The sequence below is a fragment of the Candidatus Thiodiazotropha endolucinida genome (assembly GCF_001715975.1).
Taxonomy (GTDB): Bacteria; Pseudomonadota; Gammaproteobacteria; order Chromatiales; family Chromatiaceae; genus Thiodiazotropha; species Thiodiazotropha endolucinida.
In genome coordinates this window covers 1-57,671 of sequence record NZ_MARB01000016.1, presented here as the reverse complement: position 1 = coordinate 57,671, position 57,671 = coordinate 1, and the positions used below count along the sequence as shown (strand labels likewise).

At 52.6% G+C, this 57,671-nt stretch carries 52 protein-coding genes and 2 tRNA genes (1 of these 54 running past the window's edge); 31 read left to right on the top strand and 23 right to left on the bottom strand.

Going from position 1 to position 57,671, the window contains the following annotated elements:
• Positions 1-838: the 3' portion of a hypothetical protein gene (locus CODIS_RS13865; protein WP_069126270.1), read on the top strand. It extends 383 nt beyond the left edge of the window; the window shows 838 of its 1,221 coding nt (coding positions 384-1,221); the start codon falls outside the window, past its left edge; the stop codon is at positions 836-838.
• 228 nt (positions 839-1,066) lie between these two features.
• Here the strand turns inward: CODIS_RS13865 and CODIS_RS13860 are convergent, their stop codons facing one another.
• From CODIS_RS13860 to CODIS_RS13845, 4 genes are all read right to left on the bottom strand, one after another.
• The gene (locus CODIS_RS13860; RefSeq protein ID WP_069126267.1) at positions 1,067-1,816 is read right to left on the bottom strand and encodes a DUF2189 domain-containing protein; all 750 of its coding nucleotides are present in this window, start codon (positions 1,814-1,816) and stop codon (positions 1,067-1,069) included.
• Between the two features lie 292 nt (positions 1,817-2,108).
• Positions 2,109-4,184 (bottom strand): putative bifunctional diguanylate cyclase/phosphodiesterase, encoded by a 2,076-nt coding sequence (locus tag CODIS_RS13855; RefSeq protein WP_069126264.1) that lies wholly within the window; start codon positions 4,182-4,184, stop codon positions 2,109-2,111.
• A gap of 7 nt (positions 4,185-4,191) precedes the next feature.
• On the bottom strand, positions 4,192-4,650 hold the full coding sequence (locus CODIS_RS13850; RefSeq protein WP_069126262.1) for a response regulator: 459 nt from the start codon (positions 4,648-4,650) through the stop codon (positions 4,192-4,194).
• A gap of 98 nt (positions 4,651-4,748) precedes the next feature.
• On the bottom strand, positions 4,749-9,512 hold the full coding sequence (locus CODIS_RS13845; RefSeq protein ID WP_069126259.1) for a PAS domain S-box protein: 4,764 nt from the start codon (positions 9,510-9,512) through the stop codon (positions 4,749-4,751).
• Positions 9,513-9,967: 455 nt separating this feature from the next.
• Between CODIS_RS13845 and CODIS_RS20555 the strand changes: the two genes are divergently transcribed.
• From CODIS_RS20555 to CODIS_RS13830, 3 genes are all read left to right on the top strand, one after another.
• Entirely contained in the window at positions 9,968-10,552 is a 585-nt protein-coding gene (locus CODIS_RS20555; protein ID WP_083220771.1) for a response regulator, read from the top strand.
• A gap of 32 nt (positions 10,553-10,584) precedes the next feature.
• Positions 10,585-11,571, top strand: coding sequence for an HD domain-containing phosphohydrolase (locus CODIS_RS13835; protein ID WP_069126252.1), 987 nt, complete (start codon positions 10,585-10,587; stop codon positions 11,569-11,571).
• 131 nt (positions 11,572-11,702) lie between these two features.
• Positions 11,703-12,041: a nitrous oxide-stimulated promoter family protein gene (locus CODIS_RS13830; RefSeq protein ID WP_069126251.1), complete on the top strand. Its 339-nt coding sequence runs from the start codon at positions 11,703-11,705 to the stop codon at positions 12,039-12,041.
• Positions 12,042-12,045: 4 nt separating this feature from the next.
• Here CODIS_RS13830 and CODIS_RS13825 read toward each other — a convergent pair whose 3' ends face one another.
• Positions 12,046-14,595, bottom strand: coding sequence for an EAL domain-containing protein (locus tag CODIS_RS13825; protein ID WP_083220770.1), 2,550 nt, complete (start codon positions 14,593-14,595; stop codon positions 12,046-12,048).
• Positions 14,540-15,418 carry a phosphate/phosphite/phosphonate ABC transporter substrate-binding protein gene (locus tag CODIS_RS13820; protein WP_162420224.1) on the bottom strand — a complete coding sequence of 293 codons (879 nt, stop codon included), beginning with the start codon at positions 15,416-15,418 and terminating at the stop codon, positions 14,540-14,542. The genes CODIS_RS13825 and CODIS_RS13820 overlap by 56 nt, the downstream gene beginning before the upstream one ends.
• Before the next feature lie 245 nt (positions 15,419-15,663).
• Between CODIS_RS13820 and CODIS_RS13815 the strand changes: the two genes are divergently transcribed.
• From CODIS_RS13815 to CODIS_RS13805, 3 genes are read left to right on the top strand one after another with little or no spacing between them, the layout of a single operon-like run.
• Positions 15,664-16,479 (top strand): SDR family oxidoreductase, encoded by an 816-nt coding sequence (locus tag CODIS_RS13815; RefSeq protein ID WP_069126245.1) that lies wholly within the window; start codon positions 15,664-15,666, stop codon positions 16,477-16,479.
• A 7-nt stretch (positions 16,480-16,486) separates the two neighbouring features.
• Positions 16,487-18,469 carry an amylo-alpha-1,6-glucosidase gene (locus tag CODIS_RS13810; RefSeq protein ID WP_069126241.1) on the top strand — a complete coding sequence of 661 codons (1,983 nt, stop codon included), beginning with the start codon at positions 16,487-16,489 and terminating at the stop codon, positions 18,467-18,469.
• Between the two features lie 10 nt (positions 18,470-18,479).
• On the top strand, positions 18,480-21,188 hold the full coding sequence (locus tag CODIS_RS13805; protein ID WP_069126238.1) for an MGH1-like glycoside hydrolase domain-containing protein: 2,709 nt from the start codon (positions 18,480-18,482) through the stop codon (positions 21,186-21,188).
• A 9-nt stretch (positions 21,189-21,197) separates the two neighbouring features.
• On the opposite strand, the gene CODIS_RS20550 is transcribed toward CODIS_RS13805, so the two are convergent.
• On the bottom strand, positions 21,198-22,502 hold the full coding sequence (locus CODIS_RS20550; RefSeq protein ID WP_083220768.1) for a gluconokinase, GntK/IdnK-type: 1,305 nt from the start codon (positions 22,500-22,502) through the stop codon (positions 21,198-21,200).
• A gap of 24 nt (positions 22,503-22,526) precedes the next feature.
• On the opposite strand from CODIS_RS20550, the gene CODIS_RS13795 reads away from it, so the two are divergent.
• Complete coding sequence (locus tag CODIS_RS13795; RefSeq protein WP_069126235.1) at positions 22,527-23,693, top strand: hypothetical protein; 1,167 nt, start codon at positions 22,527-22,529, stop codon at positions 23,691-23,693.
• Here CODIS_RS13795 and znuB read toward each other — a convergent pair.
• From znuB to CODIS_RS13775, 4 genes are read right to left on the bottom strand one after another with little or no spacing between them, the layout of a single operon-like run.
• Positions 23,690-24,475 (bottom strand): zinc ABC transporter permease subunit ZnuB, encoded by a 786-nt coding sequence (gene znuB / locus CODIS_RS13790; RefSeq protein ID WP_069126232.1) that lies wholly within the window; start codon positions 24,473-24,475, stop codon positions 23,690-23,692. The two genes, CODIS_RS13795 and znuB, sit on opposite strands and share 4 nt — an antisense overlap.
• Entirely contained in the window at positions 24,468-25,238 is a 771-nt protein-coding gene (gene znuC / locus CODIS_RS13785) for a zinc ABC transporter ATP-binding protein ZnuC (protein WP_069126230.1), read from the bottom strand. The genes znuB and znuC overlap by 8 nt, the downstream gene beginning before the upstream one ends.
• Positions 25,231-25,734, bottom strand: coding sequence for a Fur family transcriptional regulator (locus CODIS_RS13780; RefSeq protein ID WP_069126228.1), 504 nt, complete (start codon positions 25,732-25,734; stop codon positions 25,231-25,233). The genes znuC and CODIS_RS13780 overlap by 8 nt, the downstream gene beginning before the upstream one ends.
• Positions 25,731-26,651, bottom strand: coding sequence for a zinc ABC transporter substrate-binding protein (locus CODIS_RS13775; RefSeq protein WP_162420222.1), 921 nt, complete (start codon positions 26,649-26,651; stop codon positions 25,731-25,733). The genes CODIS_RS13780 and CODIS_RS13775 overlap by 4 nt, the downstream gene beginning before the upstream one ends.
• 177 nt (positions 26,652-26,828) lie before the next feature.
• Between CODIS_RS13775 and CODIS_RS13770 the strand changes: the two genes are divergently transcribed.
• The 6 genes from CODIS_RS13770 to CODIS_RS13750 all read left to right on the top strand — a co-directional run bounded on the left by CODIS_RS13770 (position 26,829) and on the right by CODIS_RS13750 (position 30,702).
• Entirely contained in the window at positions 26,829-27,110 is a 282-nt protein-coding gene (locus CODIS_RS13770) for a hypothetical protein (protein ID WP_069126226.1), read from the top strand.
• Between the two features lie 78 nt (positions 27,111-27,188).
• On the top strand, positions 27,189-28,391 hold the full coding sequence (locus tag CODIS_RS13765) for a porin family protein (RefSeq protein ID WP_069126223.1): 1,203 nt from the start codon (positions 27,189-27,191) through the stop codon (positions 28,389-28,391).
• A gap of 10 nt (positions 28,392-28,401) precedes the next feature.
• Positions 28,402-29,310 (top strand): metal ABC transporter solute-binding protein, Zn/Mn family, encoded by a 909-nt coding sequence (locus tag CODIS_RS13760; RefSeq protein WP_069126221.1) that lies wholly within the window; start codon positions 28,402-28,404, stop codon positions 29,308-29,310.
• On the top strand, positions 29,307-30,089 hold the full coding sequence (locus CODIS_RS13755; protein WP_069126218.1) for a metal ABC transporter permease: 783 nt from the start codon (positions 29,307-29,309) through the stop codon (positions 30,087-30,089). The genes CODIS_RS13760 and CODIS_RS13755 overlap by 4 nt, the downstream gene beginning before the upstream one ends.
• Positions 30,090-30,243: 154 nt before the next feature.
• Positions 30,244-30,414: a type II toxin-antitoxin system RelE/ParE family toxin gene (locus tag CODIS_RS20545; RefSeq protein WP_305782116.1), complete on the top strand. Its 171-nt coding sequence runs from the start codon at positions 30,244-30,246 to the stop codon at positions 30,412-30,414.
• A gap of 18 nt (positions 30,415-30,432) precedes the next feature.
• Entirely contained in the window at positions 30,433-30,702 is a 270-nt protein-coding gene (locus tag CODIS_RS13750) for a helix-turn-helix domain-containing protein (RefSeq protein ID WP_069126215.1), read from the top strand.
• A gap of 293 nt (positions 30,703-30,995) precedes the next feature.
• On the opposite strand, the gene CODIS_RS13745 is transcribed toward CODIS_RS13750, so the two are convergent.
• The 3 genes from CODIS_RS13745 to CODIS_RS13735 all read right to left on the bottom strand — a co-directional run bounded on the left by CODIS_RS13745 (position 30,996) and on the right by CODIS_RS13735 (position 33,563).
• Positions 30,996-31,925, bottom strand: coding sequence for a hypothetical protein (locus CODIS_RS13745; RefSeq protein WP_069126213.1), 930 nt, complete (start codon positions 31,923-31,925; stop codon positions 30,996-30,998).
• A 155-nt stretch (positions 31,926-32,080) separates the two neighbouring features.
• Complete coding sequence (locus tag CODIS_RS13740; RefSeq protein WP_069126211.1) at positions 32,081-32,938, bottom strand: SDR family oxidoreductase; 858 nt, start codon at positions 32,936-32,938, stop codon at positions 32,081-32,083.
• A gap of 1 nt (position 32,939) precedes the next feature.
• Positions 32,940-33,563, bottom strand: coding sequence for a class I SAM-dependent methyltransferase (locus CODIS_RS13735; protein ID WP_069126207.1), 624 nt, complete (start codon positions 33,561-33,563; stop codon positions 32,940-32,942).
• An 848-nt stretch (positions 33,564-34,411) separates the two neighbouring features.
• Here CODIS_RS13735 and thrS point away from each other — a divergent pair.
• The 9 genes from thrS to CODIS_RS13690 all read left to right on the top strand — a co-directional run bounded on the left by thrS (position 34,412) and on the right by CODIS_RS13690 (position 41,996).
• Entirely contained in the window at positions 34,412-36,328 is a 1,917-nt protein-coding gene (thrS, locus tag CODIS_RS13730) for a threonine--tRNA ligase (RefSeq protein WP_069126204.1), read from the top strand.
• 22 nt (positions 36,329-36,350) lie between these two features.
• Complete coding sequence (gene infC / locus CODIS_RS13725; protein ID WP_470260667.1) at positions 36,351-36,914, top strand: translation initiation factor IF-3; 564 nt, start codon at positions 36,351-36,353, stop codon at positions 36,912-36,914.
• 45 nt (positions 36,915-36,959) lie between these two features.
• Complete coding sequence (gene rpmI / locus CODIS_RS13720; protein WP_069126201.1) at positions 36,960-37,157, top strand: 50S ribosomal protein L35; 198 nt, start codon at positions 36,960-36,962, stop codon at positions 37,155-37,157.
• A 22-nt stretch (positions 37,158-37,179) separates the two neighbouring features.
• Positions 37,180-37,539, top strand: coding sequence for a 50S ribosomal protein L20 (gene rplT / locus CODIS_RS13715; RefSeq protein WP_069126198.1), 360 nt, complete (start codon positions 37,180-37,182; stop codon positions 37,537-37,539).
• A 253-nt stretch (positions 37,540-37,792) separates the two neighbouring features.
• Entirely contained in the window at positions 37,793-38,821 is a 1,029-nt protein-coding gene (gene pheS, locus CODIS_RS13710) for a phenylalanine--tRNA ligase subunit alpha (protein ID WP_069126196.1), read from the top strand.
• A gap of 15 nt (positions 38,822-38,836) precedes the next feature.
• On the top strand, positions 38,837-41,215 hold the full coding sequence (gene pheT / locus CODIS_RS13705; protein ID WP_069126194.1) for a phenylalanine--tRNA ligase subunit beta: 2,379 nt from the start codon (positions 38,837-38,839) through the stop codon (positions 41,213-41,215).
• 11 nt (positions 41,216-41,226) lie between these two features.
• Positions 41,227-41,529 carry an integration host factor subunit alpha gene (gene ihfA, locus CODIS_RS13700; RefSeq protein ID WP_069126189.1) on the top strand — a complete coding sequence of 101 codons (303 nt, stop codon included), beginning with the start codon at positions 41,227-41,229 and terminating at the stop codon, positions 41,527-41,529.
• Positions 41,507-41,866: a MerR family transcriptional regulator gene (locus CODIS_RS13695; RefSeq protein ID WP_069126187.1), complete on the top strand. Its 360-nt coding sequence runs from the start codon at positions 41,507-41,509 to the stop codon at positions 41,864-41,866. Before ihfA ends, CODIS_RS13695 begins: the two co-directional genes overlap by 23 nt.
• A gap of 53 nt (positions 41,867-41,919) precedes the next feature.
• A tRNA-Pro gene (locus CODIS_RS13690) sits at positions 41,920-41,996 on the top strand.
• Positions 41,997-42,296: 300 nt separating this feature from the next.
• On the opposite strand, the gene CODIS_RS13685 is transcribed toward CODIS_RS13690, so the two are convergent.
• The 4 genes from CODIS_RS13685 to soxX all read right to left on the bottom strand — a co-directional run bounded on the left by CODIS_RS13685 (position 42,297) and on the right by soxX (position 44,654).
• The gene (locus CODIS_RS13685) at positions 42,297-42,968 is read right to left on the bottom strand and encodes a rhodanese-like domain-containing protein (RefSeq protein WP_069126185.1); all 672 of its coding nucleotides are present in this window, start codon (positions 42,966-42,968) and stop codon (positions 42,297-42,299) included.
• Between the two features lie 25 nt (positions 42,969-42,993).
• Positions 42,994-43,326 carry a SoxXA-binding protein gene (locus CODIS_RS13680; RefSeq protein ID WP_069126184.1) on the bottom strand — a complete coding sequence of 111 codons (333 nt, stop codon included), beginning with the start codon at positions 43,324-43,326 and terminating at the stop codon, positions 42,994-42,996.
• A 63-nt stretch (positions 43,327-43,389) separates the two neighbouring features.
• Positions 43,390-44,229 carry a sulfur oxidation c-type cytochrome SoxA gene (gene soxA, locus CODIS_RS13675; protein WP_069126178.1) on the bottom strand — a complete coding sequence of 280 codons (840 nt, stop codon included), beginning with the start codon at positions 44,227-44,229 and terminating at the stop codon, positions 43,390-43,392.
• A 53-nt stretch (positions 44,230-44,282) separates the two neighbouring features.
• A complete protein-coding gene (soxX, locus tag CODIS_RS13670) occupies positions 44,283-44,654 on the bottom strand; it encodes a sulfur oxidation c-type cytochrome SoxX (protein WP_069126175.1) in 372 nt (123 codons plus the stop codon).
• A gap of 280 nt (positions 44,655-44,934) precedes the next feature.
• On the opposite strand from soxX, the gene CODIS_RS21760 reads away from it, so the two are divergent.
• Positions 44,935-45,255: a GIY-YIG nuclease family protein gene (locus CODIS_RS21760; protein WP_083220766.1), complete on the top strand. Its 321-nt coding sequence runs from the start codon at positions 44,935-44,937 to the stop codon at positions 45,253-45,255.
• Between the two features lie 7 nt (positions 45,256-45,262).
• On the opposite strand, the gene CODIS_RS13660 is transcribed toward CODIS_RS21760, so the two are convergent.
• The 5 genes from CODIS_RS13660 to CODIS_RS13640 all read right to left on the bottom strand — a co-directional run bounded on the left by CODIS_RS13660 (position 45,263) and on the right by CODIS_RS13640 (position 49,657).
• On the bottom strand, positions 45,263-45,772 hold the full coding sequence (locus CODIS_RS13660) for a SprT family zinc-dependent metalloprotease (protein WP_069126168.1): 510 nt from the start codon (positions 45,770-45,772) through the stop codon (positions 45,263-45,265).
• 533 nt (positions 45,773-46,305) lie between these two features.
• Positions 46,306-47,211 carry an ATP adenylyltransferase family protein gene (locus CODIS_RS13655; protein ID WP_069126165.1) on the bottom strand — a complete coding sequence of 302 codons (906 nt, stop codon included), beginning with the start codon at positions 47,209-47,211 and terminating at the stop codon, positions 46,306-46,308.
• A 23-nt stretch (positions 47,212-47,234) separates the two neighbouring features.
• Positions 47,235-47,549 (bottom strand): cupin domain-containing protein, encoded by a 315-nt coding sequence (locus CODIS_RS13650; protein WP_069126158.1) that lies wholly within the window; start codon positions 47,547-47,549, stop codon positions 47,235-47,237.
• A 361-nt stretch (positions 47,550-47,910) separates the two neighbouring features.
• Positions 47,911-48,543, bottom strand: coding sequence for a riboflavin synthase (locus tag CODIS_RS13645; RefSeq protein WP_069126151.1), 633 nt, complete (start codon positions 48,541-48,543; stop codon positions 47,911-47,913).
• Between the two features lie 211 nt (positions 48,544-48,754).
• A complete protein-coding gene (locus CODIS_RS13640; protein WP_069126147.1) occupies positions 48,755-49,657 on the bottom strand; it encodes a LysR family transcriptional regulator in 903 nt (300 codons plus the stop codon).
• Between the two features lie 98 nt (positions 49,658-49,755).
• Here CODIS_RS13640 and CODIS_RS13635 point away from each other — a divergent pair, with 98 nt between their 5' ends.
• The 7 genes from CODIS_RS13635 to CODIS_RS13605 all read left to right on the top strand — a co-directional run bounded on the left by CODIS_RS13635 (position 49,756) and on the right by CODIS_RS13605 (position 57,574).
• Positions 49,756-50,973 (top strand): MFS transporter, encoded by a 1,218-nt coding sequence (locus CODIS_RS13635; protein ID WP_069126143.1) that lies wholly within the window; start codon positions 49,756-49,758, stop codon positions 50,971-50,973.
• 244 nt (positions 50,974-51,217) lie between these two features.
• Positions 51,218-52,246, top strand: coding sequence for a recombinase RecA (recA, locus tag CODIS_RS13630; RefSeq protein WP_069126139.1), 1,029 nt, complete (start codon positions 51,218-51,220; stop codon positions 52,244-52,246).
• 41 nt (positions 52,247-52,287) lie between these two features.
• On the top strand, positions 52,288-52,689 hold the full coding sequence (locus tag CODIS_RS13625; protein ID WP_235615225.1) for a regulatory protein RecX: 402 nt from the start codon (positions 52,288-52,290) through the stop codon (positions 52,687-52,689).
• Between the two features lie 218 nt (positions 52,690-52,907).
• Positions 52,908-55,541 (top strand): alanine--tRNA ligase, encoded by a 2,634-nt coding sequence (alaS, locus tag CODIS_RS13620; RefSeq protein ID WP_069126377.1) that lies wholly within the window; start codon positions 52,908-52,910, stop codon positions 55,539-55,541.
• 107 nt (positions 55,542-55,648) lie between these two features.
• On the top strand, positions 55,649-56,878 hold the full coding sequence (locus CODIS_RS13615) for an aspartate kinase (protein ID WP_069126136.1): 1,230 nt from the start codon (positions 55,649-55,651) through the stop codon (positions 56,876-56,878).
• Positions 56,879-57,079: 201 nt separating this feature from the next.
• Positions 57,080-57,262 carry a carbon storage regulator CsrA gene (gene csrA, locus CODIS_RS13610; protein ID WP_069126133.1) on the top strand — a complete coding sequence of 61 codons (183 nt, stop codon included), beginning with the start codon at positions 57,080-57,082 and terminating at the stop codon, positions 57,260-57,262.
• Positions 57,263-57,481: 219 nt separating this feature from the next.
• A tRNA-Ser gene (locus CODIS_RS13605) sits at positions 57,482-57,574 on the top strand.
• Positions 57,575-57,671 lie beyond the last annotated feature (97 nt).

Here is a 57,671-nt window from a genome sequence, read left to right as displayed (position 1 = left end):
CTACCTGGGATTTGTGGATGCCTTCGGCTGGGAAAGAACCCTGACGACAATCATCATAGTTTTTATCGCCGTGACCGGTTTTCTGCGCGGACTGGGGGGACTTGAGAAACTTGAAGCGTATGCAATGTCCATCCAACTGTCCATTGTTGCCGCACTGTTGATCGGGGTAGCTGTATACGACTACAACTTCATTCAGTCCGAACAACAGCTCGTCTTTGATATCCAGGAAAGAAGCTGGATGACCAAGGCGTTTATGCTGGCCGGTATTTTGCTGGTCGTGCAGGGATTCGAGACATCGCGGTTTCTGGGTGAAAAATATCATGCCGATATGCGTGTACAAACCATGCGTCGGGCGCAACTGATTTCAGGTGTCCTGTATGTGGTATCCGTCATCGTATTGCTGCCGATCGTGCAACACCTCGATCTCGCGCATATCCGGATCGCAGACATAGTGACCGCAACCGGACTGGCGGCAACCGCACTGCCCTTGATGCTGATTGTGGCCGCAGTCATGAGCCAGTTCAGCGCAGGTGTTGCCGATACCGTCGGTGCCGGAGGTCTGGCGAGTGAAACCAGCAGGGGGAGATTATCGTCCAACAAGGGTTACCTGGTGGTATCGGTCTTCGCCATTGCATTGATATGGACCGCAGACCTGCTGGAGATCATCGCCCTCGCTTCCCGTGCTTTCGCACTGTATTACCTGCTGCAGTGTGTGGTTGCCCTTTTCGTGAACCACCATCATCGCGAACACAAAGCCTACTGGTTGCGCTTCGGTAACTTTGCCACCTTGGCAACCATTCTGGCATTTGTTGTGTTATTCGCGATTCCAGCTGAATAGATACCGGAAACTCCGATAAGCAACTATTTTTGTGCCTGAAGGTGGCAAGTAATGGCACTTCTCAGCAGTTAGGCTTGAAATACGTTAGGTCCGTCCCCCGAGGAGTCCAATAAAATCGATCAAGCGGTCTTTCGATTATGATTGTGCGTTGCAACAGGCACTAATAAAACGGCTCCCAAGGAGCCGGTTATCTTGAACGGTTAAGCCGCTTGCCTACTGGCTTGCTTCTTATCCCTTCGTGATGATCGTCTCACGGTACCCGTGCCAAGTGGCATAACCGAGCACGGGTGCTATCAACGCGAGACCGATCAGAGTCACGAATCCTACAGCCGTCAATACGAAGATTATTAAAGCCCAGAGCGCCAATACCCGCGTATTTCGCAATACCGCATTGATACTGGTTAATATCGCTGTCGCTCCATCGGTATCCTGGTGCAGAATCATCGGTAGTGTGAACACACTTGTACAAAAGGCCAGGCCTGCAAAAACCATGGCGATCAACAAAGACGCCACCACATAAGAGCCTGTAGTCTGCCCGAATTCCGGCTCTATCCCGGCCATTATCGATAGCACCATGAACAGGAGTACTAACAACATACTCATCATCGTCGCGAATAAACGCTCGTGTCCCATTTCATGGAAAGCCTTCTGGCGCTCGTGACGGAATGTTGGCTTGTGGTTCTGTTCGAGTTGATGGCTGATGTCGTAAAGACCGAAGCAGAGCACGGGCCCCATGATCAGGAAGCCAAAAATGAGGCTGACGATCAAGGCATTATTATCATTGGCCAATGCAACATAAAGAAACAGCCAACCGAAAAAGACGAATGCCAAACCGTATGCCAAGCTGTGCCAAGGTGTGCGCTTGAAATCCTGCCACCCCATCTTCAACCATCTGAAAGGGTCGCCGATAGAGAGCTTACGGCAAGGTGCGTAGAGAGGAACAATATCCCCGTTGGAATCTCCTGTTTGCTTTTGCATCCCGCACCTCCTCTAAGATAATTATTCCGAACACTCTTCGCAGTAAATATAGTGAAAATGAGGTTTCAAGGCCAATCAGTGAGATTATTGGAATAAATCCAAACTATGTTAACTTTCGCTAATAACTCCTGGCGTATGCTTGCTTTAATCTAATATTGACTGGGTAGCACAGGTAAATCTTGACTTTTAGTTTGCCCTGAGTGCTTTTTTTATCTGTCGCCTAACTGGGATGCAGTGTCGGTTTATGCTGTTGATCGTGTTTGAAATGATGGAGGTGGAGAGTATAACGGCACTATATCGTCTCTGTGTTTTCAGTCCGAATCCAGTTACTGAATATCTCATCAGCCGGCAGTGGACGGCTGTAGAGATAACCCTGCGCAAGATCGCTGCCGGCCTGTTGTAAAAACCGGGCTTGATGCGCCTCCTCCACACCTTCGGCGACCGATTCGAGGCCAAGGCTTTTCGACATCCCTATGATGGCCCGCACGATCGCTTCATCATTGGCGTCTTTACCGATATCCCGCACAAAGGATTGATCGATCTTGAGGTGGTCCAGGGGCAGTAACTTGAGGTAGGCCAGACTCGAGTAACCGGTGCCGAAATCATCGATTGCAAATTTGACTCCGAGAGTCCGGAGTTCGCTGAGTACGGTACGGCTCAATTCAGGATTGCGTATCAACATCGACTCTGTGACCTCGAGTTCCAGCCGTTCAGGTGACAGTCCGCTGCTGTTCAACTCCTCAGACACCATTGTGATCAGGCCTTCACGGTCGATTTGTTGCACTGACAGATTGACCGATATGCGGGGTACTTTAAAACCGTCGCGGTCCCATCTGGCGAGCTGAGAGCATGCTGCACGCAGAACCCACTGACCGATTTCGCCGATGATACCGATCTCTTCGGCGAGTTCGATGAATAGACCAGGCGCGATCAGGCCCTGTTCCGGATGCTGCCATCGAACAAGTGCCTCAATTCCCTGCAACTGCCGGGTCTCCAGATTCACGATAGGTTGATAGTGCAGGATCAGTTCGTTGCGGGCGACGGCGCGACGCAAATCGTTCTCCATCATCAAACGTTCAAGCGCACCCTCGGTCAATGCCTGGGTGAAAAAACGGTAGGTATTGCGGCCTTGCTGTTTGGCTTCGTACATCGCCCGGTCGGCATGGCGGATCAGCTTGTCCGGATCGTCGCCGTCATTAGGATAGAGGGTTATACCGATACTTGCAGTCACCACCAGTTCATGCTCGCCGATGATCATGGGCCTGGAAAACAGGTCGATCAGTTTACGGGCCACTACGGCGGCATGCTGAGCATCGGTCTGTTCCTCAAGGAGCAGCACGAACTCATCCCCTCCCAACCGCGCCAGGGTATCGCTGGCTCGGATGATTAGATTCATGCGCTTGCTGACTTCCAGGAGCACCTGATCGCCCACGGGATGTCCGAGGGTGTCATTGACTGTCTTGAAGCGGTCCAGATCGAGAAAAAGCAAAGCGATGGAAGCATTTTCACGCCTCGCATGCATCAGGGCATGATCGAAACGCTCCCTGAACAGGGCGCGGTTGGGTAACCGGGTCAGGGCATCGTGGTGGGCAAGAAAGTTGATTTGATCCTGCGCCTCTTTGATCTGGCTGATATCTGTAAATACACCAACATAGTGTGTTGTCTCGTCGTTGCCGTCTTTAACAGCACTGATGGTGAGCCATTCCGGGTAGGCATCACCGTTCTTGCGTCGATTCCAGATCTCTCCACGCCAATGGCCGGTTAATAAGAGGGTGTCCCACATCTCTTTGTAAAAGGAGTCTGAATGATGGCCCGACTTCAGCACTCGGGGATTCAGTCCCAGCACCTCTTCATGAGAATAACCGGTGATGGCCTCAAAGGCCGGATTTGTAGAGACGATGTTGCCACTTGCGTCGGTGACTGTGATCCCTTCTGCGGTATTCTGAAAGGCCCGATCCGCAAGACGGAGTTTTTCCTCCGCAGTCCGGTGCGCCATTCTCAGTTGTTTGTCGATCAGAACGCGTCTTACCGCTTCTCCCAGTCTCGCCGGGCGGTCTTTCAAAACATAATCGTTGGCACCCTGCCGCAGGGCATCGACGGCTGCCTCTTCACCGATGCCGCCGGAGACGATGATGAAAGGAATGTCGAGATTCTGTTGCCGCAGCAGGGAGAGGGCCCGTTGTCCACTGAATTGAGGCAGGTGCCAATCGCATAGTATAAGGTCCGGTGATTTCTCAAGGGCCTCCAGATAGGCGGATTCCCTCTGCACGCGGGTGTAGTCCAGGTCGAATCCCTCGTCCCTGAGCCGTAATGCCATCAACTCGGCATCGTAGGGCAGATCCTCGACAATGAGTATATTAAGTGACATATTGGGATCAGGCGGAATCGTCTGCAGTCATTGGCGCCCCGATATTGAGTGTCAGCCAATAGTCTTCGATCTGACGGACCACCTCGACGAACCCTGTGAAGGCGACGGGCTTGACCAGGTAGGAGTTGGCGCCGATATCGTAGGAGAGTGCCCGGTCTCCCTCTTCCTTTGAGGAAGTGAGAATGACTACCGGTATGCGTTTGATCAGGGGTGTCCCCTTGATTCGCTGCAACACCTGGAAGCCGTCCACACCCGGCATCTTCAGATCGAGCAGTATCAGGTCCGGAAGGGGATGTCGGTTGCGGTCGGCGAAGTGCTCGTTGCCAAACAGGTAGTCCAGCGCCTCCTGACCGCTGTAGGAGACCTCAATGCGATTGGAAAGGCGCGCTTCCTTGAACGCATCAAGGGTCAGTTCCACATCCATGCGGCTGTCGTCAACCAGTAGGATTACGGCGGGTTTGCTCATGGTCCTTGGCCTTTATTGTTGTCCTGGTCTAAGGGATAGATTGCGATAAATTAACTAAATCTGTCAACAGCTTGGCTTCCCAATATCCGATACAGGGATTAATGTACCTCCGCTATTGGCAGCACGATAGTGAATTTACTGCCGATGCCGATGGATGATTCCACCCTAACCTCGCCCGACATCATACGCGCGGCCTTGGCCACGATGGCCAGACCGACACCGGTACCCGGATATTCATCCTGACTGTGCAGGCGTTGAAAAACCTGGAAGATCTTCTGATGGTATTCGGGCGCGATACCGATGCCATTATCCTCAATCGTGATGAAAACCCGGTTATCGTCACGTTTCGAAGCGATGCGTATGACCGGTGCGATATCCGGTTTATGGTAGATCAGGGCGTTGTCGATCAGGTTGCTGAATTGTTGCCCGATCAGCGTGGCATCCCCCAAGGGTGTGGCAAGGGGTTTTTCGATGATCAGCTTGGCATCACAGTTATCGATACGCTCACTGAAAGTGACCTGCAGCCCATCGATGATGGGAGCCAGCTCGATCGGGCGCATCTGCAACGTACCACGTCCGGTGCGAGAGTATTGCAGCAGGTCATCGATCAGATCACCCATGTGGCTGCCTGCCTGGAGAACGTTTTCCAGATAGTGGCGCCCCTCATCATTGAGGGAATCCGCATGACGGTTGACGAGGATATGGGCGAAACCGGTTACCGCCCGCAGGGGTGCCCGCAGGTCGTGTGATACGGAGTAGACAAATGATTCCAGTTCCTTGACGGCCGATTCCAGCTCACCGGTACGTTCGATCACGCGTGCTTCCAGCTCGTTATTCAGCCGGCTGACCTTGATTTCCGCCTGCTTGCGTTCGGTGATGTCCTGGCCGATGGACTGATAGGATAGGATCTCGCCCTGAGGCGTGAACAGGGCGCGGTTGGTCCAGCGTTGCCAGCGTGTTTCCCCTGACTTTGTGATGACTTGATGTTCGTGAGACTGTGTTGGTGTGGTGGGTGTCAAGGCTTTGATGTGGCTCATGACTGTCTCTCTGTCCTGAGCCGGGACCAGGTCGGTGAACTTGCTGCCGATCAGCGCATCGGCACTTTTTTCAAAGTAGTCGCAGTAGGCCTGGTTGGCAAATGTGATTTTGCCATCCGGCAGAAAGCTACAGATCAGAACCGGTGTATCCTCCACCACGGCGCGGTAGCGTTCTTCGCTCTCGCGCAAGGCTTTCATGGCCTCAATCCTTTCCGTGATGTCCCGGCCCACACCGATGATGGCGGTCACATTCCCATCTTTGTCGAGCACAGCGGTGTCCATCCACCCCAGCCAGCGCCATCCGGAACTCGTCATGGCGCGTTGTTCGTGGTAGGCGGTGTAGGGGGTGTGATAGAGTTGCTGCATCGCTTCAAGCGTCTTTGCCTGATCGTCCTTATGCACCAATGGCATGAACTTGTTACCCAACAGCTCCTCTTCACTTGTGCCGAACATTTTACAGTACGAAGGGCTGACGAAATCGAATCGCCCCTCCGGATCGACTTTTACCACCAGGTCGGTCTGGTTCTCCACCAGAAGGCGATATTTCTCCTCGCTCTCAAGTAAGGCGTTTTCAGCCAGCTTTCGGTCGGTAACATCGTTGAAGATCGCGACGATTTCACCGCCGGGCAGACGATAGACATAGTTTTCCACCCACAATTGCAGACGCTCATCCCGGTAGCTGTCGATGGGAAAGTACTCCGCCTCACCGCTCTGCCAGACACGCCTGAACACCGCCAGCAATCCTAGCGTATCGACACCTGGGAACACTTCGGTCACCCGTTGGCCAATCACATCAGCGCGGCTGTTTCTGCCGATACGTTCACCCGATTTATTGTACTCCCGGAAGATAAAATCATTGCCATCATCCACCGCTTCGTAGACCGCAACACCATCGCTCATGTTGTCCACCAGTTCACGGTAGCGGGCTTCGCTTGCGGCCAGCGCCTTTAGGCTCCGCCGTCGCTGCACGATGTGCCAGATCTCATTGGCGATCAGTTGTATCGTCTCTACATCGAGCTCCGTGTAATTGTCCTTTTTATTACCGACCCCGGCCAGCAAGACAACCCGATCGTTCTCAATCACGGGTAGGCTGATGAGACGGGTGAGAATGGCATGACCGTCGGGGAGTCCGTGTTTTTCCGATGCTCCCTGATAATCATTGAAAACAACCGGCTTGCGCTGGCGGAATGAGTCGGCCCAGATACCCGCATCCTTGATCGGGTAGTGTTTGTCATGGAGCGCCTGGCAATACTCCTCCTGGGTGCGTTTTGACCAGGTCACCAGTTCGATACTCTCCTGATCCTGATTGACGAAATGAATGAAGGAGATCCGGCTGTCGGTCAATTCCTCGGTCAGTGCCAGGCCATGTTGCATAAATTCAGGGTCATCAAAGTTCTGGGCTATTTCCGGCAGTTCCAACAAAGCGGAGGCGCGCCGAGCCTGGGTCTCCATATACCTTTCATACTGTTTCCTTGCTGTAATATCGTGTAGAACGCAGTGGGTCTGCTTGAATGCACCTTGAGCATCGTGTCCGGTACGACCATCGACTGAAACAGTGACGATATGGCCGTCACGATGGATAAAATCGTACTCCTTGCCCATCACTTTGCCATCAGCCAGAAAACCAACGAAACGCTGTTCCAATAGCGGGTGTTGCTCGGCCACTATGAATTCGGAGATGTGCCTGCCGATGACTTGATCGCGGTCATCGGTGTTAAAGCCGAGCAACTCCAACCATGCCGGATTGACATCGAGAATAGTGCCATTCTCATCCAGGGACTCGTAAGCTATCGGTGCATTCTCGTAGAAGAGACGGAAGTGCTCCATGCTCTCCCGCAACGCCTCTTCGGTTTTATGTAGGGATGTAATGTCCCGACCGATTCCAAGCACACCAACCAATCCGCCTGAATCGGCATATACCGGGGTTTTCGTGGTCAGCAGGAGGGCTTTATGGCCGTCGTCGGCAAATGTGATCCACTCTTTATTGGATACGGACTCACCTGCTTCGACGGCAATTTGATCATTGGCACGGAAGAAGTCCGCCAGTTCCCGATCGACAAAGTCATAGTCGGTTTTTCCCTGAATTTCAGATTCAATCGCGCCGAAAAAACGTTCAAATGTTTGATTGCATGAAAGGTAGACGCCATCCGGATCTTTCAGCCAAATCAGGTCGGGCAAGGTTTGGAACAGGGTGCGAAGACGACTCTCCTTCTTGCGCAGCTCCTCCTCCATGGTATGCATTGCGGTGATATCCCGCGAAACCCCAAAGACACCGATGATCTCTCCGTTCTCATCCTTCAACGGTCCCTTGGTCGCCAGAAAGGTGATCCGGCCCAGGTCGGTATCCAGGTGTTCGTGAAGGGTCGTCACCTCATCTTGCTCCACCCGCATGCGGTCGTTTGCCATGATTATTTCCGCCTGATCCGGCGGAAACAGCAATCTGTCATCCTGACCAAGCACCTGATCTTTCGTTTTCCCGCTGAATAGCTCAGCCTGCCTGTTGAAGAGGAGATAGCGCCCCTGCAGATCCTTGGCGAAAACGGCATCGGTGGATGAATCGGCGATGGTCGATAGGAGATTCAGCGCCTGGATCCGTTCAGACTGGGCCTGGCGGATGGCATTGGCCACTGCGAGCTGTTGACGCTGTCGAAGCAGATAGATGCCGAACACACCAATGAAAAGGGCCATAAAACCACTCAGCCCCATCCAGATGGCATCATGCAGGGCTTCATTATAGACTTCCGACCAGTCCATCTTCGCCAACAGGAACCAATCCGTAGCGGGTATGTTGCGACCCACGCCGAATACGGATTCATGGCGGTAGTCCTTACCCTCGATAACATGGGCCATGCCGAGATCCCCCCGCGCCAGCTGGGCGGCTAACAGTTCCCTGTCGGCGAGGGGCCAGCGGAGTTGCATCGAGGCGTTTGATGCATGTCTCAGGTTATTGAGAAATTCCAGCTCTGTTCCGTCCCGGCGGAACATGACCACTTCTCCGCTATTGCTCGGTAGCGGCCATTCGCTGACCGTGGAGAGAAGGGTGTCGGTAAGGCCCATATGCAGGACTAATATAAACTCGGTTACCTGATGCTCATCCTGATAAGGTACGATGAAATCCAGATACGCCAGTCCATGGCTGTCCCTGTAGGGCCCGAACTTTTCCACATTACCGGATTTTGCCAGGTCTAAAATCAAGCTGATTCTTTTACTACCGATCTGAGAGTTAAGCCCTTTGCTCTGCCAAAGCAGTGTACCGGTGTCGTCCAGTAGATTGATGCCCTCGAAATGGCCGATATTTGTTATTGCCTCAAGCTGCTCGATCAGACGATCGAAGGCTGCCTGATCGTTGTTCTGTCGCCAGCTTGTGAAAGCGATGGGGATAGCCTGGTTGTATCGTACGAAATTGGAGTGCTGCCAGCGTTCCTGCAGCCAATCATCAACAAGCTCGACTTTCAGGTCTGAAATGGCCTGTAATAGACTGATTTCAGGTGATTTTTTGTCCTGTATGGCTGAGTAGACCAGGATCAGTGTCAGGGGGACAACAACCAGTGCCAGCAGAAGCGTCGGAAGCCATAGTGAGCGTATACCTTCTACCTGTTGCCTTTGATTTATATTGTCGTGCTGCAGGCGTTGGATCAGCCAGTAGAGCAGGATCGAGGTCAAGACGATGAACAGCCAGCCTTTAAGTGTGCTGGCGAGCGCCATCTGGCTCTGCGAGTCCGTTATCTGTTCTATCAGCCAGTCGGACCACAGGATCCAGACTGCCGAGACCACAGCATAGATAAATACAATAGTGAGTGCATGCTGAGTGGGGCGTCTGTTCATGCGAAGGGTGAAGTCACGTTGTTAAGGACGAGCCCGGGTGATTGATGAAACATCCCTTACCTCATCTTCATGGTAGCTATTGGGATCAAAAATTGAAGTATGCCCAGGGCATTCAGCGGTAATAACGGCAGGGTTACGAGCCGCAACAGAATAAACATTGACCTATGTCATGAAGGGCGGGTGAAAATCAGTTGCAGGATACCCGTTTGGGTTCAGGGAAAATCCATCGAATGGAAGGGGTAGATAGACTTTGTGTCTGTTGTAAACTCGGGTTTTTTTCAATTGTTGTCGACCGGGACAGGTCAGCGCAGTCAGAACTCTGACTCGCAATTGATTGACATGGAATGACATTTTAAACCCGATCTACTGACTAGGGTCAGTGCATTAATAGAACGAGGGAATCTTTTCGAAATTATCGATTATTATTAAAATCGATAGCAATTGGATATTAGACGATGTATCGTAAGCCCTGGAAGAGACACTATCTTTCGCCGGGTGAAACAGCGGAGATACTCAAGGTCACACCAGCCTCGTTGCGAGGTTGGACGCGTAAGGGAATACTCCGCGCAGAGACAACCAGAGGGGGACATCGGCGCTTTCCAGTCAGTGAGGTGATCCGGTTGGCCCGGATTAAAGGTCTCGATGTAGAGTCGTCACTTTTAATGTCATTCAGATTGCTGATTATCGACAGCGATATTGAATCCTGCATGGCGCTTCAAAAGTCACTGAGCAGTTTTGCCGGCGTATCAAAGGTTAGGGTTGCGCACGATGGTTTCACGGCGGGGTGTCTGGTGACCCAATTTCATCCCGATGTAATACTCTTGGACCTAAATGTTCCGGGTATCGATAGTGCTCAAATATGCAGCTTCATAAAACGTGACCATCAGACAAAATTCATCAGAGTGATTGCTATGTGTCGAAATTGTTCAAAAAAACTACAAAAACAGATTGTGAATCTCGGTGCTGAAGTCTGTTTTTCAAAGCCCCTGCCCCTGAATTCGCTCAAGCAGGCATTGGGACTGGAAGACCTGGACGATTGACCACTTTCTGAATTAACGACTCCGACTTCTCCATGATCAGTCAGTCTGACAGGCCTTATCGTATCCTTATCGTTGATGATAACGAGCTGCATCTCACGATGCATGTCGAGACACTTCAGAGTCTTCCGTGCCAGGTTATCACCGCTGATTCAGGACACAAGGCACTGACACTGGTCGAACAGGAGGATTTCGACCTGGTACTGCTGGACAAGCGGTTGCCTGATATCGATGGCGACGAGGTCTGTTACAGGATTCGCCGGGATCTCGACAACCATCTGCTACCGGTGATAATGGTGACCGCTTTCGGCAACCCCGAGAGTCTGCGGCATAGCCTGTCGAATGGTGCCAATGATTTCATCAAAAAGCCCTATGATCCCCTCGAACTCAAGTCGCGCGCCCGGGCAGCCATGGAGATGAAGCATCTGATCGATCAGTTGGATAATGCGGCATCGGTGTTGTTTACACTGGCAAAGATGGTCGAGGCGCGAGACCCTACAACAGGAGAGCACTGTAACCGTTTGATACGGACCTGCCGGATCCTTGGGGAAGACCTGAATCTCACAGTTGCGGATCGGGAGGCGCTGCGAAAAGGGGCCATTCTGCATGATATAGGAAAAATCGGGATACCCGATTCCGTGTTGCTGAAACCCGGTGAACTGACGCCTGAAGAGTGGCGTGTAATGCGCAGACATGCTGTGATTGGTGCAGATTTGTGCAACAGGCTGAACAGCGTGCGGGATGCTGTACCGATCATACGACACCACCATGAGCGTTGGGACGGCAGCGGTTATCCGGACGGCCTCTCCGGGGATCGAATCCCATTGGTTGCCCGGGTATTCCAGTATGCGGATATCTATGATGCGTTGAGACACGATCGTGTCTACAGCAAGGCGCAAACAGTCGAATATGTGGTCGAAGTAATCGAAGATGAAATCAACAAGGGTTGGCGAGACCCTGAGATAGGTAAGGTTTACATCGATTTACTCATGCGGGACCCGGGCAGATTCGACGCGGATTGACCCACAGCCTGTTGTTAGCAATCCTCATCTCAGTCACATTTCAGCATGTATAATATGAACCGCTCACAGCTATCTACTGACACTGGTTATACTCTATCAAGTTGGGAGCTTTAGGTTGAGGCGCCTTGGGCATGGGTAAGCATAGAATCAAACGTGAAAAGCAGACCATATCCGCAATGATGGCAATATATTGTCGTGACCATCATCGTACCGATAAAGCACTATGTGAAACCTGCGATCAACTCTTGGATTATGCTCACAGACGCCTGGATACCTGTCCCTTCCAGGAAAAGAAACCGGCATGTAATCATTGTACTGTTCACTGTTATTCCAAGGATATGCGTCTGAGAGTTCAGGATGTGATGCGCTACGCCGGGCCAAAAATGCTGTTTCGTCACCCGATACTGAGTCTATATCATCTGTTGGACAAAACGCGCGAGGTTCCGGAGCTTTCCAAACCCCGGAAATAACAGATCATCCTGCAACTTTTTCCTGTTGAGCGTTGGCAATATAGTCTGCGAAGTCTTGATGCGGCATGGGTCTGGAGAAATGGTAGCCCTGCGCGAAATTAACGTTGAGCGAGTTCAGAAATCTTGCCTGATCAAGGGTTTCTACACCTTCGGCAATGATCGACATGCCGAACTTTTTCCCCATCAGTACTATCGTTTCCGTCAATACTCTATTGTCCACATCCGCCGGCAGTCCATTGATGAATGAGCGGTCAATCTTGAGATGATTAAGCGGGAAGCGTTTGATATACGCCAATGAGGAGTAACCGGTTCCAAAGTCATCCATTGCTGATTCGACGCCGAGCTTTTTCAAATGATGGAAGATCTCAAACACCTCTTCGTCACTCTGTAACATAAGGTTTTCGGTTATCTCCACGCATAATTTCAGATCGATATCATTAGCCTGTTGAGCAATACGCGACATGTACTTAATGAAAGATGCATCACAGAAGTAGTTTGGTGGTACATTTACCGATAACCAGAACCGATCGGGCCGTTGATCCCAGGACTGGGCATGGTCCAGAACGATTTGAAACAGCCAGTTCGTAATCTGTTTGATCATTCCCGACTGTTCTGCAACGGGTATGAAATCCGAGGGCGGAACTGATCCCAATACGGGGTTTTCCCACCGCAGAAGCACCTCGGCACCGACCAGTGAGTTGTCTTCAATGTCAACAATGGGTTGGTAGACAGGGTAGAGTTCACCTGCTTCCAGCGCATGGCTCAATTGCGTCTCAAGTTCAATTCTCTCTGAAACCTTTTTATTAAGATCATGGGTAAAGAAGCGGAACGTGTTGCGTCCTGCGTGTTTGGCCTCATACAAGGCGATATCGGCATTACTCATTAGGGTACTGACATCGTCGCCGTCATCAGGATAGATGGCAATACCCAGACTGGATGTAATACTCACCTCCCTATTATTCAAGTGAAAAGGGAGCTCTGTAGCCGCAATAAGTTTACTGACTACACGATCCAAATCAGTGGAAAGATTAATGACATCAGGTATCAAGGCCAAAAACTCATCTCCGCCCAAGCGTGCCAGGGTGTCTTCCGATCTCAACTGCTCTTTTATTCGCTTGGCCACCTTTATCAATAACAGATCCCCCACAGGATGCCCCATCGAGTCGTTGATATTCTTAAAATTGTCCAGATCGATATAGATGACGGCGACATGTTGACTGTTACGTTTGGCGTGTTGCAGCAGTTGCTGAAGACGGTCAAAGGCGAGAAACCGATTGGGTAAGTGCGTGAGCTGATCGTGTGTCGCCTGATCAAGTAATTTCTCCTCAAATGCCTTTCGATCCGTGATATCCTCTTTTACCGACAGGTAATGGGTCATGTGTCCATTGCTGTCGCGAATTGGAGCAATGACGACTGATTCCCAATAGACAGATCCGTTTTTTCGCTTATTACAGGACTCTCCCTTCCAAATATCACCCCTTTTTATCGTGCTCCACATTTTGTCCAACATCCCGCTGTCGTTGACATCGCCCTCCAGCATGCGGGTATGTTTGCCAATGACGTCCTGTGCCGGATAACCGCTTACTTCAGAGAACTTCGGGTTGACATATTCAATGATTCCCTCCAGATTGGTGATAACGACTGACGCGGGACTTTGCTCCACTGCCATGGAGAGTTTTTTCAGGTCCTCCGAGGCTTTTTGTCTCTGTTCGATCTCTTTAGCAAGCTGGGTATTTATGCTCAGTAATGTTTCTCTATCGATTTTAATCTCGTCCATCATCTCATTGAAGCTTTTAGCAAGACGGCCAAGTTCATCTTTTGAGATGATGGGAACATCCTTTTCCAGGTTGCCCTCAGCAATCCGGGATGCTCCCTGGGTTAAAATATCCACCGGGTGCAGAACCTGCATTCTGAATATGATGAAAATGACACTACCCAGAAATATCACGATTAAACTATAAATCAGAATCAGATCGATAACGGCGTCACGAGTAACCCGATTGATACGTGTTGTATCCAGTCCTATCAATACCCAGCCCAATACTTGATCATTGTCCTTGATGGCATACTCCAGAATGATGGGTAGAGCAGGTTGTTCATATGCAGCTTCCGTTGGTTTGTATTGATTTTTTATCCATTTCTCAATCTGTTCGGGTTGTACGCCATCAGGAATAAAAGTGGTTATCGGATGGCCTTCCAACGCTCGTATCTGGGCAAATACAACATCGACATCGTTGGATATCTTCTGGACCAGGCGATCCAGTCCGGAGACATCATAGCTGTAGATGGCGCCGGGGCTGATCAATGCGATGAACTCTCCAATCGCATTGGCCTTGCTGCGCAGGCTGTTTTCAAGGAGGTCATGCTGGGTTTTGTAGACATAGAGCGCAGCTCCGCCCAGTGTAATAACAAGAGTGATGGTTATCCAGATAATGAATTTGAAACGCAGGCTCCTTTTATAGACTGGAGGTATGCGCGGTTTGGTTATGTGTTCATCGTCAGGGGGCATGGATGGCATCGATGATAGCACGGTGAGAATCATAGTCTTCGTCATCTACCGGATTGAAGGCGCTCAAGCGCGCTTGTCGAAGGATCTCCTCTCCCTGAGGTGATGCTTTCAGGCCAAGCAATAGGTTTTTTAACCTTGTTTTCAGGTCGTCATCCATCTCTTCTTTTACTGCCCAGGGAAGATGCGGAAGCGGCTCGCTGACGGCAATGACAGCCAGTTCATCCACATTGATCTTCTTGGTTACCATCGGCAGTCGTTGAACCACCTCTCCGGCCCCACCCGCGTCAGTGCGTTTGAGATAAGTGGATAATACCGCGTTAGGTGGGTTGATGGCATAGGTCTCCTGGTAGTCACCCGCCTCTAATCCGGCCTGGCGGAGGAGATAGGTAGGCACGATATAACTCATCATGGCCCTGGGGCCGCCACCGAAGAGTATTTTCTTGTCCCGTAGCTGTTCAAGCTGTCTGATTCCGGAGTCACGGCGTACATAGATTGCTCCGCGGATCGTCTTTTCTCCGAACTCTTCGTTTTGAACCAGTGCATCATAACCGAGTTTTTCATGGGCATTGATGTATTCGAGTTGATTCATATGCACCAGGTCATAGTGGCGCTTTTGCAAGCGTTCGAGAAAGATATCGTAATTCGGAGACAGTTCCAGATTAACTGGGCGTTGCAACTGCTCCTGCAGATAACGTGTCAGCGGGCGAAACAGGTTGGCCGTGACGACGGCGTCGCGTCGAGGAAAAATACCGACGAGGAGGGGATCAGCCATGACGCTGGTAAAGAGATTGGCAGCGAGCAGTAATAGTAGGATATTGACTTTGAAAGCACTGCGGCTGATTTGGTTTACTTTATGGCGATGACCCATGATTAATTCTTTATCTGATTGATAATCAATGGTAAACATGAAAAACCATGATTTGTGTATTGTTAGCGGCAGCAACAGCGCTATCTTAAAACATTCGTAATGTTTATATATAGCAGCTAGTACTGTAAATATCAGGCAGTATGTCATTATTTTGACAAAGACCAATTCTAAAATGGCGCAGTCCGGATCTCCCATTCGGATCATGACGGACATTCAGCTACAACAGACAATCGGGTGAGGGGAGAATGAGCGGTAAAAAATCAGACTTGCTGGCCGGGCAGCGGGCCTTAGTGACAGGCGCCAATTCAGGCATCGGTGCGGCCGTTGCGCGAGGGCTCGCCATGGCGGGTGCCAAGGTGGTCATTAACTATGTCGTCAATGAATCGGATGCCATAAAACTGGTCAATGAGATTGAGAAATCCGGCGGCGATGCAATGGCGTTATACGGTGATGTCAGTCATGAGGGTGATGTGCAGGCAATGTTCAACCAGATGATCGATGCCTGGGGGAGTATCGATATTCTGGTCAACAACGCCGGAATTCAACGGGATGCACCTTTTGTCGATATGACGCTGGCGCAGTGGAATAAGGTGATGGACGTGAATCTCACGGGACAGTTTCTCTGCACCAGGGAAGCGACCAAAGAGTTTGTCAGAAGGGGGGTTGTCACAGAGTTGTCATGTGCTGCCGGTAAGGTGATCTGCATGTCCTCTGTGCATGAAGTGATTCCTTGGGCCGGACACGTTAATTACGCGGCATCGAAAGGGGGTGTGATGATGTTCATGCAGAGTGTTGCGCAAGAGTTGGCGCATCAGAAGATCCGTGTCAACGGTATCGCACCGGGCGCTATCCGTACGCCGATCAACCGAAATGCGTGGGAGACGCCCGATGCGGAGGCCTCATTGCTGAAACTGATTCCCTATGAACGTATCGGCGATCCCGCCGATATTGCCAAAGCCGTGGTCTGGCTTGCGTCGGATGAGTCAGACTATGTTACGGGAACTACACTGTTTGTGGATGGCGGAATGACCCTCTATCCGGGGTTCAGAGAAGGTGGTTGAACTACCGATGTCAATTCGCTTCGGTCGTGCTGTCTGTGGGGATCTCAACCGGGCGGAACGCTGCGAGTGGCTGTTGACCAATGGCTCCGGCGCCTATGCGGCGGGTACCATCGCATCCAGCTTGACACGCCGATACCATGGGTTGTTGATCGCTCCCCTGAGCGGTGCTCTGGATCACCATCTTATGATGGCCAAGGGGGATGCCACCCTGCGACTCGACGGCAGGGAGTGGCCGCTATTCACCAATCGTTGGTATGGCAATGTGATCGAGCCCCATGGTTATCGGTATCTGGAGAGTTTTCGATTGCTGGGCAGGATGCCGGTGTGGCGTTTCACCCTCGGTCAAATGAACCTGGAGATGCGTATTTGGATGGAGCGCGGGCAGGCAACCACCTATGTGGCTTATCGGCTCTCCGGCTGGAATGGGAAGGCCGAGTTGAACGTCAATATGCTGGCCAACCGGCGCGATCACCACGGCAATATGCATATCAGGGATACCACCGCGTCGGTCACTGAGTCGGATTGCGGCATGTGCATCGAATGGCCTGAAGGGGACCGTCTCTCGATTCATACCACGGATGCCGCCTTTGAACCCTGGCAACACTGGTACGAAGGCTTCCTGCTGAGTAGAGAAGAGCAGCGTGGCCTCGCTTCATTGGACAACAATCTGTCGGTCGGTCGGGTCACCATTCGATTACAGCAAGGCGAGTGGGCCGGGTTCGCTGTTTCGCTTGAGAATAAAATCGACTTTGATATCGAGTCATCGATGAAACGGTTTATCGAACGGGATGCGAAACTGACAAAAGGTAGCAAAGGAAGCATTGACGGTACGGCCCCTGACTGGATACGACGGCTGCTGTTATCGGCGGATGATTTTTTAATCGAAAGGATATTGCCCTCCAATCATACCGGTCATTCGATCATTGCCGGTTATCCTTGGTTCGGCGACTGGGGCAGAGACACCATGATCTCATTGCCTGGTCTGACCGTTGCGACGGGAAGAACGGATATCGCTCGCTCGATTCTGCTGGGTTACGCGGAACTCGTCGATCAGGGACAACTGCCCAACCGGTTCGTTGGCGCCGGTGAGCAGGCCGAATACAATACCGTCGATGCCGCCCTCTGGTATTTCGAGGCTTGGCGGGCCTACATCGATGCGACCCAGGACGACAAGCTCTTGAAGCAGTGTTTCAAGATACTGGAGGAGATGATCGATTGGCATCTCAAAGGCACCCGATATGGGATTGGCATGGATCCCGATGACCACCTGCTGCATGCAGGAGAGAACGGCGTGCAGTTGACCTGGATGGATGCGAAGGTCGGTGAATGGGTGGTCACACCGCGTATGGGCAAGCCGGTGGAGATCAACGCACTCTGGTATAACACCCTCACAATCATGACCGACTTCGCAATACGCTTGGGCAGGTCCGGGCAACCCTATCGGGATATTGCCATTGCGGTAGGCGGCAGCTTCAAACGTTTTCTGCGTAAGGACGGGCATGGGCTTTACGATCTGCTGGACGGACCGACAGGTGATGATGCGGCGATCCGTCCCAATCAGATCCTGGCCGTCAGTCTCCCGCATTCACCGCTTGATGGGGCAGCCTGCCGAAGTGTCGTCGAGGTGTGTGGTCACGAGTTGCTTTGCTCTTATGGCCTGCGCTCCTTGAGTCCCCGTGACAAGTCCTACCGTGGACACTATCGGGGAGGCGTCGCGGACCGGGACGGCGCTTACCACCAGGGTACGGTTTGGGCATGGTTGCTGGGTCACTACGCCCTGGCTGAATACCGCGTAAAGGGTGATGCGGAAGCGGCTCAAAAACGTCTTGAGCCGCTGGCCGATCACCTGCTGGATGCGGGGCTGGGCTCGATCAGTGAGATCTTCGATGGCGATCCGCCGCACAGGGCGACCGGTGCGCCGGCCCAGGCCTGGTCGGTAGCATGCACGTTGGACGCCTGGTGGCGCCTCGAACAGGCGAAGCGGTTATGAAGGAGTGGTAATGGGTTCGGGTCAACGGCAGCTCGATGAGGAACACAAACGACTTGAACAGCAACGCCTCGGGGAGGCTGATTGGCGATTGTGGGGGCCCTATCTTTCTGAACGGGCATGGGGCACCGTGCGCGAGGATTACAGCAGCCATGGCACTGCCTGGGAGTATTTCGATCACGACCAGTCACGATCCCGCACCTACCGCTGGAACGAGGACGGACTGGGCGGTATCTGTGATGAACGGCAAAGACTCTGTTTTGCGTTGGCCTTGTGGAACGGTGAGGATGCTTTTCTGAAGGAGCGCGCCTTCGGTCTTACCGGCAATCAGGGTAACCGGGGCGAGGATGTCAAAGAGTACTACTTCTACACCGATGCCTTGCCGAGCCACAGTTGGCTTCGCTATCTCTATAAATACCCCCAGGCGGCCTATCCCTATGATCGGTTGGCAGAGGAGAACAGACAGCGCAGTCGGCTCGAGCCTTCATTCAATTTATTGGATAGCGGGATATTCAATAACCAGGATTTCTGGGATGTGGATGTCTGCTATGCCAAGGCCACGGCAGAGCAGATTGCGATTCGCATCACCCTGCATAACCGCTCAGAGAGAGAGGCCGAAATCGATCTGTTGCCTCAACTCTGGTTTCGCAATACCTGGTCATGGGGGGATGAAGACGCTGAAAAGCCGGAATTGCATCGTGATACGCCAACATCTGACGAGACAGCGTGGAGCGTAAAGTGTCATCACAAAACCTTGGGTGATTATTGGCTCTACGGCGAGCAGGAAGCTGAACTGCTGTTTACGGAAAACGAGACAAATAGTGCACGTCTCTGGGGATTGGCATCGCCCACAACCTATGTAAAGGATGCCTTTCACCGCTATGTGGTGGCAGGCGAGACCGATGCGGTCAATCCCGATGCGAGGGGTACAAAGTTCGCCGCCAGATACCATCTCAATGTGGCCGGCGGTGAGTCGAAGAAGATCGATTTAATACTCAGTGCACAACCCTTGCGGCGGCCTTTTCACGAACGGGAGAAGCTGTTTGCACAACGACGCTCCGAGGCGGATATTTTCTACGACCAGCTGCTGCCGGAGGGTGGTGTGGAGGATCACCGGATCATGCGCCAGGCCCTGGCCGGGATGATCTGGAGCAAACAGTTCTTCCATTTCAACGTGCAACGATGGCTGGAAGGGGATCAGCTGAAACCACCCCGGGAGCGTAGACGGGGACGCAATCATGGTTGGCGGCATCTGCGCGCGGCGGATGTCCTGTCGATGCCGGATGCCTGGGAGTATCCATGGTTCGCCGCCTGGGATCTGGCCTTTCACTGTGTGGCGCTCGCCCTGGTGGATGTGGAGTTCGCCAAACAGCAGATCGAAGTCGTGTTGGGGGAAAACTATCTCCACCCGAACGGGCAGATACCCGCCTATGAATGGGCCTTCGGGGATGTCAATCCGCCGGTCCATGCCTGGGGCACCCTCAAGGTCTATCGCGCCGAGCGGGTGCAGCGGGGGGCGGGGGACAGAAACTTTCTGCAGCGGGTGTTCCACAAACTGCTGTTGAACTACGCCTGGTGGATCAACCGCAAGGACAAGCATGGGCATAATCTGTTCGAGGGAGGATTCCTCGGTCTCGACAATATCTCGGTCTTCGACCGCTCGAAGCCCCTGCCGCCGGGCTATGTCCTTAAACAGGCGGATGCCACCGGCTGGATGGCCATGTTCGCCCTCAACATGACCATGATCGCCCTGGAGCTGGCGATTGAGGACAGGGATTACGAAGCGATCGCCATCCAGTGTTATGAACAATTCCTATCCATTGCCAAGGCGATCAGCGGCGGTGACGACAACGGTCCAGCCTTGTGGGATATGGAAACGAGATTTTTCAAGGATCTTCTGATCACCCCGGAAGGTCACCACCATCGCATCGATGTCTACTCCTGGGTCGGTCTGATTCCGCTGTTCGCCACCGAGGTCGTCGACCGGCGCCTGCTGACGAATGTGCCGCGCTTTCAGGAGATGTTGAAGACACACAAGAAAGGTCTGTTTCAGGGCAGTTATGTCTGCGCCTGCCCCGATTGGGAGAACGACCGCGGCGAACACCTGCTGGCGTTGGTCGATCACAACATGCTGCCCCGGATCCTGAACCGTCTGTTGAACGAGGACGAGTTCCTGTCGCCTTATGGCGTGCGCAGTCTCAGCAAGCTGCACGAAACCTATCAGGATCTCGGTCATCTGCCCGGTATCGGTCACACAGGCATCCGTTATCTGCCTGGCGAATCGGAGAGCGGGCTGTTCGGCGGCAACTCCAACTGGCGCGGCCCGGTATGGCTGCCCACCAACTATGCCCTGGTGCAGGCATTGGAGAAGTTCCACCGTTTCCTGGGCGACGAATTCAAATATCCGGTGCCCTCTCTGCCCGACCGGCAACTTACCCTGCGGGAGATCGCGACGCTGATCTCGGAACGGCTCGTCGATCTCTACCGGCGGGACCCGCAGGGCAAGATCCCGGCACTGCGCCGCGACAGTCCCTTCCAGACCGAAGAGAGCTGGCGTCATCTCAACCTGTTTTATGAATATTTCCACGCGGAAACCGGGCAGGGGCTGGGCGCCTGTCACCAGACCGGTTGGACAGGCTTGCTGGCCAACCTGGTGATGCGGCGCTATCGCAAGGATATACCGGTCTTTCTCGGGTATGAGGATGAGTCGATGGCGAGATAGTTGTGCCGGCTAAACTCTCAACACCTCTATTCTTCCACTCTTTTGCTGTTTTGCTGACTCGGGATCATCGGTCTCCGAGCTAGCGATGAAGAGACGATCACCATCATTGCCCCCCAACATACAGGCATAGGGTGATCCCAGAGGTTTTACACTGCGCACAATCTCGCCGCCCTCGCGTACCAAAAGCAGACGCGACCGGTTGGGTGCGGCGATCCACAGCAGTCCATCCTTATCCAGGCAGATGCCGTCCGGGTAGGCATCGCCGAGTTCGGCCCATACCCGCCGGTTTGATAAGCTGCCGTCTGTTTGCACGTCGAATACGGTAATGCGCGAGGCGAATGTCTCGGCCACCAACAGGTTGGAAGCATCCGGGGTGAGGGTGCAACCGTTGGGAAAAATCATCTCATCAGCCACAACCGAACACTCGCCTTGCACATCCACCAGGATCAGTTCGGCGGGGCGCTGTTCGGCACCGCCGTGCAGATCGTAGCCGAAGTTGCCCACATAGCAGCGACCCCGGGGATCGCTCAACATGTCGTTACAGTGGAATGAGGCGAGGCGGGAGAGGTCTGCATAGGGTCGCAGAGTGCCATTCTCCAGCACCAGTAGCTGTCGTCGGGTCATCGATACCACCAGCAGACGCCCGTCCGGCAGCCAGCCGAGTCCCCCCGGCAGATCATCCAGGGTGGCGACGGTCTCTGCCTTCCCCTGGGGTGTGACCCGTACGATGTGTCCGGCATGCTGGTCGGTGAACCAGAGCCAGCCGTCCCGCCAACGGGGTGCTTCGGGGAACATCAGGCCATCCAGAAGCAGCTGAGTGGCAGGCAGCGAGAGTTTGTCGATGATCGTATCGACGATTTTTTCTGGCGGTTGATGTATCTCGATCACCAAGGTACCGGTGGGTCTCTCCAGGGCATCGAACTGGCTCTGTAACATGCCCGGTTTCATGAAGTGTCCGATGCGCTGTTTAAGCCGCGCCAGGATCAGTTCGTAGGAGCCGCTGAGATAGATCGGCCGAACCTGTTCATGGTCCACCTGGAGTTGCTTCCGATATCGGCTTTTTAACGCCGAACTGGCGAGGACCGCATTATCACCGGATTCGAGGTGGTCAGTTATTATCTTCTCCAACGCATTCAGCCAGGGTTGGCGATCCGTATCGTCAAGGGGAATGCCGGTCGACATCTTTTCCCTGTTCTCTGCCGGGTGGTAGTCGTCACCTTCGATAAAAGGCCATCCCAGGCGCTTTGCCAGCAGCCAGCGATTGATGGGAGTCCAGGTCGGAATGCATGGGATGATAAGATGCAAATCTGACATCAAATCAATTGGAGGCTTTAATTGATGGAGTACGGACCCCGCGAAATCATCAACCCCTTTCGCTCCATACCGCTGGATGTGCCGGAGGGGATGAAACCCAACGAGTTTTTCAACAGTACGGAAAATCTGAATGACCTGGTGCACAATAACGGCCTGTTGATGAATCCGGAGAATCTTCTCCTCTATCGCAAGGCCCTGGGTCACAGCAACGAGTTCGATACCTCCATCATCTACAACACCTCCCAGGTGATACTCGATCCCCTCGGCAGGCCGGTGCGGCGGACACAGGTGCCGGATAACGTGCGGCATGTTTGGAATCGCATGAATCAGATCATCATCGGCTACATGCTGGAGACCTATCCCGATCCCACGGAACATTTGCTGTTGGCCGGTGAGGCCAGCCTGGATGCCACCTGGCCTCTGACTTCGCCGGGTGTGCCGAGCATCCGCATGCTGCATAACCATTTCATTGTATTCCCCATGCAGCAGCTGCGTGATGCGGCGTTAGCCGATTCTGCCAACCCCAACCTGACCGACGGTGGGCAGCACAGCCTCTTCCAGTCCTATATGCGTGATGTCTATCGGGAGTTTTTCAACCGGGCCCTTGATCTCAGGGTGCTGAAGCCCATCAGTTCGGAGGATTCTAATATCAAGCTGACCGGCTATCCTCAGGGGCTGCCCTGCTGGGAGATAAGGGGCGGAGTGGATGCCCTGAAAGACATCCGTTTCTGGCAAGAGTACGATGCCGTTCTCGAGGGTTTCATCGATTTCTATCGGACATTTTTCAGTCAGGTTTCCACCCGCAACGCACCCATGCCTAAGGATATCTACTATCCGAAGCAGGTTGAGAGCGTCCTGCTGTTCAATAACGATTTTCTCGCCACGGCGAAGCGGGTCAGGGATCAATGCATCGTCGACGCCAAGTACGCTAATTCCATCCGTTGGCAACCGGCATTCAAGCAGCTGATCTATCGAAATGAGAGCGGCAAGCTGATCGTCACCATCAGTCAGAACTCGATCGGCAACGCGATTACGGAGCTGCTAGGGGTGGTGGTGAAGCGGGTGCCTGATGCCGAAGCTTATGAGGCTGCCGAACAGGCACTGCTGGAGAAGTTGCTCGAGGTAAGGCGACGCCTGATAGAGGCTGATTTAGGCGATGGTATCGGAACAGAGTACTGGCCGGCGGATTAGACTGGTTTTCTGCTGAGTTGGGTCACGCCGAAAAGCAATGCAGCAGCCACTACGACCGAAGGTCCGGCCGGCGTATCCCATTGCCAGGAGACGGCCAATCCCAGGACCACGGCGACTGCGCCGACCGCCGCTGCCACTAAAGCCATCTGCTCAGGCGTGCGGCTGAAACGCCTGGCCGCCGCCGCCGGGATGATCATCATGGAGGTGATCAGCAGCACTCCGACGATTTTCATGGAGACCGCGATCACTAGAGCGATCAGCAGCATGAAGATCAATCGCATTCGTTCCACGGGCACGCCCTCCACCTGGGCCAGCTCTTCGTGCACCGTCAGGGAGAGCAGGGGACGCCAGATCATGATCAAGACCAGCAGTACAAGTAGGCCGCCACCCCACACCCAGAGCAGATCATCAGCCGTTACCGCCAGAATATCGCCGAACAGATACCCCATCAGATCAATCCTGACCGAGGTTTGAAAGGCCATCACCACCAGGCCCAGGGAGAGTGCGCTATGAGCCAGGATGCCGAGTTGCGTATCCTGGGACAGTTGACGATTGCCGCTCATGCCCACCAGCAGCAGCGCCAGAAAAATCCCCAGTAAGATAACGGAGAGGTTGAGGCTGATGCCCAACAGAAAGCCAAGGGCAACACCCAGCAACGCGGAGTGGGCCAGGGTGTCCCCAAAATAGGCCATGCGCCGCCAGACCACGAATACACCCAACGGCCCTGTCACCAGGGCGACACCCAGACCGGCGATCAGCGCGCGAATCAGGAAATCATCCATGGGTATGCTCCTCACCGGTCTCCTCGACATCTCCATGGATATCGTGGGTGTGGTCGTGGTGATGGGTATAGACCGCCAGCTTGGCACTGGCCGGCGAGCCGAACAGCTCTAGATAGGCGGGGTGCTGGCTGACGCTCTCCGGATGACCGGAGCAGCAGACGTGCTGATTGAGGCAGAGTACCTGGTCCGTGGTGGCCATGACCAGATGGAGGTCATGGGAGATCATCAATACGCCGCAGCCGAATCGATCACGGATCTCCGTGATCAAGGCGTACAGGGATGCCTGGCCGGTGATGTCCACCCCCTGTACCGGTTCGTCGAGGACCAGCAGGTCGGGACGACGCATCAGTGACCTGGCCAGCAGGACCCGCTGGCGTTCACCGCCGGAGAGACGCTGCATCGGTTGCTGCATCAACTGTGCAATGGCCAGTTCATTCACAATACCCTTGATTTCAATATCGCGTCGCTCGCTCCCCAGGGATAAGAAGCGTCTGACAGTCAAAGGCATATTCTCGGATAGGGCCAGTTGCTGCGGCATATACCCGATACGCAGGTCCGGGCGCATGGTTACCTCTCCCGAATCAGCCTTGAGCAGGCCGAGTATGATCCGGACCAGGGTTGTTTTACCTGCTCCGTTAGGCCCTATCAGGGTGACGATTTCACCCGGGTCCACTTTGAGACTGACATTTTCAAGGAGTTGCCGGCCTTGCAGGTTGACACAGATCTCTTTGGCGGCAACCAGCGGAAGTTCATCATCAGGCATTGCGACACTCGCCCATGCAGTGTGTACAGACCCCCGTGATCTCAATGCTCCTTCGCTCGATGCTGAAACCGATTCTTTTGGCATGATCGGCTATGGCGGATTCGATCTTGGTATCTTCCAGTTCGGCAGCCTGACCGCATCTGTGGCAGATAAAAAACTGCGCGCTGTGGTCAAGCCCGGGATGGTCGCAGCCGACAAAGGCATTCAGCGAGTTGATGCGATGGATGAGTCCGTTCTCGAGGAGGAAATCGAGGGAGCGGTAGACCGTGGGCGGCGCTGCCTTGTGTCCGTCCAATGTCAGTTGTTGCAGGAGATCGTAGGCGCCCACAGGACGATGATTGGCCCAGATCAGCTCCAGGACCCGGTGGCGCAGTTTGGTCAAGCGCACCCCTCTCTTGCGACAATAGTTTTTCGCCTCATCAAGGGCACGCTCTACACAGTGCTGGTGATCGTGATCGGCAGTGGGGAACTGTTGATGCTGCTTGGGTAAACTCATTTGGGTATCTCCCCGGACAGGCAGTCGAGCAGGTTGTCTGCAAGCCCCCGCATCAATGAGAAGTAACAATCGGGTCCTGGAGTCAACTGCTTACCCAGTGGATCCAACTCTCCTGTCTTTACCGCAAGATCCTCCACCAGGGTATGTACAAGCTTGGGTTCGAACTGCGGTTCGGTGAAGATGCAACGGGCGCCTCTCTCTTTGATTGTCTGTCTCAACCGGTGAACATGCCGTGCACCGGACAACTGTTCCGGGCTAATGTTCACTGTGCCTACAGTGTGCATGTCATAGTGGGCTTCGAAATATTGATAGGCATCGTGGAAAACAATGTAGGGTGTGTTTGCGATCGGTTTCAGTTGACTGCTAAGTTCGTCGTCGAAAGTATGCAGCCGGTTCAACAGATTGCGGCTGTTTTTCCGGAAAATTTCGCTATGGGTGTCATCCAGTTCGATCAGCCTTTGGGTCAGGTGACGAACCATCGCTGCCGCATTATCCGGTGACAGCCAGATGTGATTGTCAAGCATGGCTGGAATCTCGGCTTGATCCGGGTGACTGTCGCCGTGATCGTGAGGATGCCCATGAGAACGCCACTCGTGCCGGTTTCGAATCGGCAATAGATTAAGATCGGGGGTTTCGAGCAAACTGAGAATTGGCGCCTCGAAGGATTGCCGCTGTAAAAGGTGGGAGAGGGCAGGCTCAAGTGTGGGCCCGACCCAGACGATCAAATCCGCCTGGTTGAGCATCCTGACCTGGGAAGGTTTGAGACTCACGTCGTGTGGTGACTGACTATCGTCCAGCAGAAGCCGCGGCTCCGCCACATCTTGCATCAAGCTTGCCAACAGTGAATGCACCGGTTTCAGACTGACCACTACGTTCAGTGCCCCATGGGCATTACCCGACAGGCTGCAGAGCACCATAATTAGACTAAAGTAATGTCTCAAAGGCGTCATATCATTTCGAGAGCAGGTTGCTTTTTATGCACTGGGGAATTGTCAATAATGTTATGTTATATTATAACAACATGAATAGACATCAAGATAGGCGCTTATGCCGACCCATGAATGCCAATAATCACGATCAGGTATGGGAAATCCGTGGGTGATTTGACTCGCCTTCTGCGAGGCATATTTGCGCTCGGTTTCCTGATAGCTCAAGCCGGGTGGTTGGACCATTTATACCATCAGCACGACCTGAATCATGATGAGGTCTGTGAGCTCTGCCTGGTCGGGCATGCTCAGGAGCATGCGGCGACCGGTTCAGAGGGATCCAGTCTCAAGAATCCCAGCTATATCCTTACACCAAACCTGACCGGCTCGGATCTTATAGGGCAGAACGCAAATCCCTATCAAAGCAGGGCTCCACCACACTACTTTTGATCAAGAAACTCAAAATATACTCATGTTTTCTATGTGTGTGCACAAGCAGCACACACCAGTGTGTGTTGGAGAACCGTCATGCCTTTACGAATTTCAATCGCGTCAGCGCTGTCGCTGGCAATCGCTTCCACCGCTATTGCGAAAGATAATTTATTCAATCCCGATATCAGCCTGATCCTGGATGGACGTTTCGGTGCTTTCGATAATGAATCCGATTATGAACTGCCCGGTTTTATGCTGGGTGGTGAAGCTGGCCGCGGGGAAGAGGGATTCCACCTTGGCCATAACGAGCTTGCGATTAGTGCCAATGTGGATGATCTGTTCTACGGGAAATTAACCGCTGCGATTGCCGATCATGAAGGTGAAACAGAGGTGGAACTGGAGGAGGCATTCATCGAGACATCGGCCTTGGGCAACGGCCTGAATATCAAGGCCGGCCGCTTCTTTTCCTCGATCGGCTATCTGAATCAGCAGCATGGGCATGCCTGGGATTTTGTGGACGCACCGCTGATCTACCGGGGTCTGTTTGGTGAACAACTTATCGATGATGGTATTCAAGTCAGCTGGGTGGCCCCGACCGATATCTATCTGCAACTCGGTGGTGAGTTGCTGCGTGGTGAACGCTTTCCCGCGGGCGGTGCGAGCAATGATGGCAAGGGGGCCAGCACCCTCTTCGCCAAGATTGGCGGTGACATCGGGGAGAGTCATGCCTGGCAACTAGGCCTCTCCCATTGGCGGGCCGAGGTGGAAGACCGGACGTCCGGTGGCCACCACCATGAGGGTGAAGCGGAAGAGGTGCCCACCTACAGCGGAGACAGCGATGTCACAGGCATCGATTTTGTTTGGAAATGGGCCCCCTTGGGGAATGCCAGTCAACGCAATTTCAAACTTCAAGGCGAGTATTTCATCCGTGACGAGGATGGCGATGTCATCATGGACGATGGATCGGAATCACCGGAATCGACCACCTACGATGGGGAACAGGAAGGGTGGTATCTGCAGGGGATCTACCAGTTCATGCCCCGTTGGCGCGTGGGCTTGCGTTACGATCGGCTCGAATCGGACAACAAGGGATCTGACGAGGAGGTCCTGGCTGAAGCGGGACTCGACAATGAGGGCCACAAACCCGAACGCATAACCTTGATGGGCGACTATTCCCACAGCGAGTTCAGCAGGCTCAGGTTGCAGTACGCCAGGGACGACTCCTATGAGGACTCCGACGACATCGTGATGCTGCAGTTCGTGATGAGCCTCGGACCCCATGGGGCACACCGTTTTTAGGAGTCCTGACATGATGCACTACTATCGTCGCTTTCTGCTATTGATATTGGTCATGGGCATCGCGGAGTCATCCGCGGCGGCCCTGAGCGTTTTCGCCTGTGAACCGGAATGGGCGTCCCTTACCCGGGCTTTGGGTGGCGACCGGGTGGCGGTGGTTTCCGCAACCACTGCCCATCAGGATCCCCATCGTATCGAAGCGAGGCCCAGTTTGATCGCCAAGGTACGGCGTGCCGACCTGCTGGTCTGCAGCGGTGCGGAATTGGAGATCGGTTGGTTGCCGATGCTGCAGCGCCAGGCCGGTAATCGCAAGGTCATGCCGGGTCAGGCGGGTTATTTCGCAGCGGCGGATCATATCGGGCGCCTGGGGATTCCCGACAGGATCGACCGTTCGATGGGCGATGTCCATGCATCCGGCAATCCCCATGTCCACCTGGATCCGCGTAGGTTGAAGACGATCGCGACTGCCTTGGGTGAGCGCCTGGCAAGTCTCGATTCGTCGAATGCCGCGCACTATCGTGAACGGCTGGCGAGTTTTATCCTGCGCTGGGATGAGGCGACGATGCGGTGGCAAGAACGCGCACAGCCTCTGCGGGGCAAACGCCTGGTGGTCCACCATCAGGATTGGGAATATCTCTTCGACTGGCTGGGTATCGTCAGAGCCGGATCGCTGGAACCGAAACCCGGCTTACCGGCATCTTCGGGCCATCTTGCGAAACTGAAAAAAGCGCTGCTGGCCGAGCCGCCACTCGCCATTATTCACACCCATTACCAAAGCCCGAAGGCAGCCCGGCGTTTATCGCAGCTCACCGGCATACCGGCTGTCGAACTCCCCTATACCGTGGGCGGCGCCGAGAACGTGGTCGATCTGTTCACCCTGTTCGACGAGACCTTGCAGCGTCTGCTTGCGCTTGTGCCATGAGCTGGGACGGGCTCGATATCGATATCCTGGGGCCGGCCTTCATGGCCGGCCTGCTGGTGGCTTCCACCCATGTGCCCCTGGGGCGGCAGGTGCTGAAACGGGGTATCATCTTTCTCGATCTGGCGGTGGCGCAGACAGCGGGTATGGGCATCGTGGCGGCCCACACGCTGCATTGGGAGCCCGGCGGGTGGCAGGTGCAGCTTGTCGCCGTCGGGGCTGCAGTATGTGCGGCCTTGCTGCTCAATCTGACCGAGCGTCGCTGGCCCGAGATTCAGGAGGCATTGATCGGCTGCCTCTTCATCCTCGCCTCCAGCGGCAGCGTGCTGCTGTTGGCGGCCAATCCCCATGGCGGGGAACACTTGAGGGAGCTTTTGGTCGGCCAGATACTCTGGGTGAATTACCAGCAGATCATTCCAGTGGCGCTGCTCTATAGTGTATTACTCGTAGTTTGGTTCTCTCCCTTACGACATCGCTCCTTGCTGCTTTTCTACCTGTTGTTTGCGGTCGCGATCACCGCCTCTGTGCAACTGGTGGGTGTCTTTCTGGTCTTCGCCACACTCATTCTTCCCGCACTGGCAGTACGGCAGCGGGAATCGGGCGCCGATCTGATCGGTTACGCTGTCGCGGCAGCGGGTTACGCTTTGGGTTTGGTGATGGCCGCGCTACTCGATATGCCGGCCGGGGCGATGATCGTCTACACCCTGGCGATGGTGTCGCTCATCGGCAGTTGGCTGATGCGACAAAAGCCCTCAAATCACAATGTGAGTCAGACACAGTAGGGTGCGGCTTGCCGCACCGTAAAAGGAATGGGAGAAATGGAAAGACTACCAAACTCAGAGCCAAAGACACACCATTCCAGGTAGGACGGTAAATATATAAAAATTTGTATATTATATAAAATCTGATATACTTTCGATCATGGAAAGGAAGCCAATGGCTTCCATCGGCAAAGGCGTTAAGGAGATTCGAGTAAAAGATACTACAGGTGCTTATCGAGTAATTTATATCGCCAAACTGGAAGATGCGATTCACGTACTACATGCTTTCCAGAAAAAACGCAAAAGACTCGTAAAGCAGATATTGATCTCGCAAAAAAACGATTAAAGAAGCTTAAAGATAATCATGGCTAAGAAATATGAAAGTGCATTTGATGCAATAGCCGATACCCCGGCAGAAGCTCTGAATATGCGTCTGCGCGCTGACATGATTCATGAAATCAGACGCAAAGTTGAGGCTAAAGGGTGGACTCAGAAGGAAGCGGCTGAACGTCTTGGGATTACTCAACCGCGTGTTTCTGATTTGTTCCGCGGAAAACTGTCGAAATTTAGCCTTGATGCGCTTGTAAATATGCTGGCTGCGATTGGCAGTGATGTAAAACTAAAGGTTGCCTAAGCCCTGTGCAAATTGGTGCACATCAACACAATTTGTCTCGCGGGTTGGCGATCGAAACACGGGCACGGAATATGAAATATGCCATCGCATTGAAGTGCGTCTGTGTATCCGCTGATGTCGACATAAAAAAAGATTCTCTATTAGGCTATTCAAGAACTTTTTCAATCGATTCGTCTTACATGAGATAGGGTATTTAATGTGTAAGAGGTCAGGGATAGGCTATAGATTAAGAGAAAATAGGATCGGAGAGTTTGTTTAATATTAGCGAATATTATTCTCTGACCCGATTTTTTTTATTTTATCCACTCAGGCCCGGACAAGGCATAAATCGCTCTAAGATCGGCCGGCGGGTTCAGTTGAAGCCTTATCGTCTTGTCCAGAGAGGCGGCAAGCCATTTCTTTACTGCCGTAGGTTTACCAAGCAGCACCAGTAAGTCTTTAGCCACTTCCCGGTCCGAATCCGCGGCGCTATAAAAGACCTTTAGGGTATTGGAAACAATCTCCATCCGGTGGCGAATCGGTAACAAGGATATGTTCCTGCCACAGGCTGCAAATGGCTTCTCTGGATTGAGCTTCCCGCCAATCGCGTCAAGAACAATTCGGAGATTCTCCACAAACCGCCAGTGACATGGCCAAAGCATGTCGATGGCGAGGGCCAATGAGAGATCGGCCTTGCCACCATTTTCAGTGTCATGAATCATGGTGTGAACTGTCATCCACCAGAAATCTTCGTGTTCCTTATACTGATCCGGGCACTGGTTAAGGTAAGAGAATTCATACTCGCCCACGCTCATGAGGATCCACACGTACTGCGCTGCTGGATCTTCACAAGACCGCGGCCAATGGATCAGACTGCGGATTTTCTCAATCACCCTTTGTACTTGCCACTCTTTCAACGGCGAACGCTCCCCAAGGCAAGTAAGGAATTGAGCCGCCGGGATGGTGCCAACGGGCAAATCAACCTTTGTACTCGGGGATCCTGCACACCACACTGAAAGGGCGGCACAGACATTTTGCCACACTGTTTCACTGGTGTGCTGTTGACCGCATAATCGGGAACCTAACCCTTTTGCTGTCTCTCCTGTACCGATCGCCTCCACAATGTTGTAGACCCATCGATCGGCCTTGTGATGGCACAGTTCGAGACTGGAAATGAGTTCCCGAATCTTCGATACGTTCGCGCCAATGGGAGCAAGACGGTCCTCCATTCCATCGATGGACATGATTTCCGAATCAGCCTGCAGGGCACAATTACGCCACCATAATCGGCGAGATGTTGTCAATTTCTCTGCTCTCCTGACATATGTGCTGCCGAACGTTTTGAATAAGCGGCGCGCGTAGTGCGTCCAGTGAACGCAGTGTGCGCTTAATTTGCTTGTTATGCATTTGCGCTATTCAACTTAGTAAAATATTCTTTTAAATTGTGCTTACCATATTCAGGGGCAAGCATATCCATTGCCATGACTGTCATGAAAAATTCAACTGGTCCATAAACCTTGCTTCCAGTAAGTGACCTGACCAGTTTGAGGATAGCAATCCTTATCCAATCTGGAATATGAGTTATTTTCGGTTTATTACCCAAAACCTCAAAGGCTATCGATGCAATCTCATTTTGAGTGAGAGTTTCGGGGCCACCTATTTCAACTTCTGTATCAGGTTTATCGATAGCATCTACGCAAAAAGATGCCAAATCTTCTCCATGTATAGGATTCGCTTTAAACTTTCCTTTTCCGAAAAGATATATTCTTCCTTTTTTTGCCATTTTAAAAAATTCTGACATATCAGAGAAAAATCCATTTGGACGAACAATACAATAATTCATCCCTGACTGTTTCAACTGCTCAACAAACAGCTCTTTTGCGTCGCAGATTTTTAAATTTCGTAGCTTTTCACCATTTAGGACTGAAATATAAATAAATTTCTTAACTCCACTTTTTTTGGCCTCTTTCAGCAAATTCATATTGGCTTGATAATCTACATCCATATAGGTGAGACCATCTTTTTGTTTTGTGATACCAACAGTTGAAATAACAATATCGATACCTTTACAGCACTCTTTGATGGAATCTGGATCAGTCAGTTTAGCCTTAAGCATTTCATTGGCTTTAATACCATTTTGCTCAAGTTTTTCTGGGTTTCGAGCAATAGCCTTAAAAAAGCAGGATCGTTGTTGAAGTTCCTTTGCAATATAGACTCCCAAGTACCCCGTTGATCCTGCCAATAAAATTCTTTTCATATCAGCCCTTTCTGCCCACGACGAAAAGAGCCTTTGTTCGATTGCCAATGAGCTTCGACTGCTCGACGACGAAGCCTGTCTCCTGAAGCATAGATTCAACGTCCTCCGGGGAGAAAGAACGAATGTTTGGAGGGGGTTTCCCCCAGGTCTTGGCGAACCTCACGCCCATCTTGATCTTCTGCCACAGACTCATACCGTGACCTGTGAATGTCACAATCACAATCCGTCCCCCGCTCCTAAGAATCCGACTGCTTTCCTCAAGCGCCTTGGCAGGGGTCGCGAGCACGTGAACCAGATTGGCCATGAAGACGCTGTTGCATGACTCAGGCATAAGCGATGTTTCCAGGCAATCCTCTTTCTGAACTGTGACTTCCGGATGGTCCCGCAAACGAGTCTTTGCTGCCTCCAGAAGATTGTCCGAGAGGTCCGTGGCCAGGACGCTCGTACTCTTCTCGGTAATTGCTACCGTGAAGTATCCTGTACCACAACCGAACTCCACTACTTCACCCAGTTCCGCAAGTTGATTCAACTCGCCGGTGATCTCGTCGAGGAGTTCCCTCCCTACAACGTACTCCTGATTCCGGTCGTAGGTTTCGGAAAATCTGCCCCAGTAATCCTCAGTCATGTTTTCTATCTACTACTAGCCTCCGCTTAAGGTAATGTGCATAACATTGAAGTAGAAGGCAACTTACCTCCTATCCCACCTATTTCTGTATTCAACAGGCAACATGCCTTATAACCAGCCAATAAAAACTGCACGAAAATAATCCTGCAATTTGCCTGCAAGTTGCAGTAAGGGGAGGTGTTGGATTAGAAAAAACCTCCCTGTTGGTCCTTATATTTACTCTTTTTCTCATGTGCTTACCAGTCATCTATCCAGGTTTCCATATATGTGACCAAAGCACCCTGCTTGTAGGGATCGGGCAACTTGCCTGCTATCTCCGGATTTTTCGTAAATTGGTTGTTGACTAGTAGGTTGATGCTTTTAGTCTGGGAGAATAAAAGGAGAAAGAGCGCATCGATGACATGGTATCGAGGATGAATCAGAAATTTAACTGTTTTCTTGATGTGTTGGTGATTAGGAAGTAGTTTCTGCTTTTACAGGGTGTTTGGTGTGGTGGGCTATATCCTACGTAGGGCATATATTAAAGAGTGAAGCGGTTTGCAGGATGGGTGGGCTGTCAATCGTTGGGAATGGTGACAGTATGACGGGGTCCTCTCCGCCGGTATCCTGGCTTTGACTTGCCGCGTGGGACTGTATTAGACTTCGCCTGCAATTGGCATTGCCCGATAAGCCTTTGATTTCATGATAACTAACATGGATATGGAATCGAATGGTCTGGAGACGGGCCGTGCCGGACTGCACAATCCGTCCATTTGGATTGTCCGACATCATAGGGCCGGCCCCAAGGCGCCGGCTTTTTTAGTTTTCAAGTGGCCTCTCGTATGGGCCACCACTGATGAGGAAGTAATATGCCCGTTATCTCTCTCCCCGATGGTTCCCAACGTGAATTCGATCAAGCGGTGACAGTCTATGAGATCGCCGCGGATATCGGTCCCGGACTCGCCAAGGCTGCCCTGGCCGGCCGGGTCGACGGTCGCCTGGTCGATACCTCTTTTCTAGTCGAGAAGGATTGCGAAGTTGCCATCGTCACCAGCCGTGACGATGAGGCGCTAGAATTGATCCGTCACGACGCCGCCCATGTCATGGCGCAGGCGGTACAGGAACTCTATCCGGGTACCCAGGTCACCATCGGTCCCGCCATCGAGGATGGATTCTATTATGACTTTGCCCGCGATGAGGCCTTCACGCCGGATGATCTGAAGAAGATCGAACAGCGCATGCATGAAATCGTCAAGCGCAATCTGCCGCTGCAGCGGGAGGTGTGGGACAGGGAGGAGGCGATACGGACATTCGACTCCATCGGTGAGAAATACAAGGTGGAGATCATCAAGGAATTCATCCCGGAAGGCGAGGAGGTTTCGGTCTACCGCCAGGGTGACTGGTTCGATGTCTGCCGTGGCCCCCATCTGCCCAGTACCGGCATGCTGGGCAAGGGATTCAAACTGATGAAGGTGGCGGGCGCCTATTGGCGGGGCGACTCCAACAACGAGATGTTACAACGCATCTACGGCACCGCCTGGCGCGACAAAAAGGAGCTGAAGACCTATCTGCACCGGCTGGAAGAGGCGGAGAAGCGGGATCATCGCAAGATAGGCAAGGCCCAGGATCTCTTCCACACTCAGGAAGAGGCCCCCGGCATGGCCTTCTGGCACGACAAAGGCTGGCGGATCTACCTGGTGATTCAGCAATATATCCGCGATAAGTTGAATGATCACGGTTACCAGGAGGTGTATACACCCCAGGTGATCGACCGTACCCTGTGGGAGAAATCGGGTCATTGGGAGAAGTTTCGCGACGATATCTTCACGACCGAAACCGATGACCGGACCTACGCCATCAAACCGATGAACTGTCCGGCGCATATTCAGATCTACAACCACGGTCTGAAGAGCTACCGGGATCTGCCCTTTCGGCTGGCGGAGTTCGGTTCCTGCCATCGCAACGAGCCTTCGGGTACCCTGCATGGCCTGATGCGGGTGCGTAACTTCGTACAGGACGACGCGCATATCTTCTGTAGCGAAGAACAGATACTCGGAGAAGTGCAGGCCTTCAATGATCTGCTGCTGGAAGTCTACAAGGATTTCGGTTTCGATGAGGTTATGGTGATACTTTCCACCCGCCCTGAAAAACGTGTTGGATCAGATGAAGTATGGGATAAAGCTGAGAAAGCACTTGAACAGGCGTTGAACCAACAGGGGCTGGATTGGGAGCTGCATCCGGGGGAGGGCGCCTTCTATGGTCCTAAGATCGAGTTCTCCCTGCGTGACTGTCTCGGCCGGGTCTGGCAGTTGGGTACCATCCAGCTCGATTTCTCCATGCCTGAGCGTCTTGGCGCCAGTTATATCGCCGAAGACAACAGTAAAAAGGTGCCTGTAATGCTGCATCGGGCGATCCTCGGATCGCTGGAGCGTTTCATCGGAATCCTGATCGAACACTATGCCGGCGCGCTGCCGCTCTGGCTCGCTCCGGTGCAGGCGGTTTTGATGAATATCACCGATCGGCAGGGCGAATATGTGAAAAAATGCCTCAAATCCTTGCACGATAACGGTTTTCGAGTCGAATCGGACTTGAGAAATGAGAAAATTGGCTTTAAAATCCGCGAGCACACGTTGATGCGCGTGCCCTATCTGCTGGTCATCGGTGATCGGGAGATGGAAGAGGGTACGGTAGCTGTTCGTACGCGAGGGGGTGAAGATCTTGGCGCTATGCCAATCGAAGCTTTTATCGATCGTATGAAATCTGAAGTTACGCAACGTGTGAGCTGAGTGTAAAGCACCGGTCGATCCGGTGCTTTTCTACTTTTCGGGTTTGGACTTTTTGGAGGAACCGGTTATCGCTGCTGTAAAAAAGCACCGCCTTAATGATGACATAACAGCTGTTGAGGTAAGACTCATAGGAGCTGATGGTGAACAGGTAGGTGTTGTCTCGATAGAACAGGCTCAACAAGCCGCTCAGGAGGCCGCACTGGATTTGGTGGAGATCGTGCCGAATGGGGAGCCCCCCGTTTGCCGCGTCATGGACTATGGCAAGTTTCTTTTTGAACTGAAGAAGCAGAAGCAGGCCGCCAAAAAGAAGCAGAAACAGGTACACATCAAAGAGATCAAATTCAGGCCAGGGACAGGCGAAGGGGATTATCAGGTAAAACTGCGCAACCTGATACGTTTCCTTGAAGATGGGGACAAGACCAAGGTAACCATGCGTTTCCGCGGTCGTGAGCATGCTCACCGCGAGTTGGGTTTGGAACTTCTTGAACGGGTTGAACGGGATTTGTCCGATTACGGCCAGATCGAACAGAAACCCATCATGGAGGGCCGCCAAATGGTGATGGTGCTGAGTCCTAAGAAAAAGTAACTTTCTGACGCCGATGAGCGTCACAAATAGCGGAGTTTAAAGACAATGCCTAAGATTAAGACAAATCGGGGTGCGGCCAAGCGGTTTAAACGCACCTCATCCGGTTCATTCAAACGCAACTGCTCCCATCGACGTCATATCCTGACCAAGAAGAGCACCAAGCGGAAACGCCAGTTGCGTGCCCCCAATGCCATCGCAAAATCCGATGTGGCAATCGCCCGTCGCATGTTGCCTTACGCCTAAGTTAACGAATCGGATCTGAACAATGTCAAGAGTAAAACGTGGTGTACAAGCACGCACCCGCCATAAAAAGGTGCTAGATGAGGCGAAGGGCTATTACGGGGCCCGGAGCAAGGTCTACCGTGTCGCCAAACAGGCGGTCATCAAGGCGGGCCAATACGCATACCGTGACCGTCGCCAGAAAAAGCGCCAGTTTCGCGCACTCTGGATTGCCCGCATCAATGCCGGCGCGCGTGAAAACGGTCTCTCCTACAGCCGCATGATCAACGGTTTGCATATGGCCAATATCGAGGTCGACCGTAAGATGCTTGCCGATCTGGCTGTTAACGACAAAACGGCATTTAGTGTGCTGGCAGAACAGGCCAAGGCCGCTCTTTCCAGCTAAGTGCATGTCGTGAGGCCGGGTTGAATCCGGCCTGAATGTAAACACAGAAAAGGGAAAGGCCTTGGGGCTTTTCCCTTTTTTTATCGCAAACATGCATGGATGAGTGTTTAGTGCGAAGTCACCTTGATAGTTTGTGGGCTATGAGTTTTTTTAGTTTTAAGTTACCAAAACAGCATTGCGAGTGTAGCGAGTGCAGAAACTAAAAAACGCATAACTCAAAACTTATAAAGTATTATTCGTTTGAGGTTATTAGATGGATGATTCCACGCTGGATATAGATACGCTTGTCGAGGCGGCTGAGACTGCGATCGCGGGTGCTGACAGCCTTTCTCTGCTGGATGAGGTACGTGTCAACTACCTGGGCAAAAACGGTCAGTTGACATCGCAGCTGAAAAAACTCGGCGCACTGCCCCCCGAGCAGCGGCCACAGGCGGGACAGGCGATCAACAAGGCCAAGCAGGCCCTGCAGCAGGCCATTGAATCACGCAAGATCGAGTTGGAAAGCGAGGCGCTCAGTAAACGGCTTGCCGATGAGAAGATCGATGTCACACTGCCCGGCCGTGGCGTGCAACGGGGTGGCCTGCACCCGGTTTCGCGCACATTGGAGCGTATGGAGCGGTTATTCGAGCATGCGGGTTTCGAAACGGTGGAGGGACCTGAGATAGAGGATGACTACCACAATTTCGAAGCGTTGAATATCCCGGCGCATCATCCAGCGCGTGCGATGCATGACACCTTCTATTTCGATGCCCACCTGTTGTTGCGCACCCATACCTCTCCGGTGCAGATTCGCACCATGGAGAAGGGTGAGCCACCGTTGAAAATCATCGCCCCGGGACGGGTCTATCGTTGTGATTCCGATCTTACCCATACACCGATGTTTCATCAGGTAGAGGGCTTTCTGGTTGACCGGGATGTCTCTTTCGCGGATCTTAAAGGCGTACTCTACGATTTCTTCAGCAGCTTTTTCGAACGCGAGCTGAAATTACGTTTTCGTCCCTCCTATTTCCCTTTTACCGAGCCGTCCGCCGAGGTCGATATCGAGTGTGTGATGTGTGGTGGTGAAGGGTGCCGGGTGTGTGGCCAAACCGGATGGATAGAGGTATTGGGCTGCGGCATGATTCATCCTGAAGTGTTCAGGCATGTTGGTATCGACAGTGAAACCTATACCGGTTACGCCTTCGGCATGGGCGTCGAGCGGATGACCATGTTGCGTTACGGCGTCAACGATCTGCGGTTGTTCTTTGAAAACGATCTGCGCTTTCTGAAACAGTTTGCATAGGGTGAATAGAGCGTCATGAAATTCAGTGAAGCATGGTTGCGCGAATGGGTCGATCCTTCGGTAAGCACTCAGGAGTTAGCCAATCAATTAAGTATGGCGGGACTGGAGGTCGATTCTGTTGAACCTGTGGCCGCCGAATTCAACGGTGTGGTTGTCGGTGAGGTGCTCAGTCGCGATCAACATCCCGATGCGGACAAACTCAGTGTTTGCTCGGTGAATGTGGGAGAGGGCGAGCCGCTGCAAATCGTCTGTGGTGCAAAAAATGTGGCAGCGGGCATGCGCGTGCCTGTCGCCACCGTCGGGGCGCTGCTGCCTGGCGATTTCAAGATCAAGAAAGCGAAACTACGGGGTGTGGCGTCGTTCGGGATGATCTGTTCCGCCAGTGAACTGGGTCTGGCCGATAGTTCCGATGGGATTATGCCGTTACCCGCCGATGCCCCTGTTGGCGAGGATTTCAGGCGCTTTCTGCAGCTTGAGGATAGCGCCATCGATGTCGATCTGACGCCGGACCGGGGCGATTGTCTCGGTATGGCAGGGATTGCCAGGGAGGTTGGTGTGATCAATCGATGCCCGGTAACCCATCCCGTCATGCAGGTGGTTACACCGGCTATCGATGATCGGGTCGCAGTCGATCTGGAAGCGGATGCCGCCTGCCCCCGCTATCTCTGCCGTGTTGTGCGTGATGTGGATGTCAATGCGGAGACCCCCCTGTGGATGCGGGAGCGACTGCGCCGCAGCGATATCCGGAGCCTGGGGCCCGTGGTGGATGTCACCAACTATGTGCTGCTTGAACTGGGCCAGCCGATGCATGGATTTGACCTGGAACGGATAGACGGGAAGATCCGTGTCCGCATGGCGGAACAGGGTGAAAAACTGGTGCTGATCGGTGGTCAGGAGATCGAACTGGATGACCAGACGCTGGTGATCGCTGATGCGCAACAGCCGGTGGCGTTGGCAGGGATTATGGGGGGGGATGACTCTGCAGTGTGTGATACGACCCGTCATATCCTCTTGGAGAGTGCATTTTTCGCCCCTATAGCCGTCAGCGGCAAGGCCCGAAGCTATGGCCTGCATACGGATTCATCTCATCGCTTTGAGCGCGGTGTCGATCCACAACTCCAGGCAAAGGCCATGGAGCGTGCGACCGAACTGCTGCTCGAAATTGCCGGTGGCCAACCTGGCCCGGTGGTGGAAGTGACAAACGAGGAGCAGATCGAGCAGCGCCCACTTATCGAGCTGAGAACCCAGCGGGTCAACAAGGTTCTGGGAGTCGAGATAGCAGCCGACGAAGTGAGCGACATCCTTGCCCGTCTTGAGATGGAACTGGAAAAGACGGATCAGGGATGGCAGGTGAAGGCCCCCAGCTGCCGTTTCGATATCGCCATCGAGGAGGACCTGATCGAAGAGATTGGACGTATCTACGGTTATGCGCGCATCCCGACCAATCGCGGACTCTCCGCCATGGAGATGCATGACCGGCCCGAAGTCGATTTCGATCTGCATCGGGCCAAGCTGCTGTTGGTCGGTCGCGACTACCAGGAGGTGATTACCTACAGCTTCGTCAGCCCCGAGATTGAAGCCCTGGTCGATCCGCAAAAGAGCGGTATCCGTCTGGCCAATCCGATCTCTGCGGAGATGTCGGTGATGCGCACATCAACCTGGCCGGGTTTGTTGCAAACGGCCCGTCACAACCAGTCACGGCAGCAGCAGCGGGTGCGGATCTTTGAAACCGGGCTCTGTTTCTACCGGCAGGATGGTGAAATAAGGCAGGAACGCGTATTGGGTGGCCTGGTCTCGGGAGACGCCATTCCGGAGCAGTGGGGCGGCGAGAGCCGGCGTAGCGATTTCTATGACGTCAAAGCGGATATTGAGGCGCTTATTTCACTCACCGGACAGCAGGATGGGATCAGTTTCGCGGCAGCCGAACATGCGGCGCTTCACCCGGGCCAGACCGCTGAAATTGCCATATTGGGTGAAAAAGTCGGCATGATTGGGATGTTACATCCTGAAATCGAGAAACAGCTCGATCTCAACGGCGCCACCTTTGTATTCGAAATCAAACTGGATAATCTGGCGCAAGGGAGGCTCCCGGCCTTTGAAAGTCTCTCCAAATATCCCTCGATCAGACGGGATATCGCCATTGTTGTCGACAAATCGGTCACTTTCGAGTCAATCAGGAATCTCATTCGTGACGTATCAGGCAAAATAATTACAGACATACTGTTATTTGATGTCTATACTGGGGAAAACATAGATTCGGGACGAAAAAGTCTCGCATTGGGATTGATTTTACAGGAAAAATCACACACCCTTACTGATAAAGAAGTTGATGATGTGGTCGCTACGGTGTTAAGCCGTCTGGGCGATGATTTAGGTGCAAATCTTAGAGAGTAGGGTAGACGGAGATGGCATTAACAAAAGCAGACATGGCCGCCAGGCTCTTCGATGAGCTTGGTCTGAACAAACGTGAGGCCAAAGAGATGGTGGAGATGTTCTTCGAGGAGATCCGTCAATCTCTTGAAAGAGGGGGACAGGTCAAACTTTCCGGATTCGGAAATTTCGATCTGCGTGAGAAAAAACAACGACCTGGGCGTAATCCCAAAACCGGAAAGGAGATCCCCATCTCCGCACGTAGAGTGGTTACTTTCAGACCCGGTCAAAAATTAAAGGCACGAGTGGAAGCCTATGCTGGATCCGAGCAGCAGTAATCTAGATCTACCCGCAATTCCGGGTAAAAGGTATTTTACCATTGGTGAGGTCAGTGACCTCTGTCAGGTGAAACCCCATGTACTGCGTTACTGGGAACAAGAGTTTCCGCAACTGAAACCTGTCAAGCGGCGCGGCAATAGACGTTACTATCAACGCCATGATGTGCTTATGATCAGGCAGATTCGCAGTCTCCTGTATGAGCAGGGGTTTACCATCGGTGGTGCGCGACAGCAGCTCTCCGGCGATACAGCGAAGGAGGATCTGCAGCAGAGCCAGCAGATCGTCAAGCAGTTACGTAGTGAACTCGAAGAAGTTCTGCAAATCCTTAAAAGATAAAGCCCGTCTCAGATTGACATAGGCCGATTAACTGCCTAGTATTGCCGCTCTTTCCGGGCGTAGCGCAGTCTGGTAGCGCACTACAATGGGGTTGTAGGGGTCGGGTGTTCGAATCACCCCGCCCGGACCAAATAATAAGGGTTACCTGTCTCAGGTAGCCCTTTTTTCTGCCCTTCTGCTCCCCGATTGGGGTGACCGAACAACATCAATCCACTATCAGGGCGCCATTGTTTCTTAACCGCGAGTGAACGCGAAACACCGCAAATTTTCGCTATTGGTATGAGGATGTGAATGGCTGCTGCCCAATACTCTGCGAAATATCATCAAAATCAATTTGCGTATATTTGCGGTGATGCGCGTCCATTTGCGGCTTGCATAAAAAAGGCTGCCTTACGGCAGCCTCATAACCTAGGTTGATAAAATAACAGGGCTATTTATTGACGGTGGTAAGTCCCAGGCTGACCCAATCCTGCATACCGCCGCGATACCACTTTAGTTTATAGGTAGGGTATCCCAGCTTGATCAGGGTTTTAATATTGGTGGACGACTGCGGGCACCAGCTGCCGTTACAGAACATCACCAGGGTCTTGGCGTTGCGGAAGTCTAGATTGCCTTTGACATCTTGAACCCCAAGTTGATTGACCAATATGTCGTGTACGCCTTCTGCTTCTGCTGCAACTTCAAAGGTGCCTTGAAGATCCACGTTGATCTTATTCCAGGGGATATTGACCGACCCGGGAATAGTACCGCGGATAATCCAGTCCGGGGTACGGGAGTCGATTACCAAAACCTTGCGATCACCGTCTCCAATTCTCTTCAGGTAACCGAGAACCTCCAGTTCGCCTACTGTTTCCACACCGGCTGCGACGGTCGCGGGTTGGATACAGAAGGGAGGGCAGTGGCGTGAAACCTTGGCGAACGTACCGGGGATCTTCGCGCCTTTGTCGGACGCTCGTGTGATGATCACCTTTTCGCCGCTATGTGTCACTTCAACGGATTGCAGACCGGGAGTGATCTGATTGCCATCGGCCGCAAGTAGTTGGGACGAGAATGCAACGCCACTGACAAGTGCGGTAAGCATGAGTGCTTTGACAAACTTCATTATGTCTTCCTCCAGGCGTTAGCCATTATTCGTAGTGTAGGTAAGAGGGCATTTTCAGATCTTTCTGGGACATTGCCTGTTCATAACCCAAGTGTCCCTGTTTGGCGGCCTTGTTGGCAAGCTTGGCGGCTGCCACAAAATCGCCTTTCTTTAACAATTCCTTTGCCTTCTTGATCATTTTACCCGTGTCACGCCATTCACCGTTAACACTGGCGGCCTGTTTTCTGGCTTCATCCGCGGCTTCAATCAATTGTTTTACTTTTTCGGCAGAGGCTTCATCTGCCATCGATGTGGTTGCAAGGCCTGAACCTAATATCCAGACCAGCAAACTTGAAAAGAGAACTGATTTTTTGTGCATCGTTTTTTTACTCCGATCGCGTAAATCTTTTTTTAGCAGTTAGCAGTTAGCTGATAGCGGTTGCTATTTTCTGGCGCCAGGTCCGTTTAACGGTAGTCCGTTGCTCATGTAGGTAAGGAAGTATTCGAGATTGCGATACTCTTCACCATGGGCTTTGAAAGGCTTTGCACGGACCTGCTTGTTACAGCCAGTGAAACGACGATGCAGTGTGCCTACGGTACCCCATTTGGAACGATAGACGGGGAAGTGGGTGGTGTGCCCAAGCGCGGGGCTGAGGATCTCGGTTCGCAGAATCATGCCGGCGTTCTGCAGATGGCAGTGAGCGCAGGCGAAATTGAGCTGGCCGCGGCGGGTATAGTAGAACTTCTTGCCCGACTCATAGGCCGCAAGGGCGCCGGGATCATCAGTGGGAATCTCCACATTGGTGATCTGACCGCGTGATTCAAATGCGATATAGGAGAGGATGTCATTGATTGGCCCCTTCTTATATTTCATGGGCTTCTCACCGTTTGCCTCGAGACAATTGTTGAGTGCCAAGGGCAGGGTCATGACCATGCTTTTTTCCTTTTCCCATCGTGGGTATTTGCCGCCAAGGGCAGGACCATCCGGAAAGCAGTCCTTGAAGGTCTTGCCGTTGGCAAAAGGTTTTTCCCATATGGCCTGGCCTTCATCGATGAATGGTTCATAGGGTGGAAACTCTTCGATGGCCTCCCAGTTTTCCCGGCCCACCGGATCGATAGAATAGGCGCCGTTGATGTAGTCGGTAGTCTCTACATTGGGAAAACGTTTTTTATAAAAGTTCTGGAAGGCCTTAAGGTCCTCCTCGGGGGTTGTTGCCTGTGCTGCAGTGATAAAGCAACAGCTTATAACCATTGCGGTTAATTGACGAAATAGTTGTTTCATGATCTTTCAATCCTCAAAGGAGTTGCTGTCTGGGGTAAAAATCGCGGAAACACTCAGAGTGTCCAGATGTACTCGACGACTTTTTCGAAATCAGCTTCGGAGAGGATTCCGTGTTTGCCGAAAGGGGGCATGGCCGATTCGGGATTCTTGATGGTTGCATCCCAAATCTGCATGCGCAGATCTTCCTTTTTCGGAAAGCGGGATTTCATTGCGACCAGTGCGGGCGCGATGTTACCCGGTGAAGGTGCGCCAATAATATTATGGCATGCGAGGCAATTCCCTTTTTTTCTGTCAAATGAAATCTTCTTTCCCTCCGCGACAGCATTGCCTCCTTCGGCGAAGATTGCAGGGGAGACCAGAAACTGACCGGCTAGGACGCTGATCGCGCCGGCCATTCCTATCCACTTTTTGGTATTACCAATCATCGTATCCTCCAGATGGGGGTGAATGTGGTTCTAACCTGTTGTTATTTAGGCGGTAATGCCTGATATCTCGTGTAAGTATTGTACAACAAGTCGCTTGATTGCCTGTGCCTCTTTAGGACGTTTTTTAGGCATTGAGCATTGTTATCTTTATAACAAGGCCGTGTAAAGTCCAGAAAATGGTGAAAAAGGTTATGGTTTACCCCGGTATCACCTGTGGAAAAACAGGTTTTTTGTATAATATGAATGCAATTACCACTCCTAACGGGCCCAAGTTCATCCGATGACGCAGAGGAATGACCCCCAATCCTGGTATGTCTACATACTGCAATGCTCTGATCGATCCCTCTATACGGGCATAGCCAAGGATCTTGAGAAACGCGTGGCGCAACACAACAGTGGCACTGCCGCTAAATATACCCGAGGACGCACCCCGGTTGAACTTGTCTTTGCTGAGGGGGTGAGATGTCATGGCGATGCACTGCGCCGAGAATATCAGATTAAGCGAATGAGTCTGGCGCAGAAACGAAAGATAATCGAAGGGTCAGCTTTTGGAAATGAGAGGTGCCGATCTGACAATAAGCCTGCGGTAAGTCAGATTTGAGTCTATTTTAAGGCCTGTTAACAGGCCCTATCCGAGAGCCGCAATGTCTACAGAGGTAGATGGTGCCTTGTATGATCCTGTTGTGACGAATGGCGCTCAAGCGATGGTCCCGGCAGTCACAACGGTAATCAAAATAGCGTAGCTTCTTCCCCCCCGCCTGTTCCGTATCGAAATTATGACAGCGTTCCGGTGAAGCATGAAACAGCTTCATGATCTTTTTCCACTCTGTACCATGGGGTTTGATTCGTGGCCCGTGCAATGCACGGGCGATCAGGTGTGAGACTTCGTGGGGTACAGTGGCATCGATGAACGCCTCCCGGTATCTCATGAGCAGTGGCAAGTTGTAACGAATGATGCTTCGGCCCTTTGCCGGAAACAGCACCATGCCGGCGGTCTTGCCAATCAGGTCAAACCAGACCTCGGGATACTCGATACCGAGGTCGAAATATCGGCAGCCGGTCCGGAGCAGATCTGCGGTTTTCTTTCTCACAAGAGATTGCAGTAGATCGCTCTGCATTGAGACGCATTCCTAATTAACCCACAAGATACAGGATTAAGCGTATCCAACAGGGGGAAGGTTAATGATTGAAGAGGGGTGAATGCCCCTGGATTCAGAGGCAGAGGGTATCACATAAGGTGTATGGCTTCTTCATCAGAGCGTGGGAGCCGCAGACGCGCCAACACGCCAGGCAATTCTCTATCAGGCCTCATTGCTGGTCTCTCTCATCCGTGCCTTTCCCACTCCCTCTGCCAACATTGTCGAGTCGCTGGGTGTTATGGCAATTAGGGCCTGTTAACACTAATCCAATACGCCCTGCTGGGGCTGTTTTTGTGTCCAGCAAGGCAGAATGAGCGAGGTGTAGTTATGCTACATGAGCGAATGATAACGCCGCTGGGCGCAAAAACAGCCCCAGCCCTTCGGGTTGCGCCCCGAAGGAAGTGCCCTTGGGGTGCGCCTTGATTGGCGCTTTTTCAGGCACAACAGGGCGTATTGGATTAGTGTTAACAGGCCCTAAGACAACTCAACTGTCGCTATTACCGCTGACTATCTCAAGCGGCAATTGACACTGCCTCCAGCAGGTTCATCGGTCCCTTACGTTTTACCGTTTCAAGCTCAATCGGTTCCTTTACAAACAGTGATCCCACATACCCCAGTGCATTAATCGATATGCCATGATAGTGCTCTTGCGAGCGGGGCACCAAAAGCATCCAGTCTCGCGTCAGCAGCAGGTTGTATGGGACGGATTGATAGTCACCATCTGCATTTTTCACAATATTGATTCCAACCCGTTTCAACATCTGCAGATATCGGGACAGAGTCAGTTTGGCCGCCGCCGAGGGGTTGTCGGCGAGTTCACCCGGCAATCGGGACCAGCAATGCAGGAATGGGAGTTGCTTCAGGCTATGCAATGCCTCCCCCTGTGGGGCATTGTTATAGAGAGTGTCAAACGGGGTGCCGGATTGTCCCTGATTGAGCGGCAGTGGAACCAGCTGCAGGTGTTTATGTTGTTGGCTGGCGCCGGCTGCCGCACCCCCATTATAGAAACCGAGTGAAGGGTACTCCCCCAGGCAGATCCAAAGCGCTTCGAAATCATCAAGGGTCAGCAACTGCTCCTGATGCTGAAAATCACGGGTCACAATCAGTAGATGGTTCTCGACAACGTTGAATTTATTCAGTACCGAGAGATGGGTCGATGTAATATCCGCAACCGTCATCTCAGGTTCCGGTGGCAGGAAAGGATTGGGAAGGATACTTGAAGGAATGGCGGTTTGTTTTACTTTGTCCAGTGCTTTGCGATTCAGGTTATGCGCAACGCGCACCATAAACTCGAGTCCACCCTGTTGCACGATATGGAAATCTGTCGGAATGGAGTGAAGCACACCTTTGGCGATGGCTGATTCTGTGCGTGTGCGAATCTTCTTCCACAGGCTCCCGGATTCCAGTAACTGTGACATCAGCTTCTTGCAGCCATCGTCTGTTATGTACCCGTTTTCACCGCATCGATGCTGATCACCGGCTGTTCGCCTATGACTTCGGCGGAATGGATGACCCCCCTGGGGACTTGCAGACAGTCGCCTGCTTCCAGTATGAATGAGTGACCGTCCATGCTCATTCTGAAACGGCCAGACAGCACGCCATCTATCTTATCGACGGCATGTTGATGGGGCGGGAAGAATGTGCCGGGAGGATAGACGTAACGTGTGACATTATAGCCCCGCGCCTCGAACTTACGGCACATTGCAGCTTCGCTTATGTCACCTTCAACGGTTTCATTCCAATGTTCGATTTGCATATGACACCTATCCGTTCAAATGGGCTTCACCAAATCATGTGCATTGAAATATTGTACTGAATCCAATCAATCGACTGGCAATATATTATTTAGCCGCAAATGAACGCCAATCACCGCAAAATTGACGCAAATGGTATTGCAATTCTACAAGCAACCACATCGCACATGAATACCCGGGCTCATGTGGCGGGTATTTACAAGGTTTCTTGCATCGATGGAATTTCGCTTATTGCAATAATTTCTACTTCAACAAGGCAGTTTCCTATTTGCAGTATTTTGCGGTGATTGGCGTTCATTTGCGGCCTGCATTCATTCCGGATTTAGCATATCCGTTCTGGGGGAGTGCCAAGAAAACCGCAAGTCAATCATTTGGCAGATTGAGCCGTTGTAAAAGATCCGGTAGTAAGTTGGTCACAGTATCGACAATCGCCTGTGTCTGGGGATCAATTTCGATATTCACATGATCACCGATTTTGCGTGTGCCGATGTTGGTGCGTTGCAGGGTTTCCGGAATCAGATTGACATCGAATTGTTCGTCCACTACCCGACCGATTGTCAGGCTGATGCCATCGATGCCGATATAACCCTTGGTAAAGATGTAGTGACGCCATTGGGGCGGCAGTTTGAACCGTATACGGTAATTGTTTTCACTACGCTCAATATTGACGACTTCCGCTGTGCAAAGGATATGTCCGGACATGGCGTGTCCGCCGATCTCATCGCCAAAACGCGCGGCCCGTTCAAAATTGACCCGATCCCCGATATCAACCGCCCCGAGGTTGGTGGCATGCAGCGTCTCCTGCATCAGGTCGAAATCTACCAGGTCACCCTCGATGCGGACCACTGTTAGGCAACAGCCATTGTGCGCCACCGAGGCTCCCGGCTTCAGACCCTGCAGCGCGGTCGAAGGCATGCGTATCCGATAGGTACGGAATGCCTCTTTCCTTTTGATGTCGACAACCTCTGCGGTCCCTTGAACAATACCTGTAAACATAAATTTAGTTACTACTCACGATTAAGAAAATATTATCTGGCGGTATGAAGAGGGCGTGTCGCCCGCTAAGATTACCGGTGTACACAGGATAAGCTATAAGTATACCAACCCTCTATCCCGGGTTGTGCAGTTCAAAGCAGCTTATGACGAAGTAGAATCTAAACTCCCATATCGCCAGACAGATGTGATCGCATCGGATTGCCTGAGGCGGTCATTGCGGCAAGTGGTGTTTCATGTCTTTGGTCTGGCTTAGAACAAAGTCGATAAATGCCTGGTTCGCCCTTGACAGATATCCCCCCTTTTTCCACGCCAACGAGAGATCGAGAAATACCGGTTCGTCGAATGGAACCGCCACCAGATCGTTCTGTGTATCCTGCTCGACCACCATGCGTAAAAAGGTGGTAATGCCAAAGCCTTGGCGCACGATCGCCTTGGTAAGAGGAATCAGATTGGTTTCAAAGGCTATTTTCGGTGGCAGACTGCGTTTCTGACTGTAACGATCGATGAACTCGCGCAGGAAATAGCCCGTCTTGAAGACCACCAGTTCATGACTGAAGAACTCCTCCATGCATATACTGCTGCGTGCCGCGAGCGGATGTTCTCTGGGTACACAGACAACCATCTCTTCACGGGTTAGCAGGCGGGTTTCCAGATCCTCCGGGGGTGGATCCGCAACCACCACACCAAGGTCGAGTTCGCCTGTCCTGATCATATCCTGCAGACGGCGGGTGCCCTGTTCGTAGACGGAGAGACTCAACGCCGGATAGCGATGCTTGAACCCCATGAGTATCGGGGGGAAATAGTAGGAACCCAACATGCTGGGGATCCCGATGCGCATCTCTCCCTTTGCCAGCCCCCGGAGTTCGCGCATCTCCAGCTCAGCAGCCTCTGACATTTCGATGATGCGGATGGCATGGCCCAACAACACCTCACCCTCTACCGTCGGGGTGATCTGGCGATCGCTGCGATGCAGCAGGGTAAGATTCAGCTCTGCCTCGAGTTTGCGCATAGCGATGCTGATGGCGGGCTGAGCGATGTGCAGTCGACGGGCTGCTGCGCTAAATCCGCCATACTGGCATACAGCCTTGAAATAGGTCAGTTGCTTAATATCCATATATAAATCGAATGAAAACTATATAAATTATATATTTTTATTATAGTTAAATCGGGGTTAGGCTCAATATACTCCAGTCATAACCGTTTCAGGCGAACATGATTCAATGCAATACACCGAAATTCTGGTACGCCACGTTGGCACTCTGTATCGGTTCGGTGATGGTTTTCAGCAATCTCTACATCACTCAGCCGTTGTTGCCGGTATTGCGTGCTGACTTCGACATAGACTCCCTTGAGGCGTCCCTGAGCCTCTCCGTTGCGACCCTGTCGATGGGAGTCTGCCTGCTCTTCTTCGGACCTCTCTCCGATGCAATAGGCCGCCGAGTGGTCATTCTTTTCACTCTGCTGTTGCTGTGTCTGGTGACGGTCGCAACCGCATTCGCCGCCGATTACACCAGTCTGCTGATATTGCGATGCATTCAGGGGGCTTTGATTGCCGGGCTGCCTGCCGCCGCGCTTGCCTATATGGGTGAAGAGTTTGAATCAAAGGCCTTGTTGCTGGCCGTCGGAATCTATATCGGTGCAAACACCCTGGGAGGCGTTGCAGGCCGACTGATCAGTGGCCTGGTTGCGGCGGAGTGGGGGTGGCGGAGCAGTTTTCTCTTCCTCGGCGCCTTCGATCTGGTTTGTCTGTTTTTGGTGTTTCGCATGATGCCGGCATCGCAGCGTTTTGTAGCGAGGCCGTTTCGGTTCCACCAGGTTAGAAACGACCTCATGCTGCATCTTCGCAATCCGATGATTCTTGCCGCCTGCTTCATCGGAGGGTTGAATTTCTTTATCTTTGTCAACCAATACAGCTATGTCACATTTGTTCTGGCGGATGAGCCCTATGGTCTATCCTCTGACTGGCTGGGCCTGTTTTTCCTGACCTATCTTACAGGCACCTTGGCGGCTTCAATATCCGGCCGACTGGTGAAAAACCGATCTCAAACCGGAGCAATGGGCGTGGGCATCGTGATTTTTATGGCTGGTACATTATTGACCCTGATACCCAATCTGATTGTCATCATCGCCGGTTTTTTTATCAATGCCCTTGGCTTTTTCTTTACCCACTCCCTGGCGGCCGGCTGGGTTACCAGCCATGCTCAATGGGCACGTGCCAGCGCAACCTCACTCTATTTAATGTTCTATTATGCCGGAGCCACCCTGGGGGGATTTTATCTGGAGCCGTTTTGGCGCTGGGCTGAATGGGAGGGGGTGGTGACCGGATCGTTGCTTATCCTGAGTATCACCTTCAGCATCACCCTGTGGTTGGGCAGGCGGAGGCCGGTGTTTGACGGCTATTCTTCCGTCGTCAAGACCATGCCGGACTGAATAGTGAATGCAGAAGTTTGGCGTAATCTAAACGTGTCTCTAAGTGATTAATGTAACAATTAGAAATTGTTGAAAATATCCGTTGTAGCTAAGATTTCTCTCGAGCCTTTGAAGGATTAAAAACCCTGTGCATCGACTCATGACGTGAGCCTTTGGCTGTGTGATAATTTCATCCGATCATGACAGGTCGCCGGACTCGGATGTCCGGCGCATCGCTTAATTTCAACAGATGAGGATTGACCGAATGGATGAAAACCGTGCAAAAGCGCTGAGTGCCGCTCTGGGGCAGATTGAAAAACAGTTCGGCAAGGGATCTGTGATGCGGATGGGTGACACCAGTGCAGTCCGTAACATCGATGCGATCTCGACCGGTTCCCTGAGCCTGGATATTGCGCTGGGTATCGGTGGGTTGCCCAAAGGTCGTGTTGTGGAGATCTACGGACCCGAATCGTCAGGCAAGACCACATTGACCCTGCAGGTGGTGGCCGAAGCGCAGAAGATGGGGGGTACCGCCGCTTTCATAGATGCAGAGCATGCACTCGATCCGCAGTACGCTGAGAAATTGGGCGTCAATGTGGATGAGTTGCTGGTGTCACAGCCGGATACCGGTGAGCAGGCCCTGGAGATCACCGATATGCTGGTGCGCTCCGGTGCAGTGGATCTGGTTGTCATCGATTCCGTGGCTGCCCTGACCCCCAAGGCGGAAATCGAAGGCGATATGGGGGATTCCCATGTCGGCTTGCAGGCTCGATTGATGTCCCAGGCGCTGCGGAAACTGACCGCCAATATCAAACGCACCAATTGCCTGGTGATCTTCATCAATCAGATTCGCATGAAGATTGGTGTGATGTTCGGCAATCCGGAAACGACCACCGGCGGTAATGCGTTGAAATTCTACTCCTCAGTACGTCTCGATATCCGCCGCACAGGCGCGATCAAAAAGGGCGATGAAGTGGTGGGCAATGATACCCGGGTCAAGGTGGTGAAAAACAAGGTTGCGCCTCCCTTCAAACAGGTGCAGTTTGAGATCCTCTATGGTGAGGGGATCTCCCATGAGGGTGAGATCATCGAACTGGGTGTTCAACGGAGCATCATCGATAAATCCGGTGCCTGGTATAGCTATAATGGCGACCGTATCGGCCAGGGCAAGGAGAATGTGCGTAACTTTCTTAAAGAGAATCCCGATATCTCAGAGGCGATCGAATCCCGTATCCGGGAGGAGTTGCTGCCATCGCAAGACAGTGAGGAAGAACTCGCCGAGGCCGAAGTCTGAACGAGGCGGGCTATACGGAGATAGAGGCAGCGGCGATCCGCTTGCTGACTCAGCGTGAACACTCGTTGCAGGAGTTGCGGTTCAAACTGCAATCCCGTGATTTCGAGGAACACAAAATCGATACAATCCTGCAGCGTTTGAGCGAGTCCGGTCTGCAGAGTGATGACCGTTACACCGAAAGCTATATCGCCAGCAGGACAGAGCGAGGCAGCGGACCTGTGCGCATCAGGGCTGAATTGCGTGAGCGCGGTATCGATGAGGCGCTGATTGAAACCTATCTCGAGGGATATGCCGAGCTATGGCCAGCCTTGTTGCAACGGGTACACGATGCCAAGTTCGGCACCGAACCCTGCACGGATCGAAAGACCCTGGTCAGAAAGGCGAGATTTCTTCAACATCGGGGCTTCCCTGGCGAGCTGATCCGTCAATTCCTTTTCGATTGATTACCGGCTTGCCCCAGCTGAGGGGGTATCCAATACCCCCTCATCGCCGACCCATATTGGTGACTTACATTCCGCATGCGTGGCTTTTCCACCCACTACCGCTCCCGGCGAGGCGGTGATAGCTGGAGTATGTACTTTTAATGTAACCGGTACGGGCTTTTTATCTCCGTTCCTGTTATCTTTTAGGGTTTATTTCCCGGTTAATTTTTTCCTTCATGATGAAAACCAGCGCTGATATACGACAAGCTTTTCTGGACTATTTTGCCGATCGCGAACATGAGGTGGTCGTCAGCAGCCCCTTGGTACCGCAGAATGATCCCACCCTGCTCTTTACCAATGCGGGCATGGTGCAGTTCAAGGATCTGTTTCTCGGTCGGGAAAAGCGCAACTACCAAAGAGCAGCGAGTTCTCAACGTTGTGTACGCGCAGGCGGAAAGCACAATGATCTTGAGAATGTCGGTTATACCGCTCGCCATCATACCTTTTTCGAGATGCTGGGAAATTTCAGTTTCGGAGACTACTTCAAACGAGACGCCATCAACTATGCCTGGGAGTTTCTCACCGAAACTATCGGCCTGCCGGCAGAAAAGCTGTGGGTGACCGTCTATGAAGAGGATGACGAAGCAGCAAAAATCTGGCTCGACGAGATTGGAATCGATCCCGCCCGTTTCACCAGAATCGGTGACAAGCCGGGGGGCAAGCGCTATGAGAGCGACAATTTCTGGTCAATGGGTGATACCGGACCTTGCGGCCCCTGTTCGGAGATCTTTTTCGACCACGGAGAGGGTATATGGGGCGGTCCGCCCGGCACTGCGGAAGAGGAAGGTGATCGCTATATCGAGATCTGGAACCTGGTTTTCATGCAATACAACCGGGATGCCGATGGCGTGTTGACACCGCTACCCAAGCCGTCTGTGGATACGGGTATGGGATTGGAGCGTCTAGCTGCCGTATTGCAGAAGGTGCACAGCAATTATGAAATCGATCTGTTCGTCCATCTCATTCAGGCCGCTGCTGAGTTGACCGGCTGCAGTAACCTGGAAGAGAAGTCCCTGCGGGTTATCGCCGACCATATACGCTCCTGCGCCTTTCTCATCACCGATGGTGTCTTGCCGTCCAATGAAGGCCGTGGATATGTATTGCGGCGGATAATTCGCCGCGCCATTCGTCACGGCTATATGCTGGGCGTGAAGGAGCCGTTTTTCCACAAGCTTGTTGGTTGTTTGTGTGATGAGATGGGTGAGGCCTATCCCGAGTTGCTGTCGCAACGTGGCCAGGTAGAAAAGGTACTGCGCCTGGAGGAGGAGCGGTTTGCCCAGACCCTGGAACAGGGGATGAAGATTCTCGAAGAGGCCATTGAGGAGCTTGACGGCAAGGTTATACCCGGCGAACTTGTATTCAAGCTTTACGATACCTATGGGTTTCCCAGGGATCTGACTGCCGATATCGCCCGCGAGCGCGAATTGACCATCGATCAGTCGGGTTTCGACGAGGCTATGTCGGCACAACGAGAACGAGCCCAGGCCGCGAGTCAATTCGGCGTAGTGGCGAATGTCGACCTGGGGTTGGAAGAGGAGACCCGGTTTTCCGGTTATGATCACCTTGAGGAACAGGGGAGGGTCGTCGCTCTGCTGCGTGATGGCGAGTCGGTCAGTGCACTGCAGCAGGGGGAGTCCGGCATGGTGTTTCTGGATAATACGTCATTCTATGCCGAATCCGGTGGTCAGGTGGGTGATCAAGGTGTCCTCGAAGGGGATGGCCTGCTGTTCGAAGTGGACGATACACTAAAACAGGGCGGTGAACTCTTTGCTCATATCGGCAAGCTTGAGGAAGGCATCCTCGCTGTTGGCGACAAGGTGACTGCACAGGTCAATGCCTATACCCGCCAGGCCACTGCGCTCAATCACTCGGCAACCCATCTATTACACGCAGCACTGCGCCGGGAACTGGGCGAACATGTAACTCAGAAGGGTTCGCTGGTCGATGCGGAGAGACTTCGATTCGATTTTTCCCATTTCGAACCCATTACTCGTGAACAACTGCAGTCGATCGAGCAACTGGTAAATCTTCAGATACGCCACAATCACCTGGTTGCAACTCAACTCATGTCCCTGGATCAGGCAAAGGCATCCGGCGCCATGGCGCTCTTCGGCGAGAAGTATGCGGATCAGGTACGGGTGCTGAGCATGGGTGATTTTTCCACCGAGCTTTGCGGTGGAACCCACGTCAATGCGGTGGGGGACATCGGGCTTTTCAAGATTACAGCAGAGAGTGGCATTGCCGCCGGTGTGCGTCGAATCGAAGCGATAACCGGTCAACGAGCTGTTGAATGGATGGAGGCGGACGAAGAGCGGGTGCAGCGGATCGCTGAAATGATCAAATCAGGACGCGATGAGATCGAGGACAAGCTGGAGCAGATCCTCGTTCGCAACCGTAAACTGGAGAAGGAATTGGAGCAGCTGAAGGGGAAGCTCGCCAGTGCCGCAGGCACTGATCTGGCAGCAGGCGCTGTTTCAGTGGGTGAGGTGAAGGTGCTTGCGGCCAACCTGGATGGTGCCGATGCCAAATCACTGCGCGAGACCATGGATCAACTGAAAAACAAACTTGGCACTGCGGTTATTCTGTTGGCTGCGACAACAGGGGGCAAGGTTTCATTGGTGGCAGGTGTGACCAAGGATCTTACCGCGCAGATGAAGGCGGGGGATCTGGTGAAACTGGCTGCAGAAAAGGTTGACGGCAAGGGTGGTGGAAGGCCGGATATGGCGCAGGCGGGAGGCAGTAATCCCGCTGCACTTCCACAAGCCCTGGAAATTGTAGAGCCCTGGGTCAGGAAGCAACTGGGTCTGGAATAATCGTCTCAACGTTAAATCGGATTCAATATTTGGTTCCGTTGTGGGCCGGTTTGGTGTTTAATGTGCAGCTTTTTTAGGTGCTTGGATATTTGGGGTTTAAAACTGTCATGGCAATGATTGTGCAGAAGTATGGCGGCACCTCTGTCGGCTCGATTGAGCGAATCATGGCCGTTGCGAACAAGGTCAGGGGATACAGAGACAGAGGTGATCAAGTTGTGGTGGTTGTCTCCGCAATGTCGGGTGAGACCAACCGGCTGATCTCACTCGCAGGAGAGATCGATAAGGCACCTGATCCCAGGGAGATGGATGTATTGGTCTCCACAGGCGAGCAGGTCACGATCGCGCTGCTTTCCATGGCCTTGCATAAGGTTGGATGTCCTGCCCGTTCCTATACCGGTGGACAGGTGCACATTCTCACTGACAGCGCATACAGCAAGGCGCGCATACGCGATATCGATGCCGCCCGTGTTCGTGCGGATCTTGAGGCGGGCCGGGTGGTTGTGGTCGCCGGCTTTCAGGGTGTCGATGAACACGGCAGCATAACCACACTTGGCCGAGGCGGATCGGATACGACGGCAGTTGCCATGGCCGCTGCCCTTAAAGCTGACGAGTGTCAGATCTACACCGATGTTGATGGTGTCTACACAACCGATCCCAGAGTTGAACCCAAGGCCAGGCGGCTGGAGCGCATCACCTTCGAAGAGATGCTGGAGATGGCCAGCCTCGGTTCCAAGGTGCTGCAGATACGTGCCGTCGAATTTGCAGGCAAATACAATGTTCCCCTACGTGTCCTGTCCAGTTTCGAAGAGGGCGACGGCACACTGATTACCTTTGAGGAAGAGAACATGGAACAGGTGAAGATTTCCGGTATTGCATTCAATCGCGACGAAGCGAAGCTGACCATTCTCGGGGTTCCGGATCAACCGGGCGTGGCATATAAAATAATTGGCCCAATATCGAGCCAGAATATCGAAGTCGACATGATAATTCAGAACATCTCTCACGATACCGGGCGCACAGATTTCACTTTCACCGTGAATCGGGTCGACTTTAAACGTGCCAGGGATATTCTTCAGCAGACAGCCGATGAAATGGGCGCACGCGAAGTGTTGGCAGATGACAAGATCGTCAAGATCTCCCTGGTGGGTGTCGGTATGCGCTCCCATGCGGGGATCGCCAGCAAGATGTTTGAGGCACTTGCTGACGAAGGTATCAACATCCGTATGATATCCACATCTGAAATCAAGATTTCTGTGGTGGTCGATGAAAAATATCTCGAACTGGGTGTTCGGGCGCTGCACGAGGCATTTGAGCTGGAGAAAGAAGTACAATCCTAAAAATCGGGATTAAGAGCATTTAGGCCCTATAAACAGGTATTTTGAGTCGTATTTTCCCTTTTTTACCCATAGTCCAGTTGCTAAAATAGAGCTACCAGTCCCGTATTATACGGAGGCTTGGTTGGCAATGGCGGTGCTGAGATTGAATTGTTACAGAATCGAAGCCTGCCAAAAACTCAAGGAACAACATGGAGACTGGACATGTTAATACTTACTCGCCGTGTCGGCGAAACCCTGATGATTGGAGATGAGGTTACGGTTACTGTATTAGGTGTTAAAGGAAATCAAGTACGTATTGGTGTCAATGCGCCGCGTGATGTGACCGTACACCGGGAAGAGATCTACGAACGTATAAAAAGAGAGCAGTCGGAAGAGTCGTCCTAGAGGCGTCTGGTCTGAATAAAAACGACAAGCCTTAATCCCAATAAATAACTTTGCCATGGAAGGTAAAGTTTTTTTGTTTGTGGAAGAAGAAATCTGTACAATCTCAGCACCTTGAAGGATCAGGGGAACCAGGGTCCCAAACCTTGAGGCCACCTCAATCCTGAAAAGATGTAAAAGTCACCCATACGGGTTTGACTGCATCCAAAATCAAATACACCCGGAGAGATGGCCGAGCGGCTGAAGGCGCTCCCCTGCTAAGGGAGTATGGGGTTAATAGCTCCATCGAGGGTTCGAATCCCTCTCTCTCCGCCATATAAAAAGGGGCCCACTGGGCCCCTTTTTATATGGCGGATAGGGAGGCTTTGATTAGAACCCTTCGTTCGACCAGACGCGAAGCGTCGCAGGACGC

What these genes read in the sequence shown, in the direction of transcription:
- thrS (WP_069126204.1), top strand. Translation starts at nt 34,412, where the DNA reads ATGCCCGTTATCTCTCTCCCCGATGGTTCCCAACGTGAATTCGATCAA.
- soxX (WP_069126175.1), bottom strand. Translation starts at nt 44,654, where the DNA reads ATGATTGGTAATACCAAAAAGTGGATAGGAATGGCCGGCGCGATCAGC.
- soxA (WP_069126178.1), bottom strand. Translation starts at nt 44,229, where the DNA reads ATGAAACAACTATTTCGTCAATTAACCGCAATGGTTATAAGCTGTTGC.
- CODIS_RS13810 (WP_069126241.1), top strand. Translation starts at nt 16,487, where the DNA reads ATGTCAATTCGCTTCGGTCGTGCTGTCTGTGGGGATCTCAACCGGGCG.
- rplT (WP_069126198.1), top strand. Translation starts at nt 37,180, where the DNA reads ATGTCAAGAGTAAAACGTGGTGTACAAGCACGCACCCGCCATAAAAAG.
- CODIS_RS13685 (WP_069126185.1), bottom strand. Translation starts at nt 42,968, where the DNA reads ATGAAGTTTGTCAAAGCACTCATGCTTACCGCACTTGTCAGTGGCGTT.
- CODIS_RS13650 (WP_069126158.1), bottom strand. Translation starts at nt 47,549, where the DNA reads ATGCAAATCGAACATTGGAATGAAACCGTTGAAGGTGACATAAGCGAA.
- CODIS_RS13775 (WP_162420222.1), bottom strand. Translation starts at nt 26,651, where the DNA reads ATGGTGCTCTGCAGCCTGTCGGGTAATGCCCATGGGGCACTGAACGTA.
- CODIS_RS13780 (WP_069126228.1), bottom strand. Translation starts at nt 25,734, where the DNA reads ATGAGTTTACCCAAGCAGCATCAACAGTTCCCCACTGCCGATCACGAT.
- CODIS_RS13835 (WP_069126252.1), top strand. Translation starts at nt 10,585, where the DNA reads ATGATCAGTCAGTCTGACAGGCCTTATCGTATCCTTATCGTTGATGAT.
- CODIS_RS13805 (WP_069126238.1), top strand. Translation starts at nt 18,480, where the DNA reads ATGGGTTCGGGTCAACGGCAGCTCGATGAGGAACACAAACGACTTGAA.
- CODIS_RS13735 (WP_069126207.1), bottom strand. Translation starts at nt 33,563, where the DNA reads ATGACTGAGGATTACTGGGGCAGATTTTCCGAAACCTACGACCGGAAT.
- CODIS_RS13855 (WP_069126264.1), bottom strand. Translation starts at nt 4,184, where the DNA reads ATGTCACTTAATATACTCATTGTCGAGGATCTGCCCTACGATGCCGAG.
- CODIS_RS13750 (WP_069126215.1), top strand. Translation starts at nt 30,433, where the DNA reads ATGGCTAAGAAATATGAAAGTGCATTTGATGCAATAGCCGATACCCCG.
- CODIS_RS13745 (WP_069126213.1), bottom strand. Translation starts at nt 31,925, where the DNA reads ATGTCCATCGATGGAATGGAGGACCGTCTTGCTCCCATTGGCGCGAAC.
- CODIS_RS20545 (WP_305782116.1), top strand. Translation starts at nt 30,244, where the DNA reads ATGGCTTCCATCGGCAAAGGCGTTAAGGAGATTCGAGTAAAAGATACT.
- CODIS_RS13820 (WP_162420224.1), bottom strand. Translation starts at nt 15,418, where the DNA reads ATGGGTCATCGCCATAAAGTAAACCAAATCAGCCGCAGTGCTTTCAAA.
- CODIS_RS13845 (WP_069126259.1), bottom strand. Translation starts at nt 9,512, where the DNA reads ATGAACAGACGCCCCACTCAGCATGCACTCACTATTGTATTTATCTAT.
- znuB (WP_069126232.1), bottom strand. Translation starts at nt 24,475, where the DNA reads ATGGATGATTTCCTGATTCGCGCGCTGATCGCCGGTCTGGGTGTCGCC.
- CODIS_RS13655 (WP_069126165.1), bottom strand. Translation starts at nt 47,211, where the DNA reads ATGTCACAGTTACTGGAATCCGGGAGCCTGTGGAAGAAGATTCGCACA.
- pheT (WP_069126194.1), top strand. Translation starts at nt 38,837, where the DNA reads ATGAAATTCAGTGAAGCATGGTTGCGCGAATGGGTCGATCCTTCGGTA.
- recA (WP_069126139.1), top strand. Translation starts at nt 51,218, where the DNA reads ATGGATGAAAACCGTGCAAAAGCGCTGAGTGCCGCTCTGGGGCAGATT.
- CODIS_RS13795 (WP_069126235.1), top strand. Translation starts at nt 22,527, where the DNA reads ATGGAGTACGGACCCCGCGAAATCATCAACCCCTTTCGCTCCATACCG.
- rpmI (WP_069126201.1), top strand. Translation starts at nt 36,960, where the DNA reads ATGCCTAAGATTAAGACAAATCGGGGTGCGGCCAAGCGGTTTAAACGC.
- csrA (WP_069126133.1), top strand. Translation starts at nt 57,080, where the DNA reads ATGTTAATACTTACTCGCCGTGTCGGCGAAACCCTGATGATTGGAGAT.
- CODIS_RS13815 (WP_069126245.1), top strand. Translation starts at nt 15,664, where the DNA reads ATGAGCGGTAAAAAATCAGACTTGCTGGCCGGGCAGCGGGCCTTAGTG.
- CODIS_RS13860 (WP_069126267.1), bottom strand. Translation starts at nt 1,816, where the DNA reads ATGCAAAAGCAAACAGGAGATTCCAACGGGGATATTGTTCCTCTCTAC.
- CODIS_RS21760 (WP_083220766.1), top strand. Translation starts at nt 44,935, where the DNA reads ATGACGCAGAGGAATGACCCCCAATCCTGGTATGTCTACATACTGCAA.
- CODIS_RS13755 (WP_069126218.1), top strand. Translation starts at nt 29,307, where the DNA reads ATGAGCTGGGACGGGCTCGATATCGATATCCTGGGGCCGGCCTTCATG.
- CODIS_RS20550 (WP_083220768.1), bottom strand. Translation starts at nt 22,502, where the DNA reads ATGTCAGATTTGCATCTTATCATCCCATGCATTCCGACCTGGACTCCC.
- CODIS_RS13830 (WP_069126251.1), top strand. Translation starts at nt 11,703, where the DNA reads ATGGGTAAGCATAGAATCAAACGTGAAAAGCAGACCATATCCGCAATG.
- CODIS_RS13635 (WP_069126143.1), top strand. Translation starts at nt 49,756, where the DNA reads ATGATTCAATGCAATACACCGAAATTCTGGTACGCCACGTTGGCACTC.
- CODIS_RS13760 (WP_069126221.1), top strand. Translation starts at nt 28,402, where the DNA reads ATGATGCACTACTATCGTCGCTTTCTGCTATTGATATTGGTCATGGGC.
- CODIS_RS13680 (WP_069126184.1), bottom strand. Translation starts at nt 43,326, where the DNA reads ATGCACAAAAAATCAGTTCTCTTTTCAAGTTTGCTGGTCTGGATATTA.
- CODIS_RS13765 (WP_069126223.1), top strand. Translation starts at nt 27,189, where the DNA reads ATGCCTTTACGAATTTCAATCGCGTCAGCGCTGTCGCTGGCAATCGCT.
- CODIS_RS13660 (WP_069126168.1), bottom strand. Translation starts at nt 45,772, where the DNA reads ATGCAGAGCGATCTACTGCAATCTCTTGTGAGAAAGAAAACCGCAGAT.
- CODIS_RS13645 (WP_069126151.1), bottom strand. Translation starts at nt 48,543, where the DNA reads ATGTTTACAGGTATTGTTCAAGGGACCGCAGAGGTTGTCGACATCAAA.
- CODIS_RS13640 (WP_069126147.1), bottom strand. Translation starts at nt 49,657, where the DNA reads ATGGATATTAAGCAACTGACCTATTTCAAGGCTGTATGCCAGTATGGC.
- CODIS_RS13615 (WP_069126136.1), top strand. Translation starts at nt 55,649, where the DNA reads ATGGCAATGATTGTGCAGAAGTATGGCGGCACCTCTGTCGGCTCGATT.
- pheS (WP_069126196.1), top strand. Translation starts at nt 37,793, where the DNA reads ATGGATGATTCCACGCTGGATATAGATACGCTTGTCGAGGCGGCTGAG.
- CODIS_RS13850 (WP_069126262.1), bottom strand. Translation starts at nt 4,650, where the DNA reads ATGAGCAAACCCGCCGTAATCCTACTGGTTGACGACAGCCGCATGGAT.
- CODIS_RS13825 (WP_083220770.1), bottom strand. Translation starts at nt 14,595, where the DNA reads ATGACGAAGACTATGATTCTCACCGTGCTATCATCGATGCCATCCATG.
- alaS (WP_069126377.1), top strand. Translation starts at nt 52,908, where the DNA reads ATGAAAACCAGCGCTGATATACGACAAGCTTTTCTGGACTATTTTGCC.
- CODIS_RS13740 (WP_069126211.1), bottom strand. Translation starts at nt 32,938, where the DNA reads ATGAAAAGAATTTTATTGGCAGGATCAACGGGGTACTTGGGAGTCTAT.
- ihfA (WP_069126189.1), top strand. Translation starts at nt 41,227, where the DNA reads ATGGCATTAACAAAAGCAGACATGGCCGCCAGGCTCTTCGATGAGCTT.
- CODIS_RS13695 (WP_069126187.1), top strand. Translation starts at nt 41,507, where the DNA reads ATGCTGGATCCGAGCAGCAGTAATCTAGATCTACCCGCAATTCCGGGT.
- CODIS_RS20555 (WP_083220771.1), top strand. Translation starts at nt 9,968, where the DNA reads ATGTATCGTAAGCCCTGGAAGAGACACTATCTTTCGCCGGGTGAAACA.
- znuC (WP_069126230.1), bottom strand. Translation starts at nt 25,238, where the DNA reads ATGCCTGATGATGAACTTCCGCTGGTTGCCGCCAAAGAGATCTGTGTC.